This is a genomic window from Ruegeria sp. CG4, from assembly GCF_056537185.1.
Window position 1 is genome coordinate 1 of record NZ_JBQFRB010000013.1, and the last position, 57,671, is coordinate 57,671.

The 57,671-nt window shown below is 59.5% G+C and carries 52 protein-coding genes (1 of these 52 running past the window's edge); 21 read left to right on the plus strand and 31 right to left on the minus strand.

Translation table 11 applies throughout. The features are described 5' to 3' along the window. Positions 1 to 109 precede the first annotated feature (109 nt). Positions 110 to 748, plus strand: a complete 639-nt coding sequence (maiA, locus tag ACR0J2_RS22295) for a maleylacetoacetate isomerase (protein ID WP_480813906.1) — start codon at positions 110 to 112, stop codon at positions 746 to 748. 92 nt (positions 749 to 840) lie between these two features. Beyond that, positions 841 to 1,182 (plus strand): DOPA 4,5-dioxygenase family protein, encoded by a 342-nt coding sequence (locus ACR0J2_RS22300; RefSeq protein WP_170682114.1) that lies wholly within the window; start codon positions 841 to 843, stop codon positions 1,180 to 1,182. Here the strand turns inward: ACR0J2_RS22300 and ACR0J2_RS22305 are convergent. Continuing rightward, complete coding sequence (locus ACR0J2_RS22305; RefSeq protein ID WP_170616063.1) at positions 1,179 to 2,807, minus strand: acyl-CoA synthetase; 1,629 nt, start codon at positions 2,805 to 2,807, stop codon at positions 1,179 to 1,181. The two genes, ACR0J2_RS22300 and ACR0J2_RS22305, sit on opposite strands and share 4 nt — an antisense overlap. Positions 2,808 to 3,022: 215 nt before the next feature. Between ACR0J2_RS22305 and ACR0J2_RS22310 the strand changes: the two genes are divergently transcribed. Together ACR0J2_RS22310 and gntH are read left to right on the plus strand one after the other, a co-directional pair. Beyond that, positions 3,023 to 4,414 (plus strand): aminotransferase family protein, encoded by a 1,392-nt coding sequence (locus ACR0J2_RS22310; protein WP_170616061.1) that lies wholly within the window; start codon positions 3,023 to 3,025, stop codon positions 4,412 to 4,414. Between the two features lie 241 nt (positions 4,415 to 4,655). Further along, positions 4,656 to 5,990 carry a guanitoxin biosynthesis MBL fold metallo-hydrolase GntH gene (gene gntH / locus ACR0J2_RS22315; protein ID WP_480813907.1) on the plus strand — a complete coding sequence of 445 codons (1,335 nt, stop codon included), beginning with the start codon at positions 4,656 to 4,658 and terminating at the stop codon, positions 5,988 to 5,990. An 84-nt stretch (positions 5,991 to 6,074) separates the two neighbouring features. On the opposite strand, the gene rplT is transcribed toward gntH, so the two are convergent. From rplT to pyk, 3 genes are all read right to left on the minus strand, one after another. Beyond that, positions 6,075 to 6,440: a 50S ribosomal protein L20 gene (gene rplT / locus ACR0J2_RS22320; RefSeq protein WP_152457001.1), complete on the minus strand. Its 366-nt coding sequence runs from the start codon at positions 6,438 to 6,440 to the stop codon at positions 6,075 to 6,077. Between the two features lie 14 nt (positions 6,441 to 6,454). Continuing rightward, the gene (rpmI, locus tag ACR0J2_RS22325) at positions 6,455 to 6,655 is read right to left on the minus strand and encodes a 50S ribosomal protein L35 (protein ID WP_088632295.1); all 201 of its coding nucleotides are present in this window, start codon (positions 6,653 to 6,655) and stop codon (positions 6,455 to 6,457) included. 182 nt (positions 6,656 to 6,837) lie between these two features. After that, positions 6,838 to 8,283, minus strand: coding sequence for a pyruvate kinase (pyk, locus tag ACR0J2_RS22330; RefSeq protein WP_170616057.1), 1,446 nt, complete (start codon positions 8,281 to 8,283; stop codon positions 6,838 to 6,840). A 118-nt stretch (positions 8,284 to 8,401) separates the two neighbouring features. Here pyk and ACR0J2_RS22335 point away from each other — a divergent pair, with 118 nt between their 5' ends. From ACR0J2_RS22335 to ACR0J2_RS22345, 3 genes are all read left to right on the plus strand, one after another. Then, positions 8,402 to 9,139, plus strand: coding sequence for an N-formylglutamate amidohydrolase (locus tag ACR0J2_RS22335; protein ID WP_480813908.1), 738 nt, complete (start codon positions 8,402 to 8,404; stop codon positions 9,137 to 9,139). Between the two features lie 87 nt (positions 9,140 to 9,226). Continuing rightward, positions 9,227 to 9,466: a DUF6868 family protein gene (locus ACR0J2_RS22340; RefSeq protein WP_170682117.1), complete on the plus strand. Its 240-nt coding sequence runs from the start codon at positions 9,227 to 9,229 to the stop codon at positions 9,464 to 9,466. Between the two features lie 113 nt (positions 9,467 to 9,579). Continuing rightward, positions 9,580 to 9,894 (plus strand): DUF1244 domain-containing protein, encoded by a 315-nt coding sequence (locus ACR0J2_RS22345; protein ID WP_170682118.1) that lies wholly within the window; start codon positions 9,580 to 9,582, stop codon positions 9,892 to 9,894. A gap of 40 nt (positions 9,895 to 9,934) precedes the next feature. Here ACR0J2_RS22345 and ACR0J2_RS22350 read toward each other — a convergent pair whose 3' ends face one another. The 3 genes from ACR0J2_RS22350 to dgcN form a co-directional block, all read right to left on the minus strand. Then, on the minus strand, positions 9,935 to 10,795 hold the full coding sequence (locus ACR0J2_RS22350; RefSeq protein WP_480813909.1) for a D-amino-acid transaminase: 861 nt from the start codon (positions 10,793 to 10,795) through the stop codon (positions 9,935 to 9,937). A gap of 10 nt (positions 10,796 to 10,805) precedes the next feature. Continuing rightward, positions 10,806 to 11,771: an N-acetyl-D-Glu racemase DgcA gene (gene dgcA / locus ACR0J2_RS22355; RefSeq protein ID WP_480523610.1), complete on the minus strand. Its 966-nt coding sequence runs from the start codon at positions 11,769 to 11,771 to the stop codon at positions 10,806 to 10,808. A gap of 76 nt (positions 11,772 to 11,847) precedes the next feature. After that, a complete protein-coding gene (dgcN, locus tag ACR0J2_RS22360; protein WP_170616045.1) occupies positions 11,848 to 12,849 on the minus strand; it encodes an N-acetyltransferase DgcN in 1,002 nt (333 codons plus the stop codon). A 295-nt stretch (positions 12,850 to 13,144) separates the two neighbouring features. Here dgcN and ACR0J2_RS22365 point away from each other — a divergent pair, with 295 nt between their 5' ends. Continuing rightward, positions 13,145 to 14,107 (plus strand): L-malyl-CoA/beta-methylmalyl-CoA lyase, encoded by a 963-nt coding sequence (locus ACR0J2_RS22365; protein ID WP_170682121.1) that lies wholly within the window; start codon positions 13,145 to 13,147, stop codon positions 14,105 to 14,107. A gap of 99 nt (positions 14,108 to 14,206) precedes the next feature. On the opposite strand, the gene ACR0J2_RS22370 is transcribed toward ACR0J2_RS22365, so the two are convergent. Beyond that, positions 14,207 to 15,007 (minus strand): IclR family transcriptional regulator, encoded by an 801-nt coding sequence (locus ACR0J2_RS22370; protein ID WP_480813910.1) that lies wholly within the window; start codon positions 15,005 to 15,007, stop codon positions 14,207 to 14,209. A 307-nt stretch (positions 15,008 to 15,314) separates the two neighbouring features. Here ACR0J2_RS22370 and ACR0J2_RS22375 point away from each other — a divergent pair, with 307 nt between their 5' ends. The 4 genes from ACR0J2_RS22375 (at position 15,315) to ACR0J2_RS22390 (ending at position 18,758) form a co-directional block, all read left to right on the plus strand. Then, entirely contained in the window at positions 15,315 to 16,265 is a 951-nt protein-coding gene (locus tag ACR0J2_RS22375; RefSeq protein ID WP_170616039.1) for an MBL fold metallo-hydrolase, read from the plus strand. Between the two features lie 134 nt (positions 16,266 to 16,399). Continuing rightward, positions 16,400 to 18,010, plus strand: a complete 1,611-nt coding sequence (locus tag ACR0J2_RS22380; RefSeq protein WP_480813911.1) for an FAD-dependent oxidoreductase — start codon at positions 16,400 to 16,402, stop codon at positions 18,008 to 18,010. Between the two features lie 5 nt (positions 18,011 to 18,015). Beyond that, entirely contained in the window at positions 18,016 to 18,222 is a 207-nt protein-coding gene (locus tag ACR0J2_RS22385) for a DUF2783 domain-containing protein (protein ID WP_170616035.1), read from the plus strand. Next, the gene (locus ACR0J2_RS22390) at positions 18,219 to 18,758 is read left to right on the plus strand and encodes a VOC family protein (RefSeq protein WP_170616033.1); all 540 of its coding nucleotides are present in this window, start codon (positions 18,219 to 18,221) and stop codon (positions 18,756 to 18,758) included. Before ACR0J2_RS22385 ends, ACR0J2_RS22390 begins: the two co-directional genes overlap by 4 nt. A 51-nt stretch (positions 18,759 to 18,809) precedes the next feature. On the opposite strand, the gene ACR0J2_RS22395 is transcribed toward ACR0J2_RS22390, so the two are convergent. From ACR0J2_RS22395 to ACR0J2_RS22460, 14 genes are all read right to left on the minus strand, one after another. Then, positions 18,810 to 19,571 (minus strand): Phenylacetic acid catabolic protein, encoded by a 762-nt coding sequence (locus tag ACR0J2_RS22395; RefSeq protein ID WP_480813912.1) that lies wholly within the window; start codon positions 19,569 to 19,571, stop codon positions 18,810 to 18,812. 15 nt (positions 19,572 to 19,586) lie between these two features. After that, positions 19,587 to 20,663 carry a 2Fe-2S iron-sulfur cluster-binding protein gene (locus ACR0J2_RS22400; RefSeq protein WP_480813913.1) on the minus strand — a complete coding sequence of 359 codons (1,077 nt, stop codon included), beginning with the start codon at positions 20,661 to 20,663 and terminating at the stop codon, positions 19,587 to 19,589. A gap of 11 nt (positions 20,664 to 20,674) precedes the next feature. Beyond that, entirely contained in the window at positions 20,675 to 21,136 is a 462-nt protein-coding gene (gene paaD / locus ACR0J2_RS22405; RefSeq protein ID WP_170616027.1) for a 1,2-phenylacetyl-CoA epoxidase subunit PaaD, read from the minus strand. A 5-nt stretch (positions 21,137 to 21,141) separates the two neighbouring features. Beyond that, positions 21,142 to 21,909: a 1,2-phenylacetyl-CoA epoxidase subunit PaaC gene (gene paaC, locus ACR0J2_RS22410; RefSeq protein ID WP_480813914.1), complete on the minus strand. Its 768-nt coding sequence runs from the start codon at positions 21,907 to 21,909 to the stop codon at positions 21,142 to 21,144. Further along, positions 21,909 to 22,193 carry a 1,2-phenylacetyl-CoA epoxidase subunit PaaB gene (gene paaB / locus ACR0J2_RS22415; protein WP_170616022.1) on the minus strand — a complete coding sequence of 95 codons (285 nt, stop codon included), beginning with the start codon at positions 22,191 to 22,193 and terminating at the stop codon, positions 21,909 to 21,911. The genes paaC and paaB overlap by 1 nt, the downstream gene beginning before the upstream one ends. A gap of 15 nt (positions 22,194 to 22,208) precedes the next feature. Beyond that, on the minus strand, positions 22,209 to 23,201 hold the full coding sequence (gene paaA, locus ACR0J2_RS22420) for a 1,2-phenylacetyl-CoA epoxidase subunit PaaA (protein WP_480813915.1): 993 nt from the start codon (positions 23,199 to 23,201) through the stop codon (positions 22,209 to 22,211). A gap of 15 nt (positions 23,202 to 23,216) precedes the next feature. After that, positions 23,217 to 24,419, minus strand: coding sequence for a 3-oxoadipyl-CoA thiolase (gene pcaF, locus ACR0J2_RS22425; protein ID WP_480813916.1), 1,203 nt, complete (start codon positions 24,417 to 24,419; stop codon positions 23,217 to 23,219). Positions 24,420 to 24,585: 166 nt separating this feature from the next. After that, the gene (locus ACR0J2_RS22430) at positions 24,586 to 25,401 is read right to left on the minus strand and encodes a PaaX family transcriptional regulator C-terminal domain-containing protein (protein ID WP_480813917.1); all 816 of its coding nucleotides are present in this window, start codon (positions 25,399 to 25,401) and stop codon (positions 24,586 to 24,588) included. Positions 25,402 to 25,446: 45 nt separating this feature from the next. After that, entirely contained in the window at positions 25,447 to 27,477 is a 2,031-nt protein-coding gene (gene paaZ / locus ACR0J2_RS22435) for a phenylacetic acid degradation bifunctional protein PaaZ (RefSeq protein ID WP_480813918.1), read from the minus strand. A 120-nt stretch (positions 27,478 to 27,597) separates the two neighbouring features. Then, on the minus strand, positions 27,598 to 28,788 hold the full coding sequence (locus ACR0J2_RS22440) for a cytochrome P450 (RefSeq protein ID WP_480813919.1): 1,191 nt from the start codon (positions 28,786 to 28,788) through the stop codon (positions 27,598 to 27,600). Next, a complete protein-coding gene (locus ACR0J2_RS22445; RefSeq protein WP_170616009.1) occupies positions 28,788 to 30,140 on the minus strand; it encodes a TRAP transporter large permease in 1,353 nt (450 codons plus the stop codon). Before ACR0J2_RS22445 ends, ACR0J2_RS22440 begins: the two co-directional genes overlap by 1 nt. Next, the gene (locus tag ACR0J2_RS22450; RefSeq protein ID WP_170616007.1) at positions 30,137 to 30,643 is read right to left on the minus strand and encodes a TRAP transporter small permease; all 507 of its coding nucleotides are present in this window, start codon (positions 30,641 to 30,643) and stop codon (positions 30,137 to 30,139) included. The genes ACR0J2_RS22445 and ACR0J2_RS22450 overlap by 4 nt, the downstream gene beginning before the upstream one ends. 59 nt (positions 30,644 to 30,702) lie before the next feature. Next, positions 30,703 to 31,722, minus strand: a complete 1,020-nt coding sequence (locus tag ACR0J2_RS22455) for a TRAP transporter substrate-binding protein (RefSeq protein WP_170616005.1) — start codon at positions 31,720 to 31,722, stop codon at positions 30,703 to 30,705. Between the two features lie 40 nt (positions 31,723 to 31,762). Continuing rightward, on the minus strand, positions 31,763 to 33,826 hold the full coding sequence (locus tag ACR0J2_RS22460) for an FAD-dependent oxidoreductase (RefSeq protein ID WP_480813920.1): 2,064 nt from the start codon (positions 33,824 to 33,826) through the stop codon (positions 31,763 to 31,765). Between the two features lie 102 nt (positions 33,827 to 33,928). Between ACR0J2_RS22460 and paaG the strand changes: the two genes are divergently transcribed. From paaG to ACR0J2_RS22480, 4 genes are read left to right on the plus strand one after another with little or no spacing between them, the layout of a single operon-like run. Next, a complete protein-coding gene (gene paaG / locus ACR0J2_RS22465; RefSeq protein WP_480813921.1) occupies positions 33,929 to 34,714 on the plus strand; it encodes a 2-(1,2-epoxy-1,2-dihydrophenyl)acetyl-CoA isomerase PaaG in 786 nt (261 codons plus the stop codon). Between the two features lie 2 nt (positions 34,715 to 34,716). After that, a complete protein-coding gene (gene paaI / locus ACR0J2_RS22470; protein WP_170682137.1) occupies positions 34,717 to 35,142 on the plus strand; it encodes a hydroxyphenylacetyl-CoA thioesterase PaaI in 426 nt (141 codons plus the stop codon). A 23-nt stretch (positions 35,143 to 35,165) separates the two neighbouring features. Next, positions 35,166 to 36,476 (plus strand): phenylacetate--CoA ligase PaaK, encoded by a 1,311-nt coding sequence (gene paaK / locus ACR0J2_RS22475; RefSeq protein WP_480813922.1) that lies wholly within the window; start codon positions 35,166 to 35,168, stop codon positions 36,474 to 36,476. A gap of 3 nt (positions 36,477 to 36,479) precedes the next feature. Beyond that, positions 36,480 to 37,076, plus strand: a complete 597-nt coding sequence (locus ACR0J2_RS22480; protein WP_170682139.1) for a TetR/AcrR family transcriptional regulator — start codon at positions 36,480 to 36,482, stop codon at positions 37,074 to 37,076. A gap of 11 nt (positions 37,077 to 37,087) precedes the next feature. Here the strand turns inward: ACR0J2_RS22480 and ACR0J2_RS22485 are convergent, their stop codons facing one another. From ACR0J2_RS22485 to betB, 4 genes are all read right to left on the minus strand, one after another. After that, positions 37,088 to 39,052 (minus strand): cytochrome c3 family protein, encoded by a 1,965-nt coding sequence (locus ACR0J2_RS22485; RefSeq protein ID WP_480813923.1) that lies wholly within the window; start codon positions 39,050 to 39,052, stop codon positions 37,088 to 37,090. A 95-nt stretch (positions 39,053 to 39,147) separates the two neighbouring features. Beyond that, complete coding sequence (locus tag ACR0J2_RS22490; protein ID WP_480813924.1) at positions 39,148 to 40,392, minus strand: DUF3179 domain-containing (seleno)protein; 1,245 nt, start codon at positions 40,390 to 40,392, stop codon at positions 39,148 to 39,150. A 32-nt stretch (positions 40,393 to 40,424) separates the two neighbouring features. Further along, positions 40,425 to 42,092, minus strand: coding sequence for a sulfatase-like hydrolase/transferase (locus tag ACR0J2_RS22495; protein WP_480813925.1), 1,668 nt, complete (start codon positions 42,090 to 42,092; stop codon positions 40,425 to 40,427). Positions 42,093 to 42,645: 553 nt separating this feature from the next. Then, on the minus strand, positions 42,646 to 44,097 hold the full coding sequence (gene betB, locus ACR0J2_RS22500; protein ID WP_480523654.1) for a betaine-aldehyde dehydrogenase: 1,452 nt from the start codon (positions 44,095 to 44,097) through the stop codon (positions 42,646 to 42,648). Between the two features lie 1,170 nt (positions 44,098 to 45,267). Between betB and ACR0J2_RS22505 the strand changes: the two genes are divergently transcribed. From ACR0J2_RS22505 to ACR0J2_RS22525, 5 genes are all read left to right on the plus strand, one after another. Continuing rightward, positions 45,268 to 45,546 carry a hypothetical protein gene (locus ACR0J2_RS22505; RefSeq protein WP_170615987.1) on the plus strand — a complete coding sequence of 93 codons (279 nt, stop codon included), beginning with the start codon at positions 45,268 to 45,270 and terminating at the stop codon, positions 45,544 to 45,546. A gap of 144 nt (positions 45,547 to 45,690) precedes the next feature. Beyond that, positions 45,691 to 47,616 carry a S8 family peptidase gene (locus ACR0J2_RS22510; RefSeq protein ID WP_480813926.1) on the plus strand — a complete coding sequence of 642 codons (1,926 nt, stop codon included), beginning with the start codon at positions 45,691 to 45,693 and terminating at the stop codon, positions 47,614 to 47,616. 73 nt (positions 47,617 to 47,689) lie between these two features. Then, on the plus strand, positions 47,690 to 48,769 hold the full coding sequence (locus tag ACR0J2_RS22515; RefSeq protein WP_480813927.1) for a phosphotransferase family protein: 1,080 nt from the start codon (positions 47,690 to 47,692) through the stop codon (positions 48,767 to 48,769). 2 nt (positions 48,770 to 48,771) lie between these two features. Further along, positions 48,772 to 49,698, plus strand: a complete 927-nt coding sequence (locus ACR0J2_RS22520) for a T3SS effector HopA1 family protein (protein ID WP_480813928.1) — start codon at positions 48,772 to 48,774, stop codon at positions 49,696 to 49,698. Continuing rightward, complete coding sequence (locus ACR0J2_RS22525) at positions 49,695 to 51,014, plus strand: lanthionine synthetase LanC family protein (RefSeq protein ID WP_480813929.1); 1,320 nt, start codon at positions 49,695 to 49,697, stop codon at positions 51,012 to 51,014. The genes ACR0J2_RS22520 and ACR0J2_RS22525 overlap by 4 nt, the downstream gene beginning before the upstream one ends. Here the strand turns inward: ACR0J2_RS22525 and ACR0J2_RS22530 are convergent, their stop codons facing one another. The 5 genes from ACR0J2_RS22530 to leuB all read right to left on the minus strand — a co-directional run. Then, on the minus strand, positions 51,015 to 52,562 hold the full coding sequence (locus ACR0J2_RS22530) for a trimethylamine methyltransferase family protein (RefSeq protein WP_480813930.1): 1,548 nt from the start codon (positions 52,560 to 52,562) through the stop codon (positions 51,015 to 51,017). After that, positions 52,559 to 53,896, minus strand: a complete 1,338-nt coding sequence (locus ACR0J2_RS22535) for an MmgE/PrpD family protein (protein WP_480813931.1) — start codon at positions 53,894 to 53,896, stop codon at positions 52,559 to 52,561. The genes ACR0J2_RS22530 and ACR0J2_RS22535 overlap by 4 nt, the downstream gene beginning before the upstream one ends. 68 nt (positions 53,897 to 53,964) lie before the next feature. Further along, complete coding sequence (locus tag ACR0J2_RS22540) at positions 53,965 to 55,449, minus strand: aldehyde dehydrogenase (protein ID WP_480813932.1); 1,485 nt, start codon at positions 55,447 to 55,449, stop codon at positions 53,965 to 53,967. Further along, positions 55,446 to 57,110 carry a GMC family oxidoreductase gene (locus tag ACR0J2_RS22545; RefSeq protein WP_480813933.1) on the minus strand — a complete coding sequence of 555 codons (1,665 nt, stop codon included), beginning with the start codon at positions 57,108 to 57,110 and terminating at the stop codon, positions 55,446 to 55,448. Before ACR0J2_RS22545 ends, ACR0J2_RS22540 begins: the two co-directional genes overlap by 4 nt. Then, positions 57,107 to 57,671 carry the 3' portion of a 3-isopropylmalate dehydrogenase gene (leuB, locus tag ACR0J2_RS22550; protein WP_480813934.1) on the minus strand. 521 nt of this gene lie beyond the right edge of the window, so only the last 565 of its 1,086 coding nucleotides appear in the window; the start codon falls outside the window, past its right edge; it ends in the stop codon at positions 57,107 to 57,109. The genes ACR0J2_RS22545 and leuB overlap by 4 nt, the downstream gene beginning before the upstream one ends.

Consider the following 57,671-nt stretch of genomic DNA (forward strand, 5'->3'; position numbering starts at 1 on the left):
GCACGCCGCCTGCTGAACTGGTCCCCACAGGTCTCCGTCAGGGACGGCCTCAACCATTTCAGCATATGGGCAAAAAAGGAGCAGGGGTGATTTGGCAGCGGAGACGAGGATGAGTAACGTTGTTCTTTATGACTACTGGCGGTCATCGGCCAGCTACCGGGTTCGGATCGCCCTTAATCTGGCTGGCATCCCCTATCGGTCGGAAGTCGTCGATCTGGTTGCGGGCGAACATAAATCCAAAGCCCACCTGGCCCGGAATCCACAGGGTTTCGTTCCTGTTCTGGAGATTGACGGCCTGCGGCTGACCCAGTCTCTGGCAATCCTTGAGTATCTCGATCAAACGCGAAATCTGGGGCTGCTGCCAGCTGACGCAGGCAAACGTGCCAAAGTTCAGGCTCTGGCGCATTCCATTGCCGTTGACCTGCATCCCGTCTGCAATCTTTCCGTCGCGCGCCATGCCACCACGCTGAGCGGCGGGGCCGGTGACATGCCCGGGGACTGGATGCGTCACTTCATTCGCCCCGGTCTGCTGGCGTTTGAAGACCTGCTGGGCGGGTTCGATCAAACCCCGTATTGCACCGGAGACGCGCCCAGTCTGGCCGATCTGTGTCTGATGCCGCAGATGTACAATGCGCGCCGCTGGCAGGTCGACCTGAGCGGAATGCCCCGAATCCTGCAAGTTGAGGCCGCGTGCACCAAACACCCGGCCTTTGCAGCGGCACATCCTGACGCGCACGCCCCAACCTGATTCAGCGCACAGTCTCTGTGTGTTTGGCAAGGATGGCTAGGAAGCCGTGCAGCCGGTACACTTTGGCCAGTGAATGATGATCGAGGTCCTATATGACTGAAATTACCGGCTATCACGCCCATGTCTATTTTGACGCGGATACACAGGAAACCGCCCGGCTTGTCTGTGAAGAAGCCGCGCGCCTGTTTCCCGTTCAGGTGGGCCGAATGCATGCGCGCAATGTCGGCCCCCACCCCCGGTGGAGTTGCCAGTTGGGCTTTGGGCCGGAGGCATTCGACCAGGTCATTCCCTGGCTTATGATAAACCGCAGGGGTTTGACCGTGTTCACCCACCCCGAGACCGGCGAACATCTGAGCGATCACCGTGACCGCGCGATCTGGATGGGAGAGATGCTGCCTCTCGATCTGTCAATATTCGATGACGCCAGGACCTAAGAAAGCCCTCGCGCCTGATCACGCAGCTTGAATTTCTGGATCTTGCCGGTCGAAGTCTTGGGCAATGCGCCGAAAACTACCGTTTTGGGCGCTTTGAAATGGGCCATGTTGTCCCGGCAGAAGGTGATAATTTCAGCCTCAGTTGCTTCCCTGCCCGGCTTCAGCTCGACAAATGCACAGGGTGTTTCGCCCCACTTGTCATCCGGGCGCGCGACCACTGCCGCCTCCATCACGGCGGGATGCTTGTAAAGGATCCCCTCAACCTCGACGGATGAGATGTTTTCGCCTCCCGAAATGATGATGTCCTTGGATCGGTCTTTCAACGCGACATAGCCGTCGGGATGCATCACCCCAAGATCGCCCGAAGCGAACCAACCACCCCGGAACGCCTTGTCCGTGGCATCCGGGTTTTTCAGGTACCCTTTCATCACGACGTTGCCCTGCATAAAAATCTCACCCATGGTTTCGCCATCGGCCGGAACAGGTTCCAGTGTTTCCGGATCCGCGACCATCAGGCCGGACAGCGCCGTGTATTTCACACCCTGCCGCACCTTCAACGCGGCGCGTTCATCCGCGCCCCGCTCGTTCCATTTCTCTTTCCACGCACAGACAACCGAAGGGCCATATGTCTCGGTCAGCCCGTAAACATGGGTCACTTCAACGCCCATGGCCTCCATCTTTTCGATGACGGCGGCTGGCGGCGGCGCACCGGCAGTCATCACCTTGATGGGATGATCAAAAACCTTGAGGTGGTCCGGGGCATTGGCCAGCATGTTCAGAACAATGGGGGCACCGCAGAAATGGGTTACTTTCTCCTCTCGGAACGCGGCATAGATCGGCTCATCCCGCACTGCACGCAGGCAGACCGAAACCCCGGCATTGGCCGCCATGGCCCAAGGGAAACACCACCCGTTGCAGTGAAACATCGGCAGGGTCCACAGATACACCGAGTGTTTCGGCATGTCCCAGTCCAGAATATCCGATTGCGCGTTCAGGGCGGCACCCCTGTGGTGGTAGACGACGCCCTTCGGGTTTCCGGTCGTACCGGAGGTATAGTTCAGCGTGATGGCGTCCCATTCATCTGCCGGCAACGACCAATTGTAATGCGGGTCACCTGTGGCCAGAAAATCATCATAGGTCACTGATCCGATCTTTTCGCCACCGGCAAAACTTGGGTCTTCAATGTCGATGACCAGAACCTCGTGATCGACCTGTTTCAACGCCTCGTTGACCACGCCCGAAAACTCGGGATCCACCAGCAGAACCTTGGCTTCGGCATGGTTCAGGATGAACGCAACGATCGGAGCATCCAGCCGGGTGTTGATCGCGTTCAGCACTGCCCCTGCCATTGGCACGCCAAAATGCGCCTCGTACATTTCAGGCAGATTGGCCGCAATGATCGACACCGTATCCCCCTGCCCGATTCCGTGCGCCGCAAGCGCCCCGGCAAGCTGGCGGCAACGCGAGTAGGTTTCCTCCCACGTATACCTGCGATCACCGTAAACCACGGACGGATAATCCGGATAAACCTGAGCCGTCCTTTCGATAAAGCTGAGCGGAGACAACGGTGTGTAGTTCGCGCCGCTTTTATCCAGATGGCGGGTGTAGATGTTGGTGCCTGACATCCGCTGGTCCTCCCAATTCGTGCCGGTAGACTTCACCACAAAGACAGGGCTGTGCAAATCCGTAAAAATACTCTGGCGTATGCTCTGGAGATACGGGATGATGCGATCTGGCCCTATCTACAAAGCACCTTTCAAGGTGATCTGGGCCATCGGAAACACTTCCCGGGACAGGGCTGATTTCGCCGCCGGGCACTGCATTTTGGAAAGGACATGTCATGGACGGCACGTTCAACGAAAACGATCTTTCGCGCGTAGTCGAAGCCGACCGCGCCCATATCTGGCACCATCTGCTGCAGCATAAACCTTTTGAAACCAGTGACCCGCGCATCATTGTCGAAGGCAAGGGCATGCGCGTCTGGGACCAGAAAGGCAAAGAGCATCTGGATGCCGTATCCGGCGGGGTCTGGACGGTCAACGTAGGCTATGGCCGCGAATCGATCTGCAAGGCGGTGTACGACCAGCTGATGAAGCTGTGCTATTTCGCCAATACCGCAGGTTCGATTCCCGGTTCGATCTTTGCTGAAAACCTGATCGAAAAGATGCCGGGGATGAGCCGCGTCTACTACACCAACTCGGGCTCGGAAGCGAACGAGAAAGCGTTCAAGATGGTCCGGCAGATCGCGCATAAGCGCTATGGCGGCAAGAAGACCAAGATCCTGTATCGCGACCGCGACTATCACGGCTCGACGCTGGCGACCATGTCGGCAGGCGGTCAGGACGAGCGCACCGCGCAGTATGGTCCGTTTGCGCCTGATTTCGTACGCGTTCCGCACTGCATGGAATACCGCAAGCACGAGTTGGACGGCGCGCCCGAGGAAAACTTCGGTGAATGGGCCGCAAACCAGATCGAAGAAGTGATCCTGCGCGAAGGTCCCGACACCGTTGGCGCGCTGTGCCTTGAGCCCGTGACCGCCGGTGGTGGCGTGATCGAAGCGCCGGAAGGCTACTGGCAGCGGGTGCAGGAGATCTGCAAGAAGTACGACGTGCTGCTGCATATCGACGAAGTCGTCTGCGGCGTCGGCCGGACCGGCACATGGTTCGGCTATCAGCAATACGGAATCAAGCCGGACTTCGTGACCATGGCCAAAGGCGTTGCCTCGGGCTATGCGGCGATTGCCGTGATGGTCACCACCGAGGAAGTCTTTGACCTGTTCAAGGACGACGCATCCGATCCGCTGAACTACTTCCGCGACATCTCGACCTTTGGCGGCTGCACCGCAGGTCCGGCGGCCGCGATCGAGAACATGCGCATCATCGAGGATGAAAACCTGCTGGGCAACTGCACCGACATGGGCAACCGCATGATGGGCAACCTGCAGGCGCTGATGGAAAAGCACAAGGTGATCGGTGACGTGCGCGGCAAGGGCCTGTTCCTGGGTGCCGAACTGGTAACCGACCGCGCCACCAAGGACCCGATGGACGAGAAACGCGTTCAGGCGGTCGTGGCCGACTGTATGGCACAAGGTGTGATCATCGGGGCCACCAACCGCTCGATCCCCAGCCGCAACAACACGCTGTGCTTCTCGCCTGCGCTGATTGCAACGGCAGACGACATTGATCAGATCACCGACGCCGTCGACGGCGCGCTGGGGCGTGTGTTCGGGTAACGGCTGCTGAGCCTACCCAACAACCCACGAAGAAAATTGGAAACCGGCGCTTGGTGGCGCCGGTTTTTTTGTCTTAGAATCAGCAGTTTACTGTCTGAGCAACTCGCCTACTGGCAACACAACTGGCGATGCTTCGCGATATCATCCGAAATGTGCTATATTCGAATGTGAATATATTTCTGCCGGAACTGGAGCAGGGACCCACAGTTTTTCTTTGGCCAGTAAATAGGAGGAGCATTTGATGAAGGGTTTGGTGAAAACTACAACCGTCGTGTTTTTGCTGGGTTTTGGTGTGGCCGTTGGAATATGGATGGAGCGCAATGACGGTGCTCCACAAGCTGCACTGCTTGATGCCATTAGCCCCAATATGGCGTCCGCGCAGGAAGCGGAAACAGAGATTTCTCCAACTCTGGTTCGCGATCGCTCCCGTGACACCTATTATCCAAACACGGAAGATTTAGCATCTGATGAAATGCGCGTCGTCGCCTGCGGAACGGGCATGCCAACAACGCGGGCGGCTCAGGCAGCCGCTTGCTTCCTTGTCGAACTCGGGAACGGTGAAAAGTTCTTTTTCGATATTGGTTCGGGTTCTTCAGAGCGGATTTCCTCGTTGCAGATTCCATACAGTTACCTCGACAAGGTATTCATAGGGCATCTGCACACTGACCATTTCGGGGCATTGCACGAGCTCTTTATCGGGGGTGCGTTGATGGGGCGAAACAAACCCCTCCGCGTCTGGGGGCCAAGCGGATCGGTTCCCGAGCTTGGCACCAAAGCGGCAACGGACAGTATGAAAGACATGCTGCTTTGGGACCTGAGCGCTCGTGTCGGGGCAACGGACCCTCGTGGTTATCAGATGGACGTTACCGAGTTTGACTACAAAGCCGAAAACGAAGTGATCTACGACGAGCACGGTGTCGTGGTCCGAACATTTCCGGCCATTCACGGGATTGACGGGGCTGTCAGTTTCTCCTTGGAATGGAACGGGCTGAAGTTTGTCTACAGCTCTGACACTTACCCAAATAAGTGGTTCATAGAATACGCCAAGGACGCCGATATCGCCATCCATGAATGCTTCATTGCTGTCCCCGACATTGTTGGTAAGCTAGGGTTTACACCCGAGTCTGCGCTGCAAGTCGGGACGCAAATACACACGGCTCCGGAAGCATTCGGTAAGGTCATGTCCGAAATAAAGCCACGGATTGCCGTGGCCTACCATTTTTTCAATGATTTCGACACCGTAGGAGGAGTCGAAGAGCGCATTCGCACGACTTATGAAGGGCCGCTAAGTCTGGCGGAAGACTTCATGGTATGGAACATCACCAAAGACGATATCCAGGTGCGCATGGCTGTTACCGAAGAACACACTTGGTCGCCACCTCTTTCCGAACCGCCAATTCCACCAGGTGAGAATGACCGTGAAACTTTCGCCAAAAACCAAGGTATTCCTGTAGAGTCAGTTGGTTTCTCGGATTTCATCGAAAGTGGAAAATGGGATGTAGAGGATGCATTACGGCCAATCTACGAACAAGCCAGTGAGGCGCTTGGCCGTGACTTCCCCTATCCGGGTGACTGAATAAAGGATCGCGCACCACCTATAAAAATAAGAGGGCCGCTTCATCCGGAGCGACCCTCTCTTTCACTGTCTCTTTTCAGAGGATCAGGCAGTCAGAGCAGCCTGAGCTTTGGCGACGATCGCGCCGAACGCTTCCGGTTCGTGCACGGCCAGGTCGGCCAGAACTTTGCGGTCCACTTCGATACCGGCCAGGTTCAGGCCGTTGATGAAGCGGGAATATGTCAGTGCCTCGTCATGCGAACGGACAGCAGCGTTGATACGCTGGATCCACAACGCGCGGAAGTTGCGCTTGCGGTTCTTGCGGTCGCGGGTTGCGTACTGGTTGGCCTTGTCGACGGCCTGACGGGCAACCTTGAAGGTGCTCTTGCGGCGGCCATAGTAACCTTTGGCGGCCTTGATGACCTTCTTGTGACGGGCGTGAGTTACGGTTCCACCTTTAACGCGGGACATCTCTTAATCTCCTCTTAGCGGTCGTAGGGCATGTAGCCCTTGACGATCTTGGCGTCGGGGGCGGACAGGGTGGTGTTGCCACGGGCGTCGCGGATGAATTTCTTGGTCCGCTTGATCATGCCGTGCCGTTTGCCGGCCTGGCCAGCAAGGACCTTACCGGTCGCAGTCACCTTGAAGCGCTTCTTGGCGCTCGCTTTTGTCTTCATCTTAGGCATTTCCGTCTCCTTTTCCGGGTTCGGTTTCAAACGCGACTCGGCATGCCATCTCGGCCGGTCACGCGATCAGAAGCGCCGTTTACGCAAGTTCGGCCATACTGGCAAGGGGGTTTCGAGCAAAATCTTGGCTTTTCCACCCCTGCTCAGGCACCCCTGCGACATGGCGGGGCACCGTTATCTCTTCAACCGGGGTCGGTGTTGTAGATCAACCGTTCGTCACAAGGGGCAATGCGCAGAATATTGGTGGTGCCCGGCACGTTGAACGGCACCCCTGCGGTAACCACGATCTGATCGGACTCGGACGCAAATCCACCGGCGCGGGCAGCACGGGCCGCGTTGACCACAGCACCTTTGAACCGCTCAAGCTCGGGCGTCATGACACAATGGCAGCCCCAGCTCAGGCACAGGCGCCGTGCGGTGCCTCGGGCCGGCGTCATGGCGATGATCGGAACACCGGGGCGCTCACGAGCGGTCAGCAAGGCTGTTGTGCCGCTTTGGGTAAAGCAGCAGATGGCCTTGATATCCGTCTTTTCAGCAATCTCGCGGGCGGCGGCGACGATACCGTCGGCGATCGTCGTCCCCTTGGCCGAACGCGAGGCCGCGATGATCTGCGTGTAGGTCGGGTCGGCCTCGACCTCGATGGCAACCTTGTTCATGGTCTGAACCGCCTCGACAGGGTAATCACCGGCAGCGGATTCCGCGCTGAGCATGATGGCATCGGTACCCTCATAGATCGCCGTGGCCACGTCTGAAACTTCGGCGCGCGTCGGCATCGGGCTTTCGATCATGCTTTCCAGCATCTGCGTGGCCACAATCACCGGCTTGGCCGCGGCCCGGCATCTGCGCACCAAGCGTTTCTGGATCGGTGGCACAGCCGACACCGGCAATTCAACGCCCAGATCGCCGCGTGCGACCATGATCCCATCAGACGCATCAAGAATGTCCTCGAACGCCTCGACGGCGGCGGGCTTTTCGATCTTGGACAGGATCGCGGCCCGGCCATCGGCCAGCGTGCGGGCCTCATAAACGTCCCGTGCCCGCTGCACGAAGCTGAGCGCCAGCCAGTCCACGCCCAGTTGGCAGACAAATTCCAGATCGTCACGGTCCTTGGCCGAAAGGGCCGCCAGTGGAAGCACCACGTCCGGCACGTTCACCCCCTTGCGGTTCGAGATCGTACCGCCGACCTCGACCGTGCAATTGGCGAAATCCTGACCGCAATCGGCAACGATCAGGCGAATTTTGCCATCGTTGACCAACAGGCGCGCACCCGGTTCCAGTGCGGCGAAAATCTCGGGATGCGGCAGGCAGACACGCTCAGCGTCACCAGGCGCCGGATCCAGGTCCAACCGGAACGCGGCCCCTTCCTGCAATTCCTCTTCGCCATTGCCGAACACACCGACCCGCAGCTTCGGGCCCTGAAGATCGGCCAGAATCGCGATCGGGCTTTCCAGGTCCTTTTCCACCTGCCGGATGATCCGGTGCCGTTCGCGGATTTCATCATGGCTGCCGTGGCTCATGTTCAGGCGGAAGACATCCGCTCCGGCTTCGTGCAGGGCGCGAATGGTGTCATAGTCGTTGGACGCCGGCCCCAGCGTCGCCACGATTTTCACATTTCTCAGGCGTCGCATCGGTCTTGCTCTCCTCGATGACTCAATGTTACCGCAAACAGTGCTTGGATGTGCTTATTGCGCAATTCCCTTTCCGAAGCAACTGCCCTACACCTGCGACAAACTTGATGACAGGCTCATGACGTACACTCCGTTTTTCATTCACGGCGAGGATCGCCCGTCCCGCTGGCTGATCACCTGCGACCATGCAACCAACACCGTACCGCCCGAAATCAACGGCGGAGACCTCGGCCTGCCGCGCGAGGATATGGAGCGTCACATCGCCTATGACGTGGGCGCCTACGAGGTGTCGAAACATCTGGGCGAAATTCTCAACGCTCCGGTGATCGCCGCCAATTTCTCGCGTCTGGTGATCGACCCGAACCGCGGCGAGGACGACCCGACACTTCTGATGAAGCTCTATGACGGTTCGATCATCCCCGGCAACCGCCACGCGGACGCGGCCGAAAAGGAACGTCGCCTGAACATGTGCTACCGCCCCTATCACGAGGCGCTGGCGCAGTTGGCGGCCCTGCCGCACGCGGTGATCGTGTCGATGCATTCGTTTACCCGTCAGTTGCGGGGCCGCGACCCGCGCCCCTGGCATATCGGAATCCTGCACACGCCGGATGAACGTTTCTCACGTCCGCTGATCAACCGGCTCGAGGCAGAGGGCGATTTGTGTGTTGGCGTTAACGAACCCTATACCGGGGTTCTTCCCGGCGATGCGATCGATAAGCACTGCACCAGATTCGGTCGCCCGAACGCGCTGATCGAACTGCGCAATGACCTGATCGCAGACCATGTCGGACAGCGTGAATGGGCCGAACGTCTGGCCCCGATCTTGCAAAGCGCCTTGGAAGACAGCGACCTGTGACGTCGGGTCACCTCGGGCCGTTTCCCGGCCTCACGTTATTGTGAGCATACCCCGCGAACCCCATATACTTTGGGAAAGGAGACGACCATGACTCAGGAAATCCTGACGACCGTCTTCGGCTGGATGACGGTCCTGAACATCGCCCTTTTGGGCTTTACCACATTGATGATCATAGTCCTTCAGGACTGGATCGCGGGGATCCACGGCCGGATGTTCCAGATGGAACGCGCCGACGTGAAAAGGGCATATTTCAGGTATCTCGCCAACTACAAGATCCTGACAATCGTATTCTGCCTGATGCCTTGGCTGGCACTGAAACTGGCATGAATTCGATTTCAAAGGCTGGGAGGGGTCCGTTAGGCCCTTCCTGTTTGTTGTAACAGAGCCGCCGGATTGTTAGGTCAGGCTCAGAACATAAGACAATAACTCGGAGCCATCTAATGGACAAGCAAACCGAAATCGAACTTCAGGCCGCGGCCTTCCGCCGGTTGCAGAAGCATCTGATGGAAGACCGCACCGATGTGCAGAACATCGACATGATGAACCTTGCCGGATTCTGCCGCAACTGCCTGTCGCGTTGGTATCAGGAAGCGGCCAATGAAAAGGGCATCGAGATGGGCAAGGAAGAAGCCCGCGAAGTTTTTTACGGCATGACCATGGATGAGTGGAAAGCCAACTTCCAGACCGAAGCCAGCCCCGAGAAGCAAGCCGCCTTCAAGGTCGCCTTCGAAGAGAATGTCACCAAGAAAGGCTGACGCCTGAAAAAAAGGCCCGCCAATGAAGCGGGCCTTTTCTTTAGATTGCGGCCTTGCGGCTTTCGTCCAGATAGATCTCGCGCAAACGATTGGCAATCGGACCCGGCGTTCCGTCGCCAAGCGCCACACCGTCAATCTCGACGACGGGCATGACAAATGCACTGGCCGAAGTGGTGAAAGCCTCATCCGCCTCTTTGGCTTCGTCGATGGTGAACAGCCGCTCTTCGATTTCCATCTGCGCTTCTGCCGCCATGCGCAGCACGGCCTTGCGGGTAATGCCGTGCAGAATGTCGTTGGACAGCGGACGGGTGACGATCTTGCCGTTCCTGACGAAATAGGCGTTGTTGCTGGTGCCTTCGGTCACATAGCCGTCCTCGACCAGCCACGCATCGTCACAGCCCGCTTTCTTGGCCATCATCTTGCCCATCGACGGATACAGCAACTGCACGGTCTTGATGTCGCGGCGGCCCCAGCGGATATCCTCGATCGAAATGATCTTTGCACCCTTTTTGGCGGCCGGGCTGTCGGCCAGACCCGGCTTGTTCTGAGTGAACAGAACAAGGCTGGGTTTGGTATCCGCAGAGGGGAACACAAAGTCCCGGTCGCCGTCCGATCCGCGGCTCACCTGAAGGTAAATCAGACCCTCATCAATGCCATTCAGCTCCACCAGCTTTCGGTGGATCTCAAGAAGTTCTTCCTTGGTGCAGGGCTCGGCCATCTCCAACTCGTCCAACGAACGTTTGAGGCGCACGGCATGACCTTCGAAATCAATCAGCTTGCCGTCCAGAACGCTGGTGACTTCGTAAACGGCGTCTGCAAACAGAAAGCCTCGGTCAAAAATGGATACCTTGGCCTCGGTCTCGGGCAGGTACTCGCCATTCACGTAAACGGTGCGGGTCATGTATGTCTCCTCAGCCCCAAAGTGCCGCCACAGGCGGGTGCACTCCGGCGTCATCAAAAATCAGCGGGTTGTCGCGGTCTTCGGCCAACAGAAGCGGACCGTCAAGGTCCGTTACCATCGCTCCCTGCGCCAGCAATGTCGCAGGCGCCATCGCCAGCGAACTGCCGACCATGCAGCCAACCATCACGCGATAACCTTCGGCCAGTGCGTGTTCGCGCAACGCCAGCGCCTCTGTCAGACCTCCGGTTTTGTCGAGCTTGATGTTGACCACGTCATATTTGCCCTTCAGCGCAGGCAGGCTGGCCCGGTCATGACAGGATTCATCAGCACACACAGGTACCGGGCGGTCCATCCCGATCAGTGCCTCATCATCACTTGCAGGCAACGGCTGTTCGACCAGCGCCACACCCAGACGCACCAGATGCGGGGCAAGATCAGCATATACCTCAGCGGACCACCCTTCATTGGCGTCCACGATGATTTTTGCGTCAGGCGCGCCAGCGCGAACGGCTTCAAGCCGCGGCATGTCGTCCGGAGTTCCCAGCTTGATCTTCAACAGCGGCCGGTTCGCGTTTTCGGCCGCCTGCTTTTGCATCGCCTCAGGCGTATCCAGCGACAGCGTGTATGCCGTGATTTCAGGTCCCGGAATCGGCAAACCGGCCATTTCCCACACACGCTTGCCCGCGCGTTTTGCCTCCAGGTCCCAAAGCGCGCAATCAACCGCATTCCGCGCGGCACCAGCGGGCAGCAAACCAGTCAGCGCCTCCCGGGATATATTCGCAGGCAAACCCGCGATCTCGGCCTCAACCGAATCCAGCGTTTCGCCATACCGGGCGTATGGCACGCATTCGCCCCACCCCTGATGCGTCCCGTCCGAAATCCGAACGGTCAGCACCCTCGCCTCGGTTCGCGACCCGCGCGAGATGGTGAAGACCTGCGCCAGCCGAAACACATCGCGAGAAACTTCAATCTGCACGAACACGCTCCTTCATCTTTTTCCAAATACTCCCGCCGGAGGCAGAACAGCGCCTGCCGCCGGCGAAACGTTCAGATCACAACGCAGCCAGCGCGTCCACCAGCTTGCCCGACCCAAATCGGAACGGGTCCGTTGCCGGCAGGCCCATGTCGGCTTCGATTCTGGCCAGATAAGCGGTCGCATCTTCCTCGGACATGTGCTGAGTGTTGACCGATACGCCTACAACCTGACAGTCCGGGTTCGCCACTTTCGCAAGTGCCAGCGCCGTGTCGCGCAGGTCTTCCAGACTCGGCAGCTGGTAAGTCGGCAAGCCGCGCATATGCTCGCGCGTCGGTTCATGGCTCAGGATCAGCGCGTCAGGCTGGCCGCCGTGGATCAAGGCCATGGTCACACCCGAATAGGACACGTGGAACAGGGATCCCTGCCCTTCGATCAGGTCCCAGTGATCCTCGTCATTGTCAGGTGTCAGCCATTCGACAGAGCCCGCCATGAAATCCGCAATGACGGCGTCCAGCGGCACACCGTCACCAGTGATGAGGATCCCTGTCTGACCGGTTGCGCGGAAGGTGGATTTCATGCCGCGCTTGCGCATTTCAGCATCCATCGCCATCGCCGTGTACATTTTGCCCACCGAACAATCCGTCCCCACGGCCAAGCAGCGCTTGCCCTTGCGCTTGATGCCGTTGGCAATCGGGTAGTCCACCTCGGGCACCCGGACATCATGCAGCGTGCGCCCGGTGGCTTCTGCCACGGCAACCAGATCGGGCTCATCCCGCAACAGGTTGTGCAGACCCGAAGCCAGGTCAAACCCTTCCTCCAACGCCATGACCAGAACTTTTTTCCATTCCTGGCTGATCACACCGCCACGGTTTGCGACCCCGATCACAAGTGTCTTGGCACCAGCCTCACGCGCTTCGACCAAAGACATGTCGGTCAGACCCAGATCGGCCTTGCAGCCTTCCATCCGATACTGGCCCACGGCATTCTCCGGTCGCCAGTCCTTGATGCCAACAGCCACTTTGGCCGCCAATTGGTCGGGCGCATCGCCCAAAAACAGCAGATACGGTGTTTCGATCATCGCCATGCACTCCTTTGATTCCGGCGCAGGCTAAAGAACGCAGCAAACGAGCGTTTCGCATTTTCGCCCGGACGCACCCCACGCAATAGGATTATCTTGCATTAACCCGCAGAATTTCGGGACAATCTTGCAAGTTTTCAAACTGATTAAACTTTAGTCACCGTCGACGCACCGATTTTCGGCGAATGCTGCAACAGCATTGCCGCAGCTGCACAAAGGCGCTTGCGCCTGACCGCGCAATTTAATACCTCATTGAGCAAGAATACCGCAATTTCCTTTCTCGCACGAGGTCCCGATGAGCTTTCGCATCCAACCCGCCGCCCCTGCACGCCCGAACCGCTGCCAATTGTTCGGGCCGGGATCGAACACCAAGCTGTTCCCGAAAATGGCCGCTTCGTCTGCGGATGTCATCAATCTGGATCTTGAGGACTCGGTTGCCCCGTCCGACAAGGATGCAGCCCGTGCCAACGTGATCGAGGCGCTGAACACCGTCGAATGGGGCTCCAAATACATGTCCGTGCGGATCAACGGGCTGGATACACCCTATTGGTATCGTGATGTCGTGGACGTGCTGGAACAGGCCGGTGACCGCCTGGATCAGATCATGATCCCCAAAGTGGGCTGCGCCGAGGACGTCTATGCCGTGGATGCCCTTGTCACCGCCATCGAACGGGCCAAAGCGCGCACCAAGCCGATCAGTTTCGAAGTCATCATCGAATCCGCTGCCGGTATCGCGCATGTCGAGGCCATTGCCGCGTCCTCTCCCCGTTTGCAGGCGATGAGTCTTGGTGCCGCTGATTTTGCAGCCTCGATGGGCATGCAGACAACCGGCATCGGCGGAACGCAGGAAAACTACTACATGCTGCGCGAGGGCGAAAAGCACTGGTCCGACCCGTGGCACTGGGCACAAGCCGCCATCGTCGCCGCCTGCCGAACCCATGGGATCTTGCCGGTGGACGGGCCGTTCGGCGATTTTTCGGATGATGAAGGCTATATCGCGCAGGCGAAACGTTCGGCCACTTTGGGCATGGTCGGCAAATGGGCAATCCACCCCAAGCAGATCGCTCTGGCCAATCAGGTGTTCACCCCGTCAGACGAAGCTGTGTCCGAAGCGCGTGAGATTCTGGCGGCGATGGAACAGGCCAAAGCCAATGGCGAAGGTGCAACGGTCTACAAGGGCCGCCTGGTCGACATCGCCTCAATCAAACAGGCCGAAGTCATCGTCGCACAGTCCGAACTGATCGCCGCGAACGGCTGAACGTCATCTCTTTTCGATGTAGTCTTTTGACAATGCGCCTCCCATCAAAGGAGGTGCATTTTTTTGTGCCCTCGCCAAACCTTCGGACCACGCGCCCGCCTACCCGTTGTCGGATACCGCTTCGTTGTCTATCGCTTCGGGATACCGGCCGCCGCGCAACAATGTCAGGCGCTTGGCGGCCTTCCTGACATTTTCCTCGATGATTCTCTGATGCGCTTCGGTCGCCCGAACGGCGGGCAGAGCCACGGCCACGGCCCCGCACACCTTGTTGCTGGGGCCAAAATACGGGGCCGCTATCCCGATTACACCTTCCTCGAACGTGCCGCTTGAAATCGAAAGGCCTGTCTGACGGATCTGATCCAGTTGCTGCCGGATTACAGCCGCATCGGTTTGGGTTTGCGTGGTATGCGACTGCAAGGCGCCCCCTTCAATAAACGGCTCGACAAAGGCAGGGGCCGCGAAAGCCAGATAGGCCAGCCCCGAGGCCGTCGCGTGCAACGGCAGCGACTCGCCTGATCCAATGATAACCCGGTTCATGCTTTTGCTTTCGATCGTGGCAATATTGGCCAGCGTTTGGCCCGCGATGCGCGACGCATGCGCCGTTTCGCCCGTGATCGCATTCAGATCCCGCAACACGATCTTTACCGCATCGACAAGCGGAAAACTGGCCTCGCGCAATTGGGAAAACCGCAGAAACGCGGGGCCCAGATTGAACAAACGTGTTTCCTCGTCCTGTTCGACAAAGCCCTTGGATTCCAGCGCGGCTAAAAACCGCATCGTCGTCGCCTTGTTGTAACCGGACAATTTCGAAAGCTCACTCAGGCCGATACGGTGGCGTCTTTCATCAAAAAACTCCAGCAGGGACAGCGCCTTATGTACTGTTGATGGGCCTTCCGCCATGTCACCTCGCAAACCAGACCTGATGATCCTTACCCCATGCATGAATAGCTTGACAGAGCAGAAGGTCAAAGCAATATTTGATCCATCGGCTCAATATTTGAATTGACGCGCAGCGCAAGAAGAAGCAAATAGACGTCAGCGGACGTGTCGATCTGTCTCAGATCAAGGCGGCAGAACCCGTCGTTGGCGTATTCGCATGTCAGGGCGAAGGCAGCACAGGCTGACCGCCCGGATCGTAACTTATGGGACCCACCCGCCGCGCTGCGGTTATTGCTGTGCGGATGACAGAACGTCAAAGGAACAGGAAATGGCCAAGGCATTCGCCTCGCAGGGCGATCTGAGCGAAAAGAAAATCACCTTCGATGAAATCGGCGACGGGCTGTACGCTTTTACCGCCGAAGGGGACCCGAATTCCGGCGTCATCGTCGGCGATGACAGCGTGATGATCGTCGAGGCACAGGCCACACCGCGTCTGGCAAACAAGGTGATCGAATGTGTCCGATCCATTACTGACAAGCCGATCAGCCACGTGGTGCTGACACATTATCACGCCGTGCGCGTTCTGGGTGCCAGCGCCTTTGACGCCGGGCAGGTGATCATGTCGAACGCAGCCTACAATATGGTTCTGGAACGCGGGCAGGAAGATTGGGACAGTGAATTCCAGCGCTTTCCGCGCCTGTTCGAAGGACATGAGAGCATTCCTGGCCTGACCTTCCCGACAACGACCTTCTCGGACAGCATGACCGTGTTTCTGGGCAAACGCCGCGTCGACATCAAACAGATCGGCCGCGCCCATACGGCAGGCGACGCCATCATTCACGTGCCGGATCAGAACGTGATGTTCACCGGCGATATCGTCGAATATCACTCGGCCTGCTATTGCGGCGACGGGCATTTCGCCGACTGGGGTCAGACCCTGGACAACATCAAGGCCTATGACGTGGACGCCATCGCACCGGGGCGCGGCGATGCGCTGGTTGGAAAGGAGATGGTGGAAAAGGCCATCGAAAACACCCGCGACTTTGTAGACAGCACCTACCGGCCTGTTCGCAGGATTGCTGCCCGCGGCGGATCGCTGAAAGAGGCATGGGATGCCGTGCGCGCCGAATGCGACCCGAAATTTTCCGATTACGCGATCTATGAACACTGCCTGCCCTTCAACGTCGCCCGCGCCTATGACGAAGCCCGCGGTATCGCCCATCCCCGCATCTGGACCGCCCAGCGCGATCTTGAAATGTGGGAAGCCCTGCAAGGCTGACGAATTGGGGCCGGTTTGATTCAGATCGTGGCGACCCGAATCAGACGGTGAAACTATTGACCTGACGCTCTGGCGCTTGCGCGCCAGGGTTCGAATTTCTGCGCCCTGTTGCGCAACACCTGGGGAGAGAGCCTGTGAACAAGATTTTCGAAGACCCTCTTTATGCATACGAGCCCAGCCCGGATCAGACCGCGCCGACACCGGTGCGTCACAAGGTCATTGTTGTCGGCGCGGGCCCGGTCGGGTTGGCCGCTGCCATCGATCTTGCACAGCAAGGGGTCGAGGTTGTCGTGCTGGATGACAATGACAAGGTCAGCTTTGGCAGCCGGGCCATCTGTTTCGCCAAGCGTCCGCTGGAAATCCTCGACCGACTGGGATGCGGCCAGGCGATGGTCGACAAGGGCGTCGTCTGGAATAAGGGCAAGGTGTTCTTCGATGACCGGCAGGTCTATCATTTCGATCTGCTGCCCGAGGACGGGCATCAGCGCCCGGCTTTCATCAATCTTCAGCAATATTACTTCGAGCAGTTTCTGGTCGAACGGGTTCGCGAAATGCAGGCGCAGGGCGCACCGATCCAGATCCGGGGCCGCAACAAGGTCGAGGCGGTCGGCACCCATCCCGATCACGTCAGGCTTGAGGTGGAAACGCCCGAAGGCTCGTACACCATAGAAGCAGATTGGGTGATCGCCTGCGACGGGGCCGGATCGCCAATGCGGGCCATGTTGGGCAAGGACTTTGTTGGTCGTGTGTTCGAGGACAACTTCCTGATTGCCGACGTGATCATGGAGGCCGACTTCCCGTCCGAGCGCTGGTTCTGGTTCGATCCGCCCTTCAACAAGGGGCAATCCGCGTTGCTGCACAAACAACCGGACGGCGTCTGGCGCATCGACCTGCAACTGGGCTGGGACATCGACAAAGAGCGCGAGAAGCGCCCCGAAAACGTTATCCCGCGTCTCAAGGCTATGTTGGGCGATGATGTCGAGTTCGAGTTGGAGTGGGTCAGCATCTACACCTTCCAGTGCCGCAGGATGGAACAGTTCCGCCATGACCGGGTGATCTTTGCCGGCGACAGCGCGCATCAGGTCAGCCCGTTTGGCGCGCGCGGTGCCAACTCGGGCCTGCAGGACACGGACAACCTGTGCTGGAAACTGAAGCTGGTGATCGACGGTCTGGCCCCGGAAACGCTTCTGGACAGCTATGATATCGAACGTATCCACGGGGCGGATGAGAATATCCTGAACTCGACCAGGTCCACGGATTTCATCACACCGAAATCCCAGATGTCCCGCATCATGCGCGACGCGGTGCTGGATCTGAGCGAACATTATGAATTCGCCCGTCCGATGGTGAACTCCGGTCGGTTGAGCGTTCCCTGCACCTATGATGGCTCGCCCCTGAATTCGGCGGATGCGCTGAACGGGCCGGCTTCGACCCGTCCGGGCTCGCCCTGCCCAGATGCGCCATTGGGGGACGGCTTCCTGCTGCCGAAACTGGCCGGGAAGTTCACCCTGATGACCATTGATGCCGATGCCCCGGATGAGATCGAGGTGGACGGCATCACGGTTTCGCGCCTGGCCCTGTCGATCAAGGACGACCGGACAATGGCCCTGAAACGCCGCTATCTGGGTGATGCGCCGCAGGGGGTCTATCTGATCCGACCGGATCAGCATGTGGCGGCGCGACGCGACACCTACGAAGAAAACGCATTCCGGCATGCGGTCCGCCGCGCCACAGGTAAGGAGTAATCGCCATGGCCGATCTGATCCTCACACCAAATTTCGACAATACCGATGGGTTCTACGCCGATCTGCTGGATGCACATGAAGGGCTGGACAAGGCACAGGGGGACGCGCTGAACGCGCGCCTGGTGCTGGTTCTGGCCAACCATATCGGGGACAACGACGTGCTGCGACAAGCCCTGCGCGCCGCGTCGCTTCAACAGGAGGACAACACGTGAAAATCGAGAAAATCCACCACGTCGCCTATCGCTGCAAGGACGCCAAGGAAACCGTCGAATGGTACGGCAAGATGCTGAACATGGATTTCATCCTGGCCATTGCCGAGGATCACGTACCATCGACCCACGAGCCTGATCCCTATATGCATCTGTTTCTGGATGCGGGTGACGGCAACGTTCTGGCCTTTTTTGAGCTGCCGACCAAGCCCGAAATGGGGCGCGATCCCAACACGCCGATCTGGGTACAACACATCGCCTTCAAGGTGAAAGACCGCGAGACGCTGCTGCAGTTCAAAGACCATCTGGAAGCCAACGGTGTCGAGGTTCTGGGCGTCACCGACCACTCCATCTTTCACTCGATCTACTTCTTCGACCCCAACGGGCACCGGGTCGAACTGGCCTGCCCCGATCCCGAGGAAGAGGCGATGCTCAAGCGCATGGATGAGGTCAAATGGCTGATGCTGGATGAATGGTCAAAGACCAAGAAGGCCCCGAAACACGCCGACTGGCTGCATGCCAAAGAACTGAACAAATAACGTGGCAAAAAGGCCGCCTGTTTTTGCATAACAGGCGGCCTTTGTTCTCAGCTATCTCGGAACGTCCAGCCCGTATTTGTCAAGAATGGCCGAGGTCGCGGCAATCCAGCGATCGCGCAGTTCGGCATTCCCGGTGCGGCGCAGCCCCAGCGCCTGAAGCTCTTTCAGCCGCGCCGGGTCATCCCCCCCGAAGGAAACGGCGACGCGTGGCCACCAGTAGTTGACCGACGCCTGAATCGCGGCCGTATCACCATCCTCTGCCAGTCTGGCCACACCTTCCTCGGCCAGCTCGGCGTGGCGCGCCTCAACCGGTGCGATTGCACGAAAGGCTTCGGCCAGAGGTTGATATGAGACACTGCTGAATTCGGCCAGTTGCACGCCGACAGCGCACCCCATGATCAGGTTCATGACCACTGCGTCCGTCCACCCTTCAAGCGGATAATTGAAGACGGCAAGTCGCATATCATGTTCGTTGCGGGTCGCGCCAATATCGGCTGAACGGTCCAGCCGCGCAGCCCAGGGGTGGTGCGTCGCGTAGCGTTTCGTATTGACACCGAACTCACCCATGATGGTCAGGACACGATCGGCGTTATCGGTTTTCTCCAACACGATCTTGGCGGCGGCAATACGTTCCTTGATGCCCGGGCCGGTGTTAATGACGTCGGCAAACCCGGCGGCACCGGCCAGCTCGCTGTCCACAAAGGTCGCCATCAGCTTCATCAGTTCGGCGCGATACCGCGAAGGCACGTTCGAAGGGTTTGTCAGCACCCCACCCTGCGCAAGGTAGCTTTCAATGCTCATATCATCCGGCATGACAGGTCCCCTTCTTTATTGATCATAATCGACGACGACAGTGTCGGTCAGTGGAAAGGACTGACAGGACAGAACATAGCCCTTCTCGACCTCATAATCCTCCAGCGCATGGTTGGTCACCATCTCCACCTCGCCCTCAATCACTTTGCAGCGGCAGGTCGAACAGACCCCGGCCTTGCAAGCATAGGGCGCATCCATCGCGTTCTGCAAAGCCGCGTCCAGCAGCGTCGTGTCCTTGGGCATATCGATGGTCTGGGTTGCGCCGTCCAGCGTGATGGAGGCCTTTGCCGTATTGGCGCTGCTGGCGGCATCCTTGGCCTTGGCCTTGCGCTTCAACCGACCGGGCTGGGCGCTGGCGAAAAGTTCGAATTTGATCTGACCGTCATCCAGTCCATGATCACGCAATGCACGGGCTATGCCCAACATCATCGGCTCGGGGCCGCAAATGAATGCGGTATCGACATTTTCGATGTCGATCCAACCGGTTTTGAATAGTTGCGCGCATTTCTCTTCCGTCACCATTCCGGTGAACAGATCGATTTCCTGGGCATCCGTTTCGAGCACATGGATGACGTTGAAACGTCCCATAAAGCTATTCTTAAGGTCCTCAAGCTCCTCGCGGAACATGATCGAGTTCACGCTCTTGTTGGCGTAAACAAGCGTGAAACTGGAATTGGGTTCACGTGACAGGGTGGTTTTCAGGATCGACAGCACCGGGGTAATGCCGGACCCGCCCGCGAAACCCAGATACTGCTTCTCGTTTCCGGCATCCAGTTCGGTAAAGAACCCACCCATCGGAGGCATCACCTGAATGGTATCCCCCACCTTCAGGTCTTCGTTGGCCCAAGTCGAAAACGCGCCGCCATCGACCCGCTTGATGCCGACCTGCAGGACACCGTCATCCTTGCCCGCACAGATCGAATAGGATCGGCGCAGTTCCTCACCGTCAAAGTCGCGGCGAAATGTCAGGTACTGGCCTTGCGTAAAGTCGAACTCGGCAGCCGCACCATTCTCGGGCTTCAGCGTCACGACCACTGCATCGCGGATCGTTTTGCGGATGTCTGTGACTTCAAGATCATGAAAGCGCGCCATGGGTTCCTCCCTCAGATGCACTTGAAATAGTCGAACGGTTCCAGGCAGTCGCAACACCGCCACTGCGCCTTGCAGGGGGTCGAGCCGAACTGGCTGAGTTTTTCGAGATGGTTGCCACCACAACGCGGACAGCGTTCGGGTCCGCCTGCCGGTTGCGGCGGTGCGATGCCGAACTCTTCCAGACGCACGCGCCCCTTGTCCGACAGCCAGTCGGTGGTCCATGCAGGTGAAAGCTGACGGCGCAGTTCAAGCCTGTCGATCCCCTTTTCGCGCAGCGCCGTCTGGATATCCAGATTGATGACGCTGGTCGCCGGGCAACCCGAATAGGTTGGTGTGACGGTGACAACCAAAAGATCATCTTCCCACGCGACGTCGCGGATGATCCCCAGATCCACCAGAGAGATCACGGGGATTTCCGGATCGGGCACATGGTCCAGCCACTGCCAGATTTCACCGACGGAGGGCCGCGCCATCACTGTCACCACCGGCAACCGGGATAGGCACGCGGCAGCCACTGCATCGTGCACAGCAGATGGCCCAGATGTTCGGTATGCATCTGGCCGGTGCGACCACCCTTATGGGCAAAGCGGCTTTCGGGAATGATCAGCGTCGCCTCGGAAAGGACCCGGCCCACCAGCGTATCGTATTCTTCACGCAACTGGCCGGGGTCGCTCGAGATACCGGCCGTAACCATGGCCTCATCGACCGCGTCGCCTTCAAACATCTCTCCGACATAGGGCCAAAGGTAGTTCAGGGCGGCCTGCATCCGGTTATGGCTTTCCTCGGTTCCGTCTCCCAGACCGACAACCGTGTCGGCAGATCTTTCCAGGTGATACGCCACTTCTTTGCTGACCTTTTCAGCGATCTCGGCCACAGTCCGATCCGACGATCTGATCAGTCGGCCCAGCATGATGGAATGCCACGCATCGAACAGAAACTGACGCATCAGGGTCTGACCGAAATCACCATTGGGCATCTCGACCAGCAGAACGTTGCGAAAATCCCAGACGTCGCGGAGAAAGGCCAGATCGTCCGCCGACTTGCCTTCGCCCTCAACTTCGGCCGCATAACCCAGCCAGAGCTGCGTCTGACCGATCAGGTCCAGCGCCGTATTGGCAAGCGCGATGTCCTCTTCCAGCACGGGCGCGTGACCGCACCATTCGGACACCCTGTGCCCGAGGACCAAAGTGTTGTCGCCCATCCGCAGCAGGAACTGCAGCAGGGCCTGTTTGTCGACTTCTGCCATCACATATGCCCCACTTCGTCCGGGATGTCATAAAAGGTCGGGTGGCGGTAGACCTTGCTCTCGGACGGTTCGAACAGGGGGCCTTTCTCGCCGGGTGCGGTGGCCGCGATGTGCCGGGCTTCAACCACCCAGATCGACACGCCTTCGTTGCGGCGCGTATAGACATCGCGCGCGTTCTTGATCGCCATTTCGGCATCCGGTGCATGTAGCGAACCAACATGCCGGTGGCTCAGCCCATGCTGGCCGCGGATGAAGATTTCCCAAAGGGGCCATTCATTTTTCATAGCGGAACCTCCTGATTACTCTGCCGCGTGCTTGCGGGCGGCTTTCTTGCGGGCATGTTCCAGCAAGCCGTCGCGCACCCACGCGCCGTCGTCCCACGCCTTGTTGCGCGCAGCCAGCCTGTCCACGTTGCACGGACCATTGCCCTTGATGACGTTGAAGAACTCGGACCAGTCCGGGTCGGTATAATCGTAGTGGCCGCGCTCTTCGTTCCATTTGATGCTGGGATCCGGCAAATCGAGGCCAAGGAACTCGATCTGCGGAACCGTCTGGTCCACGAACTTCTGGCGCAGCTCGTCATTGGTGTTGATTTTGATCTTCCACGCCATCGACTGCGCCGAGTGCACCGAATCCTTGTCGGAGGGGCCGAACATCATCAAAGACGGGAACCACAGCCGGTTCAGCGCGTCCTGCGCCATTTTCTTCTGCTCGGGCGTACCTTCAGCCATCTTGCGGATGGCGTCATAACCCTGCCGTTGATGAAAACTCTCTTCTTTGCAAATGCGGATCATCGCACGCGAGTACGGCCCGTACGATGTGCGCTGCAACGGCACCTGATTCATGATCGCCGCACCATCCACCAGCCAGCCGACGGCACCGATATCCGCCCAGTTCAGGGTCGGATAGTTGAAGATCGACGAATACTTCATGCGCCCGTCCAGCAACATTTCGGTGATCTCGTCGCGGCTGACCCCAAGCGTTTCCGCCGCACAGTAAAGATACAGACCATGCCCGGCCTCATCCTGCACTTTGGCCAGCAGGATCGCCTTGCGTTCCAGTGTGGGCGCACGGGTGATCCAGTTGCCTTCGGGAAGCTGGCCGACGATTTCTGAATGCGCATGCTGGCCGATCTGGCGGATCAGGGTCGCCCGGTAATCATCCGGCATCCAATCCCTTGGTTCGACCTTGATATCGCGGTCGATCTTGTCCTGAAACTCGCGCTCCTGATCCGTCATCTCGTCTTTGGATTTGACGCCGGTTCCGGCCGTTTTCACAAGTTGAGCATACATCTGGGGTCTCCTCCCTTAGACGCGTTCAAGGATCAGGGCGACGCCCTGACCCACGCCGACGCACATGGTGCAAAGCGCATAGCGCCCGCCCGAGCGTTGCAGTTGATAAGCCGCGGTCAGCACGATGCGGGCCCCCGACATGCCCAGCGGATGACCCATTGCAATGGCACCGCCATTGGCATTCACGTGCGGTGCATCATCGGCAACACCAAGCTCGCGCAGCGTGGCAAGACCCTGAGCCGCAAACGCCTCGTTCAATTCTATCACATCCATCTGATCGATACTCAGACCGGCGCGGGCCAGCACCTTGCGGCTGGCCGATACCGGGCCGATGCCCATGACGCGCGGCTCGACACCCGTAGCGGACATTCCCACCACGCGCGCCATCGGTGTCAGGCTGTTCTTGTGCGCTGCCACCTCGCTGGCCAGAAGCAGCGCCGCTGCGCCATCGTTCACACCCGAGGCATTACCCGCGGTCACGGTTTTGTCGGGGCCATTCACACCTTTCAATCCGGCCAGCTTCGCAGCATCGGTTCCGGGGCGGGGATGTTCGTCCGTATCCACGACAACCGGATCGCCCTTGCGCTGCGGGACCGAGACCGGGGTGATCTCATCCCGGAAAATCCCCGCCTCATGCGCTGCTTGCCAGCGAGCCTGGCTGCGGGCCGCGAAGTCGTCCTGATCCTGACGGCTTACGCCATAGTCTTCGGCCACGTTATCAGCCGTTTGCGGCATGCTGTCCACGCCGTACATGTCTTTCATCTTCGGGTTTACGAACCGCCAGCCAATCGTTGTGTCATAAACCGCATTAGCGCGGCTAAAGGCGCTGGTGGCCTTGGGCATGACGAAGGGCGCGCGGCTCATGCTTTCCACGCCGCCCGCAATTGCCAGATCGAAGTCGCCGGCCCGGATTCCACGCGCGGCCATGCCCACCGCGTCCATGCCGCTGGCGCACAGCCGGTTCACGGTGGTTCCCGGAACATCAACCGGCAAACCGGCCAGCAGCGCCGCCATACGCGCCACATTCCTGTTGCTTTCACCGGCCTGATTGGCATCGCCAAAGATCACGTCATCCACACTGGCCCAGTCCACCTGCGGATTCCGGGCCATCAGTGCAGCGATCGGCACCGCCGCAAGGTCATCTGTTCTGACCGAAGACAACGCGCCACCGTACCGGCCAATCGGGGTACGTGTCGCGTCACAAATGAATGCGTCCATCAAAGGCCTCCTGTCGCAACGGCCGGAAATACCAACCGTATGGTCGGTTAATACGGGTCGCGATGATTCGAAGCAAGAAATATGTTACGGCTTTTTTGCCATTTCTGAATCAATGTAACTTATTGTTCGACACACCGACCTTCGCCACCGGGAAATACCGCGATCACTATCCGGTCAAAGCGGATTCAAGCGCCTCGATCGAAGGGCGCGGCAACCTGTCGAGGATCTGGAAAACAACCTTTCGGCAGGCCGGACCCTTCCACGCCTCGGGCAGAAACTCTGACGGCAAATCCGGGTGCCGCAAAACGATGCGGCGCCAGCTGTGAACGATCAGGACCCGCAGCACCGCCGCCTGGAACGGATCGCCGACACCCGAGGCCGGAATGCTCTCCTGAACCGCCCGCAATCGGGTCAGAAGCTGTTTATATCCTTCGTTCAGCGCATCTGGTCCGCAACGTTCGCGCAGCCAGCGGGGAACCGAGAGGTCGCCCCTTTGAACAATAAACAGGTCTTCGATACCTTCCGGAGCCTCACCGGGAGCCATCGCTGCCGTGCTGCTCAGTGGAATGTAGTCACCGGTCAGCAGCAGATCGGCCAGTTCCTGCCGGGACCCGTCCGAACTGTCCGCGATAAGGACATGCCAGGTTTCCGGGCGCACGGTTTCGCGGGCGTAGATGCGCGGCACCGCTGCGGCGCTTTGAGCGCGCCCGAACGCCGTCAGGCTGTGCGTGCTGTTGCGCCCGCTCCGGGTGCTTTCGATCCAGCCCTCCTTGCGCAGTCGGTGCAAAGCAACGCGGGTCGCTTCTGACTTTATCCCGGCAAGCCCGGTCAGCCGGGTGATAAGGGCACCGCTGATCTGATCGGTCTCGTTCTGGGCCAGATCGCCAAAAATCGATACCAGCACCGACCAGACCCGCTGCGTGCCGGACGCCGTCAGCTGGGCAATACAGGTTTCGAACCAGTCAGAATGCGGATCCTTCATTGCCTAAGTATAGCCCGGCCAAAGGAAATTGCCATCCGACCTGCTTCAGTAGGCTACCATTGTCAGCAATTCATATTCCGCCACCAGATCACCATCCTGGTTGGTCAGCGACACGTGCCAGCGCACTTCTCCGTATTCATCATTGCGCCCGGTCTTCTTCATGACAGTCAACCGCACCTTGATCGCATCGCCTGCTTCCACCGGCTTCATGAAACGCAGATTGTCCAGCCCGGTATTGGCCAGAACCGGACCTTCGTTGGGTTCCACAAACAGACCCGCCGCAAACGAAAGCAACAAATAACCATGCGCCACACGACCAGGGAAGAACGGGTTCCGCTCGGCCGCGGCCTGATCCATATGGGCGTAGAAAGTGTCGCCCGTGAAATGCGCGAAATGCTCGATATCGTCCATGGTGATGGTGCGCGGTGCCGTATGAATGGTCTCGCCAATCGCCAGATCGTGATACCGGCGGGTAAAAGGATGCGCCGGGCCTTTGATCTCGGTCGCACCGGAAACCCACCTGTCGCCGATCGCGGTCAGGATATCGGGCGAGCCCTGAATTGCCGTGCGCTGCATGTAATGCTGCACCCCTCGCACACCACCCATCTCTTCGCCGCCTCCGGCGCGACCGGGGCCGCCGTGGACCATGTGCGGCAACGGAGACCCGTGGCCCGTCGCTTCCTTCATCGAATCCCGGTTGTTGAAATACAAACGCCCGTGATAGGCCCCGGCCCCCATGACAATCTCGCGCGCGACGGATGGGTCGCGGGTGATCACGGACGCCACCAGTGAACCCTGCCCCTTGTTCGCCAATTCAACCGCATGGTCCAGATCACGATAACCCATGATGGTGCTGACCGGGCCGAAGGCCTCGGTATCGTGCACGCGCCGGGCCGTATCAGGGCTGGCGCAATGGAACAGCATCGGTGGAACAAAGGCGCCCTTTTCGGCATCCGCACCGTCAATGGCGAAGTCTTCAGGATTGCCGAAAACCCGCTCGGCCTCCTGCCCGATGATCGCGGCTTTTTCCAGAACATCGCGCCTCTGGCCTTGTGATACGAGCGCGCCCATGCGGGTGGTTTCAAGCCTCGGATTGCCGACGACCGTCTTTGCCAATCTGTCCGAAAGCGCATCGATCACAGCCTGAACATGGGTTTCCGGCGCGATGATACGGCGGATGGCCGTACATTTCTGCCCCGCCTTGGTTGTCATTTCGCGCTGAACTTCCTTGATGAACAGGTCGAACTCGGGCGTTCCGGGTTCCGCGTCCGGCCCCAGAACCGAGGCATTCAGGCTGTCCTGTTCCGCCACAAACCGCACCGAGTTTTCAAGGATCACCGGATTGGCACGCAGTTTCAGCGCCGTTTCGGCCGAGCCGGTAAAGCTGACCACGTCCTGCATTCCCAGCCGGTCGAGCATATCGCCCAGTCCGCCAGTCACCAACTGCAAGGCACCCGTGGGCAAGATGCCTGAATCCAGCATGATGCGCACGCACAACTCCGTCACGTAGCAGGAGTTGGTGGCCGGTTTTACAATCGCCGGAACCCCGGCCAACAACGTTGGCGCCAGTTTTTCCAACATGCCCCAGACCGGGAAGTTGAATGCGTTGATATGCACCGCGACGCCCTGCAACGGGGTGCAGACATGCTGGCCCAGGAACGTTCCGTTGCGCGACAATTGCTCGACCTCGCCGTCCAGGAAGACATGCCCGTCAGGCATCTCGCGACGCCCCTTGGACGCATAGACAAAAGTCGTGCCGATGCCGCCATCGATGTCGATCAGGTGGTCGGATTGAGTCGCGCCTGTATCGAAAGACAGATCATACAGTGCCTGTTTGTGCTGCCCCAGATGCATGGCCAGCGCCTTCAGCATCTTTGCCCGCTCGTGGAATGTCATCCTGCGCAAGGCAGGCCCGCCTAAATCCCGCGCGTGGTCCAGCATTGCCTGCACGTCCAGCGCGTTGTTACCCGCGGTCGCGATTACGTCTCCGGTGACTGCACTGGCGATGGAACGGGCGCCTTCACCCGGCGCAATCCATTCACCGGCGGCAAAGCTGGAAATCTGTTGGATGGTCATATGTGCCTCCTCATCCTTGGCATCCGGTCGGCGAATTTGGCCGGGTCGTTCGGATCAAACTATTATTAACCGATCGGTCGGTCAAATATAAAACAGCAAAAATGCCTATCCATGCCGCATCTATGCCACCCGAGCTGGCAGACGGGCAAAGCCGCGAAACCTGATGCGATTTCCTCTTTGCGCACCCTCCTGCAACTCAAAATCGGGAAAGCGCTCGAGAAAACGGCCAACGGCAACACGCCCTTCCATTCGCGCCAGAGTCAGCCCGACGCAGGTATGCGGTCCGCCGGCAAAGGCGTGATGTTTGTTGGGACGGCGATCCAGTTTCACGGTATCGGGGTCGTCAAACTGGCGCGGATCACGGTTGGCAGCACCAATACAGAGGTGAATATCCGTACCCGCCGGGATCATGTGACCATGGAATTCAACTGCCTCGGTGGTCAGGCGATTGCCGAACTGGTTGGGGCTTTCCAGCCGCAGGAATTCGTCCACCGCCGTCGTGATCAGGTCGGGTCTGGTCCGAAGTTCAGCCCGTTTATCCGGGTGCCTGTGCAACAGATCAAGCGCGTTACCGATCAGATTTGTGGTGGTTTCGTGACCGGCATTCAGAATGAAGATACAATTCTGATACAGCTCAACTTCGGTCAACCGTTCGTCCACATCACCTTGCATCAGCCGGGTCAGGACGTCTGTTTCCGGGTCGCCCGGACTGGCGCGGCGGCCGTCGATGATCCGGCGCAGGTATTCGACGAAATCGGCGACAGCGCGATTGCCCTGCTCCTCCTGCTCGGGCGTCAGCTTGGGCTCAAGCGCCCCAAGTATCGCGAGCGACCAGTCCCGCAAAGGCTCACGCTCGTCACGGGGAATGCCCAGAAGATTTCCGATGATCTCGATGGGAATGGCGCCGGCAAAATCTTCGATCAGTTCGACTTGGCCCTTGGCCTGCATCTCGTCCAGCAGGCGATCAACCAGTTCGACCAGACCCGGCTCCATCTGCGCCAGCGCGCGGGGGTTCAGCGCGCCGACCATCACCTTGCGCACACGGGTGTGCAACGGCGGATCGTTGAACACCAGACTGGTGGTGTGGTGTTCGTATAATGCGCTATCGACCCCGTATTTCGGGCCAAAAACCGCCTTCTTGTCCGAAATGAAACGGCGTGTATCGCGATACACCAGATCCAGATCTTCGTATCTGGACAGGATCACGCTGCCATCCGGCTGCAGACAAACGGGCGCATCCTCGCGCAAAGCGGCGTAGGTCGGATACGGGTCCTGATGGAACCCCTCGGGAAGTGCGGTCAGCGCGAACATCAGTGCCCCATCGCGCCCATCTGCTCGGGCAGGACCAGCACCAGCCAAGGCACCAGAACGATCAACGCCAGGCGGAAGATGTCGGCAACCCAGAATGGTGTCACGCCCCGGAAGATCGTTCCGGTCGACACATCGCCCACCACGCCTTTCAGGATGAACACGTTCAGACCGACGGGCGGAGTTATCAAGCTGATCTCGGTCACAACGACCACGACGATACCGAACCAGATCGGGTCATAGCCCAGCGACGTGACCAGCGGGAAAAAGATCGGCACCGTCAGCAGCAGCATCGAAAGCGATTCAAAAACGCAGCCAAGGATGATGTAGATGCCCAGGATCATCAGGATCACCACGAAAGGCGACACTTCATACGCCGTGACCAGCGCAATCAACGCTTCGGGCAAACCAGCCAGGTTGATGAAATTCGAAAAGATCTGCGCCCCAATCAGCACCGAGAACAAGGCCGCGGCTGTATATGACGTCTCCTTCAGCACCTCGAATGTCGAACTCAGCGTCAGGCCGCCGCGCGACAGGGCGATCAGGAACGCGCCCATCGCACCCATACCCGCCGCTTCGGTCGGGCTGAAGGTCAGGTTCAGCGGGTGAAAATCAAACGCGCCGTAGAGGCCCCCGATAACCAGGAAGAACAACAAAAGCACGGCCCAGACGGATCGCAGCGCCGTCAGACGCTCGCCCCAGCCGTGGCGTTCACCGGCAGGGCCTGAATCAGGCTTGCGCCAGACGGTCCAGCGCACCGCGAACAGGTAGAACAGGATGCCCATCATCCCCGGCAATATCCCGGCGACAAACAGCTTCCCGATCGAGGTTTCGGTCAGCAGGCCATAGATCACCAGAATGACCGAAGGCGGTATCAGAATGCCCAGCGTCCCGCCTGCCGCAATCGAGGCGGTCGACAACTCGTCCGAATAGCGATAGCGCCGCATTTCGGGCATCGCAACCTTGGACATTGTAGCAGCCGTGGCCAGAGACGACCCGCAGATTGCCGAAAAACCACCGCAGGCGGCGACGGTCGCCATCGCGATACCGCCCCGAAAATGCCCCAGGAAAGCGTTCGAAACCGCGTAAAGTTCACGCGCCAATCCGCCTTTATTGACGAACAGGCCCATCAGGATGAACAGCGGCACAACCGACAGGCCATAGTCCTGCGCGGTGTCCGTGATCTGGCGGCCCACCATCGACATGGCGGCCTTGAGCCCCCGTTCCGAAAAAATCGCGCCGCCTCGTTCGTAGGCGAAGCCAAACGTGCCAACCAAACCCATCGCAAAGACAATGGGCAAACGAAGCAGCACCAGAACCAGTACCAGTGCGAAACCGATCAGGGCTGCGGTCATTGGGTCTGCTCCGACAGGGCGTGGGGTGCAAAGATGTACATCAGACCGGTAATCACCATCGCGATGGCAGCAATAACGGTGAAGAAGGTGATGAACCAGCCGACATAGAAGACCGGGATCGACAGGTATTCTGTGACGTCCCCGTAGTCGCGCGCGCGCTCGGACAGGATCCAGACCCTGTTGATTGGCCAGATCAGCATGATCCCCGATGCCAGGTAAACCACAGCGTCACGGGCCCGGCTAAGGCGAAGACGGGAAAACAGACCGTCTGTCAGATCGACCGCGATCTGGCCTTTTCCCGCGGAAATCATGGGCAGGACTGAAAACACGAGAATGGCCATCAAAATCCGGGTCAGTTCGGTCGCAGCCTCGATCGGAGCATTGAAAACCGAGCGCAGGATGACATCGCAGAATGTCATCACCATCAGGATGAACAGGGCCACACAGGCCAGCAGCGTCGGAAAAAAACTGGCGCGCCGCGCCCAGATCACGAGGTTTCGCATGATTATGTCTCTTGCCGGTAAAAAAATGGCTGGTGGGAAACCCCACCAGCCGGGCAGCCTTACTGAGCCGCCATTTCTTGCACGATCAGGTCATAGGTTGCCTGCGCGTCGATACCGGTTTCATTGACTTCGCCAATCACCTTGCTTCGAACGTCGGCCGCAATCTGATTGAACTGTTCAAGATCTTCTGCGGACGCGGCGTTGATGCTGTTGCCATCCGCCGCCTCGGTCGCTTCGCGCCCGATGGCGTCGATCTGGTCCCAGATCTTGCCGATCTCACGGCTCAGCGGCTCGCCAAAGACTTTCTCTTCCAGTGCCTTCTGCAGATCTTCGGGCAAGTCGGCAAACGTATCTTCGTTCATAATGAACGCAAACGAGCCGCGATAGAGCCCGCCGGGCACTTCGTAAACGTTCTGTGCGACCTCGGTCAGCTTGAAGCCTTTGCGGGATTCAAACGGCATGACAACGCCATCCGCCGCTTTGGACGCGAGCGTTTCATAGACCTTGGGGGCCGGAACCTGAATGCCGGTTGCGCCCAGCGCCGTTCCAACGTCGCCACCCACACCACCGGGGATACGTACCTTCAGCCCCGAGACCTGATCCAGCGATGTCACCGGAGCGCTTGAATGCAGCTGCGCCGGACCGTGCGTGTGCAGCGCGATCAGCTTGACCCCGCGATGCTCGTCGGCCGCTTTCAGGTACTTCTCATAGGCGCGCCAATAGGCGACCGATGCGGCCTCGGCCGATCCTTCGTACCCGGGCAGTTCGATCATCTTTGTAGTGACGAAGCGACCCGGCTGGTAGCCGTGGAAAATGATCGAGGCATCTGCTGCGCCATCCATGATCAGGTCCATTTGCGCGGGCGGAGGTGCAAGGCCAAGTTTCAGCTCGGCGGTGACTTTACCATCCGTGGCTTCTTCGACCATTTCGGTGAATTTCGGCCACATCATTGCGTTGATGCCATGGGTCGGCGGGGCCCAGCTGGAAATGGTCAGCGTGTAATCCGCCGCCAGCGCCACAGTACCCGAAACGGCCAGCGCGGCCGAGGCAAGAAGGGTACTCAACTTAGTGAACTTCATGGATCTGTCTCCTCCCAGTGAAACATGAGTTAAGAATGCGTTAATGGTCCTTTTTGTAACCATCAACGGGTTTAGAGCTTTCGGGCACCGCCGCCAACTTCCAGGACGCGGGGCTTTCGGACGCCACCAACTGCATGGCTTCCAACGTTTTTTTCCATCCCACCTCAGTCGCGTATTGCATCGGGCCGCCGCGCCAGCGTGGGAAACCATAGCCATGGATCTGAACCATATCGACGGCATCCGTGGTTTCGGCGATACCTTCCCTGACAATCAGCGCCCCTTCGTTGGCGAGAACGGCCAGAATACGGGAGGTGATTTCCTCAGCCGAAAACTCCCGGCGTGTAATGCCCTGCTCGGCAGAATATGTTTTGATCAGCGCCTCGACCTCGGGGTCGCGGATCGGTGCGCGGTTGCCGTCTTCGTAACGATACCAGCCTTTACCGCTGCGCTGCCCAAAACGCTCCAACACGCAAAGCTGATCGGCGATGGTGACGTACCGCTCCTGCGGATCACGCGTGACCGCGTTGCGTTTTCTGTTGGCCCAGGCGATCTGCAACCCGGTCAGGTCTTGCAATTCATATGGCCCCATCGGCATTCCAAAAGCGCGCATCGCGGCGTCAATCTGATACGGCATGGCACCATCGGCCAGCAGGTAATCCGCCTCGCGCCTGTATGCGGCCAGCATTCGGTTGCCGATAAATCCGTCACATATTCCCGACAGGACCGGAACCTTGCGCAACGTCTTGCCCAAAGTAAAACCTGTCGCGATTACCTCGGCACTGGTGTGAGGGGTTTTCACGATCTCAAGCAGTTTCATGACATGTGCCGGGCTGAAGAAATGCAGCCCCAGACAACGGGCGGGGTTTTGCACCCCTTCGAATATGTCGACAGGATCAAGATAAGACGTGTTGGTGGCCAAAATGGCGTCCGGGTTCATGTGGGCGGAAAGGTCTGCAAAAACCGTGCGCTTGACGCTCAGATCTTCGAATACCGCCTCGATCGCCAGATCCGCGTCTGCGGCGCCAGAATAATCGTCCACGGCGCTGAAGGCCGACAACCGATCCTGCATCTGCTCTTCGGTCATTCTGCCGCGCTTTACCGCCCCGTTCAAAAGCTCTGAAACGCGCGCCTCCGCCGCTGTCGCCGCCTCGGCATCACGTTCGATCAGGGTTACAGCAAGACCACCGTTCAGCGCGGCCGTGGCGATCCCGGCCCCCATAAGCCCGCCGCCGACCACAGCGATTCTGTTAATCGCGCGGGGTGAGGCACCCTGAATTGCCGATGGCTTGGTCACTGTCCGCTCCGCAAAAAAAGCATGACGCAATGCACGGCTTTCCGGGGTTTGTCTCAGTTCCAGGTGACGCGCCCGCTCTTTCGGCTGGCCTTTCGAAAATGGTTCCAGCGCCCATGACAGCGACGTCAGGTTCTCCAGCGGGGATTGCTGACCTTTGGCACGTTTTTTCAGCACCTCTCGCGACACTTCAAAAAGATCGGGCGCTATGTCTTGCACTTTCCGCTGACTGACGGGAACAGGCCGCGAAGGAAGATCCGCGACAAACTCTCTGACCGCCAGGTCGATGTTTTCAGCGACCAAATCGACACCCCCAAGCTCTTGCAGGACTTCGGCTGTCAGCAGCTTTCCCGAACAGGCCATATCAATTGCAACGTCCATCCCGGCAAGGCGTGGCAGTCGTTGTGTACCTCCGGCACCGGGGATCAGCCCTACATTGACCTCGGGCAGCCCAAACCGTGTGCCCGGCGCAGCGATCCGCCAGGCACAGCCCATGGCAATCTCGAAGCCACCGCCCAACACGTTGCCATGCAACTGGGCGACAAACGGTACCGGGCTGTCTTCGATCATCTGCACGACATCAGGTAGGTGAGGTTCAACAGGCGCACTGTCGAATTCCGACATGTCGCCACCGGCAATGAAGGTCGAACCGGCGCAGCGCAGAACGGCAACCCGGGCATCCTTGACGGCATCAACCGCATCCGCCAGCCCCTGGCGCACCTGCAACGACGTCGCATTCACCGGCGGATTGTTCACCGTGACCCAGGCGATGTCGCCTTCCAGATCCACTTTGACCAGCGGGGATTGCGTCATGCCGGCTCCCAGTTCGGTTCAGATTCGCAACTCGGTTATTTATTGACCAACCGTTCGGTTAATGCAATATGGAACTTGCCGGATTTCAAACGCGAGGTCGCCATGAGCGATACCATTATTGCCATAAGTCACGGGAATTGGGTCGAAATCATCCTGAATCGCCCTGACAAACTGAATTCCTTCAACGAGGAAATGCACCTTGCCCTGCGTTCCGCGCTGGAAAAAGCGCGCGACGACGGAGCGCGGGCCATCTTGCTGACCGGCGCCGGGCGCGGTTTTTGTGCAGGGCAGGATCTTGGCGACCGGGACCCTTCGAAGATGGATGGGCCGCCCGATCTTGGGCACACTGTGCGCACCTTCTACGCGCCGCTTGTTCGGCTGATCCGGTCGCTCAATTTTCCGGTCATCTGCGCGGTGAACGGTGTTGCCGCCGGCGCGGGCGCAAACCTTGCATTGGCCTGTGACATGGTCCTGGCGGGCGAGAGCGCAAAGTTCATCCAGAGCTTTTCCAAGGTGGGGCTGATACCCGATACCGGCGGAAGCTGGCACCTGCCCCGGTTGCTGGGTGAAGCGCGGGCCAAGGGCCTGGCCCTGACAGCGCAACCCCTGCCTGCCGCACAAGCCGCCGAATGGGGGCTGATCTGGAAAGCGGTGCCGGACGATCAACTGATGTCCGAGGCCCGCGCGCTGGCTGAACAGTTCGCAAATGGCCCGACGCTGGGCTACGGGCTGACAAAAGAATGCATTCACGCCGCAGCCAAAAACACCCTTTCCGATCAGCTGGATCTGGAGGCGCAAGCCATGAAAACCTGCGGTCAGAGCGCGGACTATGCCGAGGGCGTCGCCAGCTTTCTGAAAAAGCGCAAACCGAATTTTCAGGGCAGGTAAGCATGAACGCGAAAGAACGGGCAGAAAAATCAGCGTCCGCCATGTGGGCCAACGATCAGGCAAGCAAGTGGTTCGGCATGGAAATTCTTGAGGTCGATGAAGGCCGCGCCGTGCTGACACTGACCGTCGCGGCCCACCATTGCAACGGTGTGGGCATCTGCCATGGCGGCGTCAGCCACGCCCTTGCCGACAGCGCCTTTGCGTTTGCCTGCAACAGCAGAAACACCGTCACCGTGGCGCAGCATACGGTGATGAGTTATCTCGCCCCCGGACAGTTGGGCGACAGCCTGACCGCCACGGCGACGGAAATATCCCTGACCGGGCGGAGCGGCATCTACGACGTCCGGGTCACCAATCAGGACAACAAACTGATCGCCGAGTTTCGCGGCATGTCCCGCGCGATCAACGGCCAGTTGTTCAAAGAATAACTTCGCGTTTGGAGGAGACCGCGATGGAAGATCTTAGCCCCAACAAAGCTGACCTGGACCCGATTGAAATCGCATCGATCGATGAGATACGGGCTCTGCAACTGGACCGCCTGAAATGGTCGGTGCGTCACGCTTATGAAAACGTGCCGATGTACAGGTCGCGTTTCGATGAGGCCGGCGTTCATCCTGACGACCTGCACGGCCTGTCTGATCTGGCAAAGTTCCCGTTCACCTACAAGAACGACCTTCGGGATAACTACCCATTCGGGCTTTTTGCCGTTCCACGCCGCGAAATCGTGCGCATTCATGCGTCTTCAGGAACCACGGGCAAGCCGACCGTTGTTGGCTATACGCAAAACGACATCGACAACTGGGCCGATCTGGTCGCCCGCTCAATCCGCGCCAGCGGGTTGCGCAAGGGTGACATGATGCATGTGGCCTATGGGTATGGCCTGTTCACCGGCGGTCTGGGCGCACATTACGGGGCCGAACGGCTTGGCTGCACGGTCATACCGATGTCGGGCGGACAGACGGAAAAGCAGGTCGGCCTGATCACCGATTTCCGTCCGGACGGGATCATGGTGACGCCGTCCTACATGCTCAACATTCTCGAACAGTTTCACAAGGCCGGGCTTGATCCGCGCGAAAGCTCACTCAAGGTTGGCATCTTTGGCGCCGAGCCATGGACCGACGCCATGCGCAAAGAGGTCGAAGCCGCCTTTGACATGCATGCGGTCGACATCTACGGCCTGTCGGAAATCATGGGGCCGGGTGTCGCCAACGAATGCGTCGAAACCAAGGACGGTCCGGTGATCTGGGAGGACCACTTCCTGCCCGAAATCATCGACCCGGAATCAGGGGAGGTTCTGCCGGACGGGGAAATGGGCGAACTGGTCTTCACCACGCTCACCAAGGAAGGCCTGCCGATGATCCGCTACCGCACCCGCGACCTGACGCGTCTCTTGCCGGGAACCGCCCGGTCGATGCGCCGGATGGCCAAGATCACCGGGCGCAGCGACGACATGATCATTCTGCGCGGCGTAAATGTCTTTCCCAGCCAGATCGAAGAACAGGTCATGGCGACCGGCGGACTGGCACCCTATTACCAGATCGAGCTTTACAAATCGGGCCGCATGGACGCGATGCGGGTGCTGGTCGAGGCCAATCCGGATTCGACCGATGAGTTATCCAAAACCGCGGCGGCGCGCATGCTGACCAAGCGGATCAAGGACATCATTGGTGTTTCAACCGAGATTATTGTAGAGGACCCCGGACAGGTTGAACGCTCGCAAGGCAAAGCCAAACGGGTCGTCGACAACCGCGATAAGGAGTAGACCTTGGCCCGTACCATCGCCAAAGATCACGATCAGAAACGTGCTCAAATCCTGAAATCGGCGGCACGGGTATTTGCCAATGAAGGGTTCGACCGTGCCTCGATGTCCTTGCTGGCCAAGGAGTGCGGGATATCAAAAGCCAATATCTACCACTACTACGACAGCAAGGATGCCATCCTGTATGACATCCTTGAAACCTACCTGCGTGATCTGCGCGACAGGATCTGCGGCATCAACACGGATGGCCTGACGGCTGAACAGAAGTTGCGGGCCGCGATAAAAGAAATCCTGTTCGCCTATCAGGGCGCGGATGATGAACATCGCGTTCAGGTCAGCGGCATGTCCGCACTGCCCGACGAGCAGCAAAAGGTCCTGCGCGGCTATCAGCGGGATCTGGTCAATTTCGTCAGCGACATCCTGAAAGAACTGGCTCCGGGTGTTCTTGGAACAGACAAGAACAAGCTGCGCGCCGCGACCATGTCCGTTTTCGGCATGTTGAACTGGTATTACATGTGGAACACTGGTGCAGGGTCAAAAGCGCGCGAAGATTACTCGGACGTGGTCAGCACACTGACCCTTCACGGAATTCAGAACCTGTAGAAGGCGTGTGTCTATTGGGCCAGGACCGAGGCGCGCAACTCGTTTAGGGCCTGACTGTCCGGCACTTTGCTCAGGGCCTCCTCCAGAATGGCCAGCGTCGCCTCGCGCCCGTCGACTGCTGCGGCAATCCGGACCATCATGACCCAGGCTTCTTCGCGTTGCGGATCCATGCGCACCACCTCGCGAAAGGCGCGTTTTGCTGCGGGAATATTTCTGAAGGTCAGCGCCATTCCACCCAGTACCAGATGGGTTTCCGGGAAGTCCGACCGCGCCCGCAGCGAGGCCCGCCACTCGGACATCGCCTGCTGCAACTTGTCCTGCTGCTGCTCCGGAAGACCGGCGGCAGGAAAATCCAGCATGGCCTTCGCAGCCTCGATCCGCACCATCCTTTCCGGGTCGTCGAGCAGTTCGTTTAGCCTGTCCGCCTGCAACCGGGGCGGCGCAGCCCTTTGAATTGCGATGGCCGTCGCCCTTATCAGCGGATCATCATGCGCCAACAGAGGTGCCATATCCTCGGCGGTAGTCTCATCCGCGACCTGAGACAACAGCCATAGGGCTGTTGCCCGGACCAGGCCCGCCTGACTGTCATCAAGCGCCAGAGAGTTCAGGTCCGGCTTGGCGCCCACTGGATCAGACCGCCCGGCCGCCAGCGTGACGCCGTAATGCGGGCGCGCTGCTGCATTCGGATGGTGTTTTTCTATCTCCGCCGCCGCCCATTCTGCCGACCGATCCGCGTGGCAGTCGGTACAGGCATCCGGTGCACCGGTTACGTCCGCCAGATCCGGCCTTGGGATACGAAAGCTGTGGTCCCTACGACCGTCTGTCCCCATATAGACACGCTCGATCATATGGCAGTTTTTGCACTGCGCACCCTCGGACCCCGCTTCATGGAAATGATGCGAAGGATCATCGTAGAGCTTTAGCGGCAAAGACGTGAAATCGGGATTGCCTGCCGGGGAATGGCATTGCGTGCAGACGCCGTTTCCGTCTGACTTCAATTCGGCGCTGTGGGCGTCGTGGCAATTCAGGCAAGTCACGCCCTTTGAATACATCCTGGATTGAAGAAACGACCCGTAGACATAGACCTCGTCCAAAATCTGCCCATCGGCGTGGTATAGGCCGGGGCGCAGCAATGACAGGTTGTAAGCCTCATGAAAACTGGTTCCGGGCATTGGGTTTCCCTCGCCAAACGGCTCACGTCGGGAATGGCAGGTCGCACATTGCTGTATCGCAGCCTCAGCCCCTGCCCCGGCGAAATCCATCGCAAATCCGTATCCCGCGGGCGCGGGCACCGATGAGGTTCCGGCAGATTCCGCCCAGTCGACATGCGCCGAACCGGGGCCGTGGCAGGCTTCGCATCCGACCCCCGTTTCGACCTGAACCGAAGCATAGGCCTGACGGCGTTCGTCATAGCGCTTTTCGAAACCGGTCGCATGGCACTCCGCGCAGCGGGCATTCCAGTTCTTGTATGGTCCGGTCCAGTGCAACCCGTCATCCGGCGGCAATGTCTGGTCGGGGTACAAGTGGTACCAACGACCGTTTTCGACATCCCAAACGACATCAAAGCTTTGCAATCGGCCCGGCTCGGTTTCGATCAGATACTGTTGCAGCGGCGCGACCCCGACAACGGAATGGACGGAATAGTCTTTCACCGTGCCGTCGGTCTCGGTCAGGTGAATGCGGTAGTTTCCGTTGTCGACTGAGAACTCGTATTGCACCCCGTCGTGCTCGAACCGGGTTCCGTCAAAGTCGGCCAGGACGGTATCCGGCGCGGGGCTGGTCCAGGCAAGCGCGTGATGCGACCCCATCCAGGCGTCGGTGGCATCCTGATGGCAGCCCTTACACTGCTCCGATCCGACATAGCGCAGGTCTGTGTTCTCCGACTGTATCTCTTGTCCCCTGACGGCAGCGGCAAGGTACGCCCAAGTTGCCAGAGCAAGGATCAGTACAATGCCGAAATGCGAAATCCTGCCCAAGCAACCGGGAAGGTCAATGCGCCGGGGAACCGCCCAGCGAGGCTTCCAAAAACAAGTGTGCCGTCGCAATTGGAATGCTCCCCGGGCCCGTCGGATCACGCGGCGGTCTCTCCAACCACGTCTTCACCACCTTCTACACGATTGATTTCGGTGTTTGGAAAAAACTCGGACCAAACATGCCAGAACACGCCGGCCCGCAGCGTCTCGACCCTCTGCAACTGGCCCTGATCCGAAACACCCCAGAAGTTGCATCGGGTCACGGGCTGGCCGCTGTCGTTGTACCAGACACCCAAACTCTCATAACGTGGGTCCAGACTGACAACGACGTCGCGCCCGCCAACCCGCGCGTTCACGATCCAGTCATTCTCGACAATGAAATCGTCGGTCCAGCAGGCCGCATCATCCCCGATTGTGATCCCCCAGACATAGGTCTTGTTCGGCAGCCGATTGTCCGAGCGTTCCATGTTGTCCATCACCGGCGCATCTTCCTGATGCTGGCGGGAAATACCCCAGCCAAAAGTGATTTCCGTCACCATGTCCAGCAGGCGCAGCAGCAGGTTCGAAGAGGGTTTGTTCAGGTAAACCTCGCCGTCGGGAAAGGCCTTCTGAAACCCGCGAAACGTCATCCGATACGTGGGCCATGGCTTCATCCGAGCTTCCGGCCGCAGGGGGCAGGCAGGTCCGTCCGCATTCGGGTCGCGATCCGCTTCGCGGAAGCCGTATATATGCTGAATCGGCTCGCCGGTATCATTGTCACGCAGGATCAGATTGTTGCCGTGCTGGGCCAGAACCTCAAGGTTCAGCCGCTTGCCTTCGATGGCCGGCGAATATCCCTGACCGAGATTGGCCATGGCACAGTAGGTCATCACGACGTCTTCGCCGCCCAGACCTTTTTCATTGCCCGCCAGATGCGGGCGCATAATCTGCGCATCCGGATGGGCGCGGGCGTGCCCATTGTTTTCGATCACGATAACCGGCGCCGTCGACCCGACGTATTTCCGGGCTTCGCTGATTGGAAAATACTGCGCCGTGTTAAGCTGGTTCCGCAAACCCAGATGCACCCAGACATAGGGAAACCCGTACAGGAATATCACCAGCAGCGCGGCGACAAACCAAAGCCAGAGCGGACCACCGCCAAACAGGAAATGCGCCAGCGTTGAAACGGCAAAGCCACTCAGCCCTATGCCGATGAGGCGGTATTCGTTTCGGATGAACCGCACCATATTTTCGCGCTTCACCTTCAACAGCATCTGCGAGATGTCGCCAAGATCGCGGAAATAGACAAATCCGATCCCAAGCGAGGCGATCAGGCCAACAGCGAAGAGTATGTTTCCGACCATCTGCACCTCGTGATCCTGTTCCGGTTTTTGCGTTATTGCTGCGCAGAGGCGCGTTTGGTCATGAACGCATCTACGGCCTGTTGCGTTTCGGGGCGTATGTTCTCGATCCCTTCATAGGGCACACCGTAGGCAGGCGTTGTATCGGGATATTTCTCTTTTCTTGCCATGTGACGCCCCAGAATCCGCGCGAACTCCTGACCGCCCCAGGCGCCAACCTCGGTCGAGACCGAGTATTCTTCGCGTGTGTCCCGGTAGAGATCAAAGAACTTCGCGAGAATCGCACTTTCCCCGGGCCCCGGCAGTTTCAGCTTAAGCTGGTCTTTCACAACGGCCTCAGGCTTGTTGACCGAATAGATGATGACATGATCGCGCCGCGCCTTGGTTTCATCGGCAAACAACAGGGCGGCCGATTGGTCCACCCCGTCAACCAGACGATCTCGTGGGATATGCTGATCGGCCCCGGCGAACCGGGAGAGCGTTGTGTAAAGATCCGAGACGTGAATGATGCTGTTCAGCAGACCATCAGCCTCGATCATACCAGGCCAACGGATGAAGGCATCGACGCGGACACCGCCTTCGGTCGTGTCACCTTTGCCACCTGCATAGATCAACGGCGTAAAGCCGGATTGTGGAGCGTATTTTGTGAAGTGTCCGTTATCGCCCATCACTACGACAACGGTGTTGTCGGTCAGCTCAAGTTCATCCAAGCGGGCAAACAGATCGCCCAGCCACTGATCCAGCAGCTGCATCTTGTCGACATAAAGTCCCCCATTCACGCTTTCCGGTCCCGATCGTCCGGCACGGGTGTTGTCCAGCGGGATCATCGGCCAGTATTGCAGGAAGAACGGATGCTCACCGCCTGCAAGGCGATCCAGTTCCTCCAGCGTCTTGTCCTGGAACGCCTGGTTCATCTCGTCATATTTAGCGGCATTCCAGCGTTCACCGGTTTCCATGCGGATTTCACGGATTGGGCCGCCGGTTTCACCTTCGATCACGGTCATCATTGCAGCAGCATCCGGCCGGAACCAGCCGTCCAGCGTGTACTTGTCGTCGTAATCCCGGATCGCGACCGAAACCTGTTCCCTGATCGCGTCGTCGTTGAAAATGGTCAGCTGCCCCTGCTGGTGGATTGCGTGCTGAGCGTAATCAAATCCCTGGTTCATCGCCCAGCTTTCAGCGATGTCGCCCATATGCCACTTGCCCACATGACTGGTCGCATAGCCCGCCTGTTTTAGGACCTCGGCCAGCGTGACTTCGTTCTCCGGCAGGCCAAAACCTGCGATATCGACTGTCGTGTCGCCCATGCCCATCCGCACCGGCAACCGCCCGGTCATCTGCGCCACCCGCGTCGGCGTACAGGAGGGTTCGGTATACATGCGTACCATTCGCATGGCCTGATCCGAGAAATCGTTGATATTCGGCGTTTCATATCCCCGCACGGCGTTCAGCTCGGGTATTCCCATGTCGCCAAAACCCATATCGTCGATCAGCACACTGACGATGTTCGGTGGGTTGCCTCCGTTGCCGTCCCGAAATGCGGCCAGAGCGTCGTCGACCGCAGCGTCATCCTGTGCCCATTGGTCTTCATGCTGGGACTGAAGAATGTAAAACTCGGCATCGTGTATGATCGGAGCATCCTGCGCAAATCCAGGCGACGCGAAAAGACCTGCCGTCAGCACCCGATAGCAAAACTGTTTCATACACTTCCCCCCAGATAGACATTTTACCGGCTGACCGCCGGGTGTTTCACATCGATACATTGCGATACTAAATGTGAACTTCCCACGCACGCAACCTTCCGGGCAAAACGTCAGGGGCGGAATCGCCTGGGCTCAGCAAGCTCGGCGATGCATTTTTCGGAGCCGCAACCCAAAGACCCAATCACACAATCTTCAGAACGGGCGATGAGCGGGTCGACTAATTTCCGATGGCTTGTGGTATGATATGCTCACGGGTCGGCGACCTTGATTGCCGCGGCAAAACCACCTCAATCGTACTCGAAAAATTTCAGGAGTTAAGACTTGGGTAGAAGCCAACTGCGCTTGTTCGGGCGCTGCCCCGCAAGGCTTGCGTACACGCGACCGCCCGGCCATCAAGCCGTCACCGTGGCGCATTTCGACCTCGTGCATTGACAGGCCCAACTGCATTGGCCCCATAAAACCACTCGCCGAAGCGAAAAAACAAAAGCCGGATCGGCCAAAAGGCAATCATGCCAATGGCCGAACCGGCATCCTTTTGCACCGTTGTCGTGCTTTAGTATGGCGCCTCAAGCGGCGTCATGCGGACATAGACGGATTTGAGCTGGCTGTAATGTTCGATCGCAGCCTTGGAGTTCTCGCGCCCGACCCCCGATTGCTTGACGCCACCAAACGGCGCTTCGACCGGCGCATCATTGTACGAGTTGATAAAGCAGCTTCCGGCATCCAGTTGCGCGATGACCCTGTGCCCACGTTTCAGATCGCTGGTGAACACACCGGCGGCCAAACCGAAATCGGTGGCATTGGCGCGCGTGATCACCTCTTCCTCGGTTTCGAAATCCAGCACGGCCATCACGGGACCAAAGATCTCTTCAACCGCGATCTTCATGTCGTCGGTAACGTCGGCGAAAACCGCAGGCGTCATCCAGTTGCCCGGACGTTCAATCCGTTCGCCGCCACAAACCAAGCGGGCCCCTTCGGATTTCCCTGCCTCGATATAGCTTTGGGCGATCTCCAACTGACGCGCGCTGACCAGCGGGCCAAAATTGGTGGCCTCATCCTGCGGGTCACCGATGATCGCGTTGGCAAGCCGCTCCTGCAGGCGGTTCAGAAACGCGTCCTTGATGCCCTTCTGAACAAACACACGTGTCCCGTTCGAACACACCTGCCCCGAAGAATAGAAGTTGCCAAGGATCGCGCCACTGACGGCGTCTTCCAGATCGGCATCGTCAAACACGATCATCGGAGACTTGCCGCCGAGCTCCATCGTGACATGTTTCATGCCCGCAGCCGCAGCGGCATAGACCTTTCGCCCGGTGGGCACCGAACCGGTCAGCGATACCTTGTCCACCCGGGGATCAGTGACAAGGGCAGCGCCGGTTTCACCCCGCCCCTGCAGCACGTTGAACAGACCCGGCGGCAGGCCTGCCTCGGACAGGATTTCAGCAACCTTGAGCGCGCAGAGCGGAGTTTCTTCAGAAGGCTTGAAAATCACGGCGTTGCCGCAGGCCAGTGCTGGCGCGGCCTTCCAGCAGGCAATTTGCGTGGGGTAGTTCCAAGCACCGATGCCGACACACAGTCCCAGCGGTTCGCGCCGGGTGTAGACCCAGTCTTCGCCAAGCTGTATGTGCTCGCCGGTCAGGCTGCCTGCAAGACCGCCAAAATACTCCAACGCATCTGCGCCCGATGTTGCGTCCGCAACCAGGGTTTCCTGCAACGGCTTGCCGGTATCATAGGTTTCCAGCACTGAAAGCTCATGGTTGCGTTCGCGCATGATGTCGGCGGCTCGGCGCAAGATGCGCCCGCGTTCGGTGCCGGACATGGCGCCCCAGGCTTTTTGCGCCGTCCGGGCCAGCGCGATCGTCTGATCGACGAGTTCGGGCGAGGCCTCGTGCAACCGCGCGATCACCTCTCCGGTCGCTGGGTAAATCACATCAAGGGATCGACCATTTTCATCTTCAAGATAGGCGCCATTCACGTAATGGCTGGCCTGAGGCTGCGCGATCATGTTCTGAGGTCTCCGAAACATGGCTGATGGGTAGTCCGGAACTGGTTTTCTCCGGCGGGTTTGTATTGCGAACGTATGGTTCTGAGCAGACGGCGAGCGCGGATCGAACCGGTCATTTTATCTGCGGGGATGACCATGGTGGATTTTTATTGATCAGTCAATCAACTAACCGGATGATCCCATGCACACCGTCAGAGACCACGTTCGCAACTGTTTCCGACATCAGAATCCTGTTCGTAAAATCCCCAGTTGGAGAAGAGCCCTGACCGACCGGCTGACGCGGGCCGCCCCAGTTCCTGTCGCCGCAAAATAGGGGAATCGATAGCGGACCGGTCGTCCCGGACCCAGCGCCGAAACGGGGATCCGAATTGGGGCGTTCGCAAGCACAACCCCGGCGGCAACCCAATCAGCCGAGCCAAATTGACCATCAACGCAATGTGCGCGAGCGACCCGGCCTAACAAACCCGCTGCGTTGCAACCGCTCCGGACAACCTCGGGATGTGCGCAGCTTATCAACCTTTTACACGAGACCGGACCGGAAAACCTCTTTCTGCAAACGCTGGATCATTGACGCCGAACCGGGCTGGTGCACAGGCAAGCCGTCCATTCCGGCGCCCGGCGGACTCTGTTTAGAATTGAAAAAACCAGCCTAAAACGCTATTATGATCGCGTTTATACGAGTTATTGAATGTAGACGGCGGGCACCACTTTTTCTCCGCTCGGTGGCCTCAGAGCCATTGTTCCAAAGGATTGCGGCTTGAACTGCGGCTGGACCTGACCGAAGCATACAGCGCCCCTTCGACAGCAGGCTTTTCTGCCTCTGCCGGAACGCTCCCGCTTTCGGATGAAACACCAGACACGTGCCGTGGCATTAACAAGTTAATCCGTATTCTTTTGACCTGATGCTTTGACGCCCGGGCGAGCCCGCATCTGCGCAGGTATTGAAAGAAACGGTCATGAGCACTCCCCGCTCGAATCTCCGACGAGAATTTGATATGGCTCCGTGTATTACGCCGGATCCCGTACGAACCGAGGTTGTGAAATGGCACTCCTTCACAAAACAGGTGTTGAGAAGACCACAACGGATCGAACCGCCTGGATCCACCGGGAGCATATTCTGTCGCGAGACCTTTCGTCAGACACCACCCACCCTTTGCAAAGGGTCCGGCCGTGAATATGCGCGTTATGGTCGAGATTACCGCGTCTGCACATTTCGATTTGCAGGATCCCGAAGCACTGGCCACTCAGATGAGAAAGCTGGGGTTCGAACTCGACCCGGATCTGGAACCTGTCCCGATGAACGAGACGGGCCACGGCGCACAAAGGCAGCCGACCAGCGTGATACTCAGCGGAACCATTGCCGACGCGGAAGCTCTGGACGCACTCAATCAGCGGCCGGACGTCATAAACATTTGGGGCGATACGCCAATTGCGCCTTTTGCCCCGTAGGCCGCGTTCAACCTGCTGAACCGGATTTCTTCCACCACTCAAACTCAACCAATCCCGAAATCTGTCGTGGCGACGTTCGCCGCGACCGACAACCTGCGCAACCAGTTTCCAGTTCACCAAATTTAACCCAATGGAGGTATAAAGATGGCTGCTAAAAAAACCACGCGTGGCAGGAAGTCCAACGGCGACAACGGCTCGCCCCCAAACGGAGTTCCCCAGCCCACTGACGGCAAGGGCCGGCTGAGCATACTGGTCGAAATGCGCTATACACCCGGCGGCTCCGGTCCCATGGCGATGTCCTCGGCCGAAGGTTTCTCGGGCGACGGCTTCGCTGTCGACAATGAATTCGAGCCCGTCAGCATGGGCGGCACCGGAAGCGCCGAATTTGCCGCTTCGGGTCAGGCCCCTGACGAAACCTTCGTGGTGCGCGGCACCGTTGCAAGCGAAGACGCAATGGCAGCCTTGCGCAACCGCCCCGAAGTGGCCGGTGTCTGGCGCGACGTCCCAATCGACGGCTTCCCCGTCGACAATCCGTACGGGCCGCAGACAAGCGGCGGCATGGCAGCATGCCCGATCCCGCCCTGCGACTGCAGCCCCGGCACGCCAAAGGGTAACATGGCCGACGTCGCCACCTATCTGGGGGTCGATCAGGTCTGGGCGGCGGGGTTCCGTGGAAACGGAATTGTTGTCGGCGTTTTGGACAGCGGCATCACCGCGCAAGGCCGACCGGTCAAGAACGGAGAGACCTCGCGTCGCATCCCGCGCGTAATCGGCGGATGGCCGTCAGACTGGGGCACCGAATCCGGCAAATGGGGCAATCACGGCAACATGTGCGCCACCGATGTTCTTGGCATGGCGCCCGAAGCCCAGCTTTACGATCTGCGGATTGCCGGATCTGGCGGCTCGCCCGGGACGATCAGCCGGGCATTGCAGGCGTTCAACTGGTCCATCAACCAGTTCCGAAGCAATGGCACTCCGCAAGTTCTGACAAACAGTTGGGGTATTTTCCAGGAAACATGGGATACCACCTATGCCCGCAACCCCAACCACCCGTTTACCCGCAAGGTGGTCGAGGCGATCAACGAAGGCATTCTCGTGCTCTTCGCCGCCGGTAACTGCGGAGATACCTGCCCCGACAACCGTTGCGGCGCCGATAACGGCCCGGGACGCAGCATCTGGGGTGCAAATGGCCACCCGCTGGTGATGACCGTAGGCGCGGTGAACAAGAACGAAGAGTTCATCGGATACAGCAGCCGCGGACCTGCCGCTCTGGATTCGAACAAGCCTGACTTCTGTTCCATCAGCCATTTCACGGGGTATTTCACAAGTGACTCCGGCACCTCGGCGGCGACGCCGATCCTTGCGGGTGCGGTGGCGTTGCTGAAGCAATCCCAGCCCAGCGCAACGCAGGCACAGCTGAAATCCATACTGAAAGCAACGGCCAAGGATATCGGGGCCAGCGGCTTCGACCAGCATTCCGGATCCGGCATTGTCCAGATCAAGGCCGCATATGACCGGTTGCACCGGCCTGTTCGCAGAACGATCGTCGGACCCGCATGCCCGCGCAGAACGGTGGTTGGACCCCTTTGCCCGCGCCGGACCCTGACCGGGCCGTGGTGTCCGCGTCCGACAACCGTCGGGCCGCGCTGCCCGCGCCGGACTTTGGTTGACCCATGGTGCCCGCGCCGGACCCTGGTCGGGCCGTGGTGCCCGCGTCCGACAACCGTCGGGCCACGCTGCCCGCGCCGGACCTTCACCGGACCGTGGTGTCCACGCCCGACCCTGAGCGGGCCGAGATGCCCTCGGGTCACGCTGGTAGGCTGTCCGCGCCCGACACTTGCAGGATGTCCGCGTCCGACGCTCGCAGGCTGCCCACGTCCTACGCTGGCTTGCTTCCGCGCTGGCGACGAAGATTACTATGACAGCGGCTGGGACGACGGATACGACGACTGGGACGACGGATACGCGATGTACGAAGACGCCTATGACGATGAATGGGTGGATGAGTATGGCGCCGAGTCCGACGCCGACTATTGGGACGACGACTACGGGTATGATGACGAGTACTAAGTCATCCTGCCGGATGTAACGACCACGCACCCTCGGGCCAACCGCCCGGGGGTGTTCCTGAGGGCCTTACGACATGACCGATGCCGCCATTCGTTCGAACACAGAACCATCGCGCAGGCCGCGTGCGGAAAAACGGGTCGCTTCTGTTCTGCGCAGCCGTAACCTGATCCCCACAGCGCGGATCGTGCAACAGGGCATGCGCATCATGGCAACCCGGCGCGACCGCGCGACAACAGCCACTGTTCATCTGGGCGGACAGGGAACGTTTCTGGTCAAACTGGGCACCCGATCCGCCAGCAACTGGAACCGGCGCGAGATCGCCTGCTATCAGGCGATACAATCGCTCAGCCCCGGCATCGCGCCCTATCTGGCGCATTCCGATCCGGATCGAGGCATCCTGATCACCGAACTTCTGGACCCGGCCACAACCCTGCACGACTTCATGGGGCGCAACCCCTTGGATGACCCAGCCGTGCTTGATGGCCTAGCAAACGTGCTGGCCCGTCTGCATCAGGGACACGTAGATGACACGCACCTTCCCTCGGCTCGTCCCTGGATGCTGGCCGAGGATTCCGGTGGGCTGCACGAACAGTTGCATCACCTCCTGCCCGATCCGGCTGCGCGTGCGGCGGTCATGGCCTGCATCAACCGCGCTCAGGCAACATGGCGGGAAACCTGCCTCATCCATGGCGATCTCAAATGGGACAACTGCCTGCTGCAATCCGGCCCGGATGGCACGGTGCAGATCCGGCTGGTCGATTGGGAACTGGCGGGTCTGGGCGATCCCGCCTGGGACGTCGCAACGGCCGTGCAGGAGTACCTTCAGCTGGCGCAACTGCCCGGCAGCCCGGACAACAAGCCACTTGCCTCTGTCCCTGAAAACGAAGCCGGCCGGGCTGCGGTCCATCTGTATTCAGCCTACACGCGCGCCACCGGCACTTCAGGATCCGCAAATACGGATTTCCTGAAAAGATGCAGCCTCTACACCGGTATCCGACTTGTCCAGACCACAGTCGAGTTGCAATCGATGGAAAGCCCGGACGGGACGCGCAGTCAGGTAGCCTTGGCCATGGCGCTGAGGGTGTGCCAGACTCCGAAATGGCTTGAAACCCTTCTTCGGGACGGGCCGCGAATTGGAACAGGATCGGTATAGCAATGGGTGCTGATGCGCTGGACGAGGCCTTACCTGCGGCGTTTGACGTCATTTCGCGGGTATTGGCCAGTGGACCCCTTAGGAGCGGCGATCCCGCCCCCCTGACGGATGCGCTCTATCGGGACTGGTATTGTGCAGTCGGTGAAAAACCGGGCCTGAATGCAGAAGACCGCGATCTGTGCGAGTTGCTGAGAACAGCGCACGCATCCTCGCACCGATGGGAGGACGGGTGGCATGTCGCGAAAGTGTCCAGACGCGGCAAGGTTGCCGTAACGCGCGGACGCGAAAGGCGGGTGCTCCACGTGATCGATTGCCTGCCCGAAGATGGCCGTGGCGCGCGTATTCGCCCCGGCGACACCGTTTCGGTTGTGGCCCGCCGGGATTCCGAAACCATGAACCCTGGCGATTACGTCACCTTCTCGGAACCCTGGCATGCAAACCGGCACCCGATTGTCCGGGTGTACTGGAACGTAATGCCAATAGGTGCACCTGTTCTGGTTCACGCGCTGAGTCAGGCTTTGGGCGACGCATTCCCATATTTCCTTAAGTGCCCCAGACGCCCGGCCGAATATGATCGCCGGGATGCGCTTGTCCTTTATCTGCCCCGACCAGATTTCGCAAAGGCAGCCCAGGCCATCGCCGCTACCGCCAGGCTTGCATGCGACGACCTGCGTGATCCGGTTCCCCCCCTGACCAGAAAGCTTTGCCCCGGGGTCAGCGTGGCCGACGACCCGGCAGCACGGGGAGAAAGCTTTGGGTCGTCCCGATGCGCGTTGGTGGCGCGGGGTGTTCTGCGCTGCGTTGATCGAGGTATCGAACAGCCCACGGACTGGGTCAAATCCGTGCGCGCCGTATTCTCGTCCGAAGGCATCGCACCGGATCGGCCATGGGCCGAAGCTGCCGACAGCCCGGAGTACGCATTGCCGTGAGAAAACTGGACCCATCACCCCCGCCTTCCGAAGGCAACCAAGACCCGGCCTTTCTTGCGGTCGCCACTGCTATCGCGGATCAACTGGTGCGCGATGCTGTCCGGGACGAAGATTGCTGCACCTGGCTTGGGTATGAAATGGATCTGGTCGACGGGGAATGGCGGTCCGTTTACCAGACAATCGACGAATCCCTTTACGGCGGACTGGCCGGGGTTGCACTGTTCCTTGCGGAGATGTGGCGGCAAACCCGCAATCCAGACTACGCCAACACCGCATCCGGCGCAGCCAACGGCGCCATGCACCTGATACGTGAACGGCGCAGCGTCACACCGCACGGATGGTACAGCGGCCTCATCGGCACTCTGAGCACCGTTCGGTCCGTGTACGACATGCTGCCAGAAACGGAGATGGCAGACGATACGAATATTCTGCGCGAAGCTCTGACGGCGCCGCCCCCACAGGATGGCAGCTTTGACCTGATCGCCGGGCCATCGGGAACGATTGCGGGCTTGCTGACACTGCACGGCCCAGAGTCCGGCGATAATATCTTGCGCGCCTGTCACCTCAATGGCGAATGGCTGTTGGACCGGGCGCAGTCCGGACCTGGTATCGGACTGTCATGGCAGGAAGAAAATGCGGAAACGTCACACGCCTTTCCACATTGCGGCCTTGCACACGGTGCCTCTTCCCCAGCGCTCGCGCTGCTGGAGCTTTGGGCCGCGACCCGGGACGAACGTTATCGCAAAGCCGGTTTCCGCGCCTTTGAGTACGAGCGGCAATGGTTCGATCGCCACCAATGCGGCTGGCCCGATCTGCGCGATGTCAGGGCCGATCAGGCCGGTGACCCCAAAGCAATGGTTTACCCCACCTACTGGTGTTACGGGTCGGGCGGCATCGCATTGTCGCGGCTTCGGGCCTGGCAATTGACCAGCGACAAGACAGCCCTTGCAGAAGCCAACGCCGCCATCTTCGCCTGCAAGCGACGGGCGCGGCAGGCACTGACCACCGAACGCGCCGGTTTCGAAGAAAACGCAAGCGTTTGCCATGGCCTTGGAAGTATCGTCGAACCCCTGATCTACTCATCTCAGCTCCGCCCTGATCCCGAGGCAATAGCCCTGGCCCGTGAACTTGGTCTGGCAATGCGACCCCCTGCAAACGGGGAATGGAGATGCGGCCTGGTCGAAGGCGGTGAAACGCCAGGCCTGATGCTTGGTTTGGCGGGGATCGGGCGCATGTATCTGGGCCTCTGCGACCCAGGCCGGTTCCGGCCATCCGGCCTTGTATTGCCTGCGCCCGAGCGCGGGGATTCGGCCTGATCAACCCTTGGCGTGTCCCAGCCGGCGAATGGGAAACCGCGCGCGGATTTCCGCGTCCAGCCGAACCGGGATATGACCGGGGTCGGGGGCCGCCAGCAATTCGCGGGTACGCTGCCGGGCCCGTTCCAGCAGATCCTTATCTGTCGCCGCCGCCCATTCCTGTGGCGTGCGCCGGTCCGCCATCGCCGGATAGTAATAGTCGCTTTCCATCCGGTTCAGCGTCTGATCATGCGCTAGAAAATGTCCCGGCCCTCCGACACAGACATCGCGGATGGTTTCAAGGGACAACGTGTCTTCCGAAACCTCGAACCCGCGCGTTGCGCGCATCACCGAACCGATCATGTCATTGTCGAGAACAAAGCTTTCTAGCGAACAGCCCAGAAGCGAACCATACATCCCTGCCGCCTCGTAGATCAGGTTGGCACCCGACAGCGCGGACAACAACTCGGTACAGCCCTTTTCATATCCGGCCTGAAAGTCCGGCATCTTGCTATCGGTCATCCCTGCGCTGACTGCGCAGGGAATGTCATAAAACCGCGCCATCTGTGCACAGGCCGCCATCAGCAGCCCCTGTTCCGCACTGCCGCCCGACATCGCACCGGTACGCAGATCACTGACAAAGGGTAAGGCTCCAAAAGTGGCCGGATGACCGGGATTCAGCAGATTGACATATACCAGCCCTGCCAGCACCTCGGCGGTCTGCTGGGCAACCGCCCCGGCCAGCGGTGCGGGGCTGGTGGCGCCCGCCTGCCCCGCCGAAACCAGCTTTAACGGAATGCCATGGCGCGCGGCAGTCGCGATGACTTCCAGCGCCTCTTCGGCAAAGTTCAGCGGCGGCACCACAAAACAGGTTGAGATACAAAGCGGCGGCCGTGCCCGCAGCGCCTCGGGACCGCCGGTGATCATCGTCAGCATACCGACGGCCTCTTCCAGAACGGCTGCCGAACCGAATGAGGTGCCAACCGGCTTGGCCGTTCCCTTCAGGCACGCGTAAAGCGTGTTCAGATCCATCTCGCGCGGGTCCGTGATGTCCCGCGCCACCACGGTGCGCTGGAACATGTGGATGTTGGGCAGCGCTTCGGCCAGCCGCGCCATATCGTAAAGATCGCGCAAGGTCGTGTCGCGGATCTGACCGGTTTCGCTGTCGATGATATGAACCGCCGCACCCGACGTGCCGAAATGCGTTCGCGCACCTGACGGGTCCAAATCATGCTCGGGCCGCTGGCCAAACAGGTGAAACCCGCGGCCGGCGGTTTCAAGGACCCGCCGCACCAAAGGTTCGGGAAACAACAGCCGCCTGTCCGTGGTCAGGGACCCACCGGCAGCACAGACCGTGTCGATGCAGTCCCGGGTCGCCCCTTTCAGCCCGATTTCCCCAAGAATACGCATCGCCGTGGTATCGATCAGCGAAAGTTCCCTGGCCGAAAGTGCGGCGAACTTTCCGCCTTCGATCCCCGGCCAGATCGCCTCGGTCACGCCCATTCCCGCGCCATCCTGCCTTGCGTGCCTGCGGGCGGCGCGTCCGCCGTTGCGTTTACGTGCAGTCATTGATCGATCCTGTCAAAAAAACTGGCAACGTTGTCCGCCTGCGGCCAGTTGAGTGCAGTCTTGTAACTGTCCTCAGGCAATCCAGTCAGACCAGAAAACTTGTCCGCCAACTGGTCAGGCGTCATTGGGTTGGATGGATGACCCAGAGGGGCGGCGCAGGTGGCCTGGACAATCTCGCCACTTGTCAGTTCAACCCTGAGCCTGTCTGGCTGATCCGGGTCATAATTCAGCGCCGGGTTTTTGGCCTGTTCTGCCTTGACGGTGGTCAAATCGATCAACCGGGCAACTTCGGGGTCGGCCCAGAACGCATCCGCGCTGTCGCGCAGCGATAGCTGTCCCTTTGCCAGAACTTGCGCAACACAGGCCGGAGCCGAAAACAGGGCTTCGGTACGCGATGCCGGGCGATCGAATGGCAGGATTTCATAGTGGAAATCTGGCATGAATGCCTCGATGGCCGTAATCCCATGCACGCCCCCGGCCAGTCGCGAACGGATTTCCACCGCCGCAGTCATCAGGCGGTGCGTGTATCCGCACGAGGGCCAGGGTTTCAGGATCAGCCCATAATCGGACAGAGCCCAGTCCCGCCCCAACCGCGACATGACGCCTGAGAACCGTTTCGCATCATAGTCACTCAGAAGCCCTGCAAACCCGCGTTCGTGGTCCATTACATGCGGTTGCCCCGTCAGGCCCTGGGCTGCCAGCAAGGCGGCCTCAACACCGTTGCGGGCGGCCCAACCGGCCTGCAAGGGCTTGGCGTTGGACCCGAATTGCCTTGTGTAGCCCGCTGCCTGCGACACCGCGAAAGACAGGGCATGCACTGTCTGGCCCGCCGACAGCCCCAACAACCGCGAAACCGCCCCGGCGACACCGATGACACCCAGCGTGGCCGTGGAATGAAACCCACGTGCATAATGCGCCAATGACACCGCTTTACCCAATTGCATGATGATTTCGGCCCCCACGGCATAGGCCGTCATCAGGTCCTTTCCGGAAACCGGGGTCAGATGCGCGGACGCCAGCAAGGCGGGCAGCAGAACAACAGTCGGGTGGGTATTTCCCGGCTCTTCCCAGTCATCCAGATCCCAGGCATGGCCCGCGACCCCGTTTACCAGCGCGGCAACCGGGGCCGACAGGGTCTGATCCGCACCGTAAACACGGACCGGACCGCGCGCGACCAAGGCCAACGCCGCCCGTGTTTGACGCGCCACCGCACTGTTCGCGCCAGCCAGTATGCACCCGAAACAATCGACGACCGCCGGGGCAGTCTGCGCCTGTACAGACGGGTCCGGGCGGGCCGCAACCGCAAATTGCGCAAGTGTTTCAATGGCCGTCACGGTGTACCCCCTTTCGGCTGAGTGGACCCGGAAAGCAGCGTCATCCAAATGCCCATCCTCGCACCCACTCAATCCGCGAAAGGATCAGGTTGATGCGGGTTCGTCGACAGCCAGACGGATTTGGTCTGCATGAAACAGCGCATCCCTTCCCAGCCGTTTTCGCGCCCGTAGCCTGATTGTTTCATGCCTCCAACCGGCGACTGGGTGGCTGCGTCGAAGTAGTTGTTGATATAGACGGTCCCGGCCTCGATCCGGGACGCCACCCGCATCGCGCGTGCGACATCGCGGGTCCATATCCCGGCGGCCAGCCCGTAAACCGTATCATTGGCGATGCGAATGGCCTCGGGTTCCTCGGTCCAGGCTTCGGTGCTGACAACCGGGCCAAAAACTTCGTTTTGCGCCAGATCGGCAGAGTTCGGGACATCGGAAAAGATGGTGGGACCGATATAATAGCCCTTGTCCCGGCAGGCTGTGCGTCCGTCCAGTCGCAGGTTGTGACCGGCCTCCTCAGCGGCGGCGATCCGGCTCAGAACAGATTCATAATGTGGCCGGTTGGCTATCGGCCCGATTTGGGTTGCGGGATCAAGCGGGTCGCCGACCCGCGCCTTTTTCACGACATCCACCAGGCGGTCGGTGAAATCTTCGATCACTTCGGCATGCACCAGCAGGCGCGAGCCGGAAATGCAGCTTTGCCCACCGGGTGGAAATATCCCGGCAGCCACGCCATTCACCGCCAGTTCCAGATCCGCATCCGGAAACACGATTTGCGGCGACTTGCCGCCCAGTTCCATCACCACCGGTTTGACCTGTTGCGCAGCCGCGATTGCTGCGGCCCGCCCGCCAGCCGTGCCGCCGGTAAAACTGACCATGCGCACATCCGGGTGTTCGATCATCGGTTTGGCGGTTGTCGGCCCATAACCTGTGACCACATTCAGAACCCCGGGCGGCAGATCGGCCTCGAGCAAGATGTCCATCAGCTCAAGCGTCGAACAACTGGAATGCTCCGAAGGTTTGATCACAACGGTATTTCCCGCCGCCAGACAAGGCGCAAGCTTCCAGATCAGCGTACCCAACGGAGAGTTCCACGGCAGCACCTGTGCCACCACGCCGAACGGCTCCCATGTCATGTAGTTGTGGATGTCCGGTGCCTCGGCCGGAATCACGCGGCCTTCGAACTTGTCGCACATGCCTGCGTAATAATGCCAGCTGTCGATCTGCCACTGACCCGGTTGCAAGCCCGGCGTGATCATGGAAGGCAGCTTGCCATTGTCCTGTGTCTCAATCACCCCAAGACGCTCGGCGTGTCGGGAAGTCACGTCCCCGATCCGGCGCAGCACCCGCCCACGTTCGGCGGGCTGCATTCGACCCCAGGGTCCGTCGTAAAATGCCTTGCGCGCCTCCTCGACCGCTCGGTTCAGATCTGTTTCGCGGCAATCCGGTACACGGGCCCATACTTCTCCGTTGGCGGGGATTTCGCTGTTGATATATGCGCCGCCCGCCGGGTCGTGCCATTGGTTGCCGGTAAAGTACCGAAAGGTCCGGATATTGCTCATGACGCGGTCTCCATTGGATGTTCAGCGGGAAGAGGTGCCCGGCCAAGGATCATGTCGGCGGCTTTCTCGGCCATCATCACAACAGTTGCGTAAAGGTTTCCGGTGATCTGAGCGGGCATGGCCGAGGCATCGCAGACCCGCAGCCCCTCAACCCCGTGCACGCGCAGTTGGGAATCCAGCACCTCACCCATCCGGGCAGTGCAGCACAGGTGATGGCCGGTATAGGCGGTTCTTCGGATGGCATCGGTAATCTGCGCATCGGTTTTGGCCCCGTGCCACGGGCCGATTTCACCCGTCAGATATTGCGCGATCTGGGGTTGTGCCATCACCTCGCGCATCGCGGAAACGCCACGCTTCAGACACTCCAGGTCGCGGGGGTCGGCGAAGTAATTGGGGTCGATGACCGGGTGCAGAAGAGGGTCCGTGCCGGACAATCGAACCGTACCCTCCGAGATCGGTCGTTCCAGATTGATGTCGATCTGCACACCAGGTCGCGCCATCTTTCGCCCGCGCACCAGTAACTTGCGGCCTAATCGGTTCAGCAACGGCACAGTTTCATGCGCACTGTCACCCAGGTTTTCCTCAACCACCATCGGGGTCATGTGCACCTGAAGCTCGGGCCATTTGGGGTCGTCGAAGGCGTGAAACAGCACTGTCGAGAAAAAAGCGCCGCCCCCGGGGCCCGATCCGTTCAGCAACCATCGTCCCATCAGCAGAGCTGCCCTGTCCAGACGCTGATGTTTGGCGTGGCTCAGGTCCGCGCGGTCCGATCCGAACTGCATCGACACATTCGGGTGATCCGAAAGATGCGCGCCAACCGAGGGCAGGTCGACCAAAACATCGATATCATGAAACCGCAGATGATCTGCCGGTCCAATCCCCGACAACATCAACAACTGCGGCGTCCCGATGGCGCCCTGACACAGGATCACTTCGCGCTCTGCCCGGATGACCTCACCCGTCAAGGTTAGCAGTCCGACGGCACGGCAGTCTTCGGTGACAACCCGCGCAACATGAACGCCAGTGCGGACGGTCAGGTTCTTTGGCCGGGATTTCAGGTAGGCAATCGCCGCCGACTGCCGGACGCCTTTGGCAACCGTGCTGTCATTGCGCGCCACACCTGTTCTGTGCGGACCGTTCAGATCGTCCAGTTCGCGATGCCCGGCGGCTGCCGCCGCCGCGATAAACGCCTGCTCCATCAGGCCGAAATTGCGCGCCGGTTCCGTCTTCAGGGGGCCATCCGCGCCATGCCAGGCATCCCGTCTGTCACGGGCACCTTCGGCCCGGCGGAAATAAGGAAGGACCTCGGCGTAAGACCAGCCCGCCAGCCCCTTCTGCCGCCACAGATCATAGTCCGCCGCGACACCGCGCATGTAGATCATGCCATTGACGATCGAGGACCCGCCCAGCGCCTTGCCACGCGGATAGTAAACACAACGGCCCCCCAATCCGGGCTGAGCAACGGATGTATAGCCCCAGTCCAGCCTTGGGTTGCCGAACACGAATCCGTTCCCCGCAGGCATCCGAATAAACAGATCGCGCCCCTCTCCGCCCGCCTCGACCAGACAGACCGATATGTCCGGATCTTCGGCCAGCCGCGCCGCTAGAACGCATCCGGCCGAGCCGCCTCCGGCGATGACATAATCGAACGAACCACTCATTGCGGCAACCTGTCCAGAATGGCGCCGGTCATCTCGGCGCCGGTTGCTGCGCCGCCCAGATCGGGCGTCATGATCCCGTCCCGCAATGTGGCAGAAACAGCTCTGTGCAGGTGGTTTTCAGGGTCGGGCAGGCCAAAGCTGTATTTGAACATCATCCCGACCGACAGGATCGTCCCCACCGGATTGGCGTTCCCCTGACCCGCAATGTCCGGCGCAGACCCGGCGGTGCTTTCATACATGCCAAACACCGGACCACGGGCGGGACTGGCGCTCAGACTAGCCGACGGCAGCATACCCAGTGACCCCGCATACACCGCCGTCAGATCGCTGAGCACATCGCCCATCTGATTGCAGCACAACACGACATCAAATTCCGCAGGCCGCTGCATCAACTGATAGGCGCAATTGTCGGCGAACATGTTTTCGAATTCGACATCCGGGTATTCCTGCGCCACCTCGGTCACGACGTTTCGCCACAGTTTGTAGCTTTCCATGACATTGGATTTGTCGCAGCTGACCAGACGCCTGCGACGTTCGCGAGCCAACTGAAACCCACCATGT

Coding starts and splice junctions, on each gene's coding strand:
- maiA (WP_480813906.1), top strand. CDS start 110: ATGAGTAACGTTGTTCTTTATGACTACTGGCGGTCATCGGCCAGCTAC.
- ACR0J2_RS22300 (WP_170682114.1), top strand. CDS start 841: ATGACTGAAATTACCGGCTATCACGCCCATGTCTATTTTGACGCGGAT.
- ACR0J2_RS22305 (WP_170616063.1), bottom strand. CDS start 2,807: ATGTCAGGCACCAACATCTACACCCGCCATCTGGATAAAAGCGGCGCG.
- ACR0J2_RS22310 (WP_170616061.1), top strand. CDS start 3,023: ATGGACGGCACGTTCAACGAAAACGATCTTTCGCGCGTAGTCGAAGCC.
- gntH (WP_480813907.1), top strand. CDS start 4,656: ATGAAGGGTTTGGTGAAAACTACAACCGTCGTGTTTTTGCTGGGTTTT.
- rplT (WP_152457001.1), bottom strand. CDS start 6,440: ATGTCCCGCGTTAAAGGTGGAACCGTAACTCACGCCCGTCACAAGAAG.
- rpmI (WP_088632295.1), bottom strand. CDS start 6,655: ATGCCTAAGATGAAGACAAAAGCGAGCGCCAAGAAGCGCTTCAAGGTG.
- pyk (WP_170616057.1), bottom strand. CDS start 8,283: ATGCGACGCCTGAGAAATGTGAAAATCGTGGCGACGCTGGGGCCGGCG.
- ACR0J2_RS22335 (WP_480813908.1), top strand. CDS start 8,402: ATGACGTACACTCCGTTTTTCATTCACGGCGAGGATCGCCCGTCCCGC.
- ACR0J2_RS22340 (WP_170682117.1), top strand. CDS start 9,227: ATGACTCAGGAAATCCTGACGACCGTCTTCGGCTGGATGACGGTCCTG.
- ACR0J2_RS22345 (WP_170682118.1), top strand. CDS start 9,580: ATGGACAAGCAAACCGAAATCGAACTTCAGGCCGCGGCCTTCCGCCGG.
- ACR0J2_RS22350 (WP_480813909.1), bottom strand. CDS start 10,795: ATGACCCGCACCGTTTACGTGAATGGCGAGTACCTGCCCGAGACCGAG.
- dgcN (WP_170616045.1), bottom strand. CDS start 12,849: ATGATCGAAACACCGTATCTGCTGTTTTTGGGCGATGCGCCCGACCAA.
- ACR0J2_RS22365 (WP_170682121.1), top strand. CDS start 13,145: ATGAGCTTTCGCATCCAACCCGCCGCCCCTGCACGCCCGAACCGCTGC.
- ACR0J2_RS22370 (WP_480813910.1), bottom strand. CDS start 15,007: ATGGCGGAAGGCCCATCAACAGTACATAAGGCGCTGTCCCTGCTGGAG.
- ACR0J2_RS22375 (WP_170616039.1), top strand. CDS start 15,315: ATGGCCAAGGCATTCGCCTCGCAGGGCGATCTGAGCGAAAAGAAAATC.
- ACR0J2_RS22385 (WP_170616035.1), top strand. CDS start 18,016: ATGGCCGATCTGATCCTCACACCAAATTTCGACAATACCGATGGGTTC.
- ACR0J2_RS22395 (WP_480813912.1), bottom strand. CDS start 19,571: ATGCCGGATGATATGAGCATTGAAAGCTACCTTGCGCAGGGTGGGGTG.
- ACR0J2_RS22400 (WP_480813913.1), bottom strand. CDS start 20,663: ATGGCGCGCTTTCATGATCTTGAAGTCACAGACATCCGCAAAACGATC.
- paaD (WP_170616027.1), bottom strand. CDS start 21,136: ATGGCGCGGCCCTCCGTCGGTGAAATCTGGCAGTGGCTGGACCATGTG.
- paaC (WP_480813914.1), bottom strand. CDS start 21,909: ATGGCAGAAGTCGACAAACAGGCCCTGCTGCAGTTCCTGCTGCGGATG.
- paaB (WP_170616022.1), bottom strand. CDS start 22,193: ATGAAAAATGAATGGCCCCTTTGGGAAATCTTCATCCGCGGCCAGCAT.
- paaA (WP_480813915.1), bottom strand. CDS start 23,201: ATGTATGCTCAACTTGTGAAAACGGCCGGAACCGGCGTCAAATCCAAA.
- pcaF (WP_480813916.1), bottom strand. CDS start 24,419: ATGGACGCATTCATTTGTGACGCGACACGTACCCCGATTGGCCGGTAC.
- ACR0J2_RS22430 (WP_480813917.1), bottom strand. CDS start 25,401: ATGAAGGATCCGCATTCTGACTGGTTCGAAACCTGTATTGCCCAGCTG.
- paaZ (WP_480813918.1), bottom strand. CDS start 27,477: ATGACCATCCAACAGATTTCCAGCTTTGCCGCCGGTGAATGGATTGCG.
- ACR0J2_RS22440 (WP_480813919.1), bottom strand. CDS start 28,788: ATGTTCGCGCTGACCGCACTTCCCGAGGGGTTCCATCAGGACCCGTAT.
- ACR0J2_RS22445 (WP_170616009.1), bottom strand. CDS start 30,140: ATGACCGCAGCCCTGATCGGTTTCGCACTGGTACTGGTTCTGGTGCTG.
- ACR0J2_RS22450 (WP_170616007.1), bottom strand. CDS start 30,643: ATGCGAAACCTCGTGATCTGGGCGCGGCGCGCCAGTTTTTTTCCGACG.
- ACR0J2_RS22455 (WP_170616005.1), bottom strand. CDS start 31,722: ATGAAGTTCACTAAGTTGAGTACCCTTCTTGCCTCGGCCGCGCTGGCC.
- ACR0J2_RS22460 (WP_480813920.1), bottom strand. CDS start 33,826: ATGACGCAATCCCCGCTGGTCAAAGTGGATCTGGAAGGCGACATCGCC.
- paaG (WP_480813921.1), top strand. CDS start 33,929: ATGAGCGATACCATTATTGCCATAAGTCACGGGAATTGGGTCGAAATC.
- paaI (WP_170682137.1), top strand. CDS start 34,717: ATGAACGCGAAAGAACGGGCAGAAAAATCAGCGTCCGCCATGTGGGCC.
- paaK (WP_480813922.1), top strand. CDS start 35,166: ATGGAAGATCTTAGCCCCAACAAAGCTGACCTGGACCCGATTGAAATC.
- ACR0J2_RS22490 (WP_480813924.1), bottom strand. CDS start 40,392: ATGGTCGGAAACATACTCTTCGCTGTTGGCCTGATCGCCTCGCTTGGG.
- ACR0J2_RS22495 (WP_480813925.1), bottom strand. CDS start 42,092: ATGAAACAGTTTTGCTATCGGGTGCTGACGGCAGGTCTTTTCGCGTCG.
- betB (WP_480523654.1), bottom strand. CDS start 44,097: ATGATCGCGCAGCCTCAGGCCAGCCATTACGTGAATGGCGCCTATCTT.
- ACR0J2_RS22510 (WP_480813926.1), top strand. CDS start 45,691: ATGGCTGCTAAAAAAACCACGCGTGGCAGGAAGTCCAACGGCGACAAC.
- ACR0J2_RS22515 (WP_480813927.1), top strand. CDS start 47,690: ATGACCGATGCCGCCATTCGTTCGAACACAGAACCATCGCGCAGGCCG.
- ACR0J2_RS22520 (WP_480813928.1), top strand. CDS start 48,772: ATGGGTGCTGATGCGCTGGACGAGGCCTTACCTGCGGCGTTTGACGTC.
- ACR0J2_RS22530 (WP_480813930.1), bottom strand. CDS start 52,562: ATGACTGCACGTAAACGCAACGGCGGACGCGCCGCCCGCAGGCACGCA.
- ACR0J2_RS22540 (WP_480813932.1), bottom strand. CDS start 55,449: ATGAGCAATATCCGGACCTTTCGGTACTTTACCGGCAACCAATGGCAC.
- ACR0J2_RS22545 (WP_480813933.1), bottom strand. CDS start 57,110: ATGAGTGGTTCGTTCGATTATGTCATCGCCGGAGGCGGCTCGGCCGGA.